The sequence below is a fragment of the Mycobacterium sp. genome, from assembly GCF_002863225.1.
Taxonomy (GTDB): domain Bacteria; phylum Actinomycetota; class Actinomycetes; order Mycobacteriales; family Mycobacteriaceae; genus Mycobacterium.
Window position 1 is genome coordinate 1 of the sequence record NZ_PKEK01000034.1, and the last position, 56,372, is coordinate 56,372.

The 56,372-nt window shown below is 66.8% G+C and carries 58 protein-coding genes and 1 pseudogene (1 of these 59 running past the window's edge); 30 read left to right on the top strand and 29 right to left on the bottom strand.

The window, feature by feature from the left end:
• Positions 1–161: 161 nt before the first annotated feature.
• Entirely contained in the window at positions 162–482 is a 321-nt protein-coding gene (locus tag CYU59_RS07785) for a hypothetical protein (RefSeq protein WP_292981295.1), read from the bottom strand.
• 105 nt (positions 483–587) lie between these two features.
• Complete coding sequence (locus CYU59_RS07790) at positions 588–1,424, bottom strand: class I SAM-dependent methyltransferase (RefSeq protein WP_292981507.1); 837 nt, start codon at positions 1,422–1,424, stop codon at positions 588–590.
• Between the two features lie 139 nt (positions 1,425–1,563).
• Here CYU59_RS07790 and CYU59_RS07795 point away from each other — a divergent pair, with 139 nt between their 5' ends.
• Positions 1,564–2,055: a nucleoside deaminase gene (locus tag CYU59_RS07795; protein ID WP_292981297.1), complete on the top strand. Its 492-nt coding sequence runs from the start codon at positions 1,564–1,566 to the stop codon at positions 2,053–2,055.
• Here CYU59_RS07795 and CYU59_RS07800 read toward each other — a convergent pair.
• A complete protein-coding gene (locus tag CYU59_RS07800; protein WP_292981299.1) occupies positions 2,037–3,023 on the bottom strand; it encodes an oxygenase MpaB family protein in 987 nt (328 codons plus the stop codon). The genes CYU59_RS07795 and CYU59_RS07800 overlap by 19 nt on opposite strands.
• A 71-nt stretch (positions 3,024–3,094) precedes the next feature.
• Between CYU59_RS07800 and CYU59_RS07805 the strand changes: the two genes are divergently transcribed.
• The 5 genes from CYU59_RS07805 (at position 3,095) to phoU (ending at position 9,101) form a co-directional block, all read left to right on the top strand.
• Entirely contained in the window at positions 3,095–3,676 is a 582-nt protein-coding gene (locus CYU59_RS07805; protein ID WP_292981301.1) for a TetR/AcrR family transcriptional regulator, read from the top strand.
• Between the two features lie 110 nt (positions 3,677–3,786).
• The gene (locus CYU59_RS07810; protein WP_292981303.1) at positions 3,787–4,806 is read left to right on the top strand and encodes an acyl-ACP desaturase; all 1,020 of its coding nucleotides are present in this window, start codon (positions 3,787–3,789) and stop codon (positions 4,804–4,806) included.
• Between the two features lie 6 nt (positions 4,807–4,812).
• Positions 4,813–5,946, top strand: coding sequence for a tRNA dihydrouridine synthase DusB (gene dusB / locus CYU59_RS07815; protein WP_292981306.1), 1,134 nt, complete (start codon positions 4,813–4,815; stop codon positions 5,944–5,946).
• Between the two features lie 247 nt (positions 5,947–6,193).
• On the top strand, positions 6,194–8,329 hold the full coding sequence (locus CYU59_RS07820; protein WP_292981309.1) for an LCP family protein: 2,136 nt from the start codon (positions 6,194–6,196) through the stop codon (positions 8,327–8,329).
• Between the two features lie 103 nt (positions 8,330–8,432).
• Positions 8,433–9,101, top strand: coding sequence for a phosphate signaling complex protein PhoU (gene phoU, locus CYU59_RS07825; protein WP_292981311.1), 669 nt, complete (start codon positions 8,433–8,435; stop codon positions 9,099–9,101).
• A 37-nt stretch (positions 9,102–9,138) separates the two neighbouring features.
• Here phoU and pstB read toward each other — a convergent pair whose 3' ends face one another.
• From pstB to CYU59_RS07855, 6 genes are all read right to left on the bottom strand, one after another.
• Positions 9,139–9,915 (bottom strand): phosphate ABC transporter ATP-binding protein PstB, encoded by a 777-nt coding sequence (gene pstB, locus CYU59_RS07830; RefSeq protein ID WP_292981314.1) that lies wholly within the window; start codon positions 9,913–9,915, stop codon positions 9,139–9,141.
• Positions 9,908–10,840 (bottom strand): phosphate ABC transporter permease PstA, encoded by a 933-nt coding sequence (pstA, locus tag CYU59_RS07835; protein WP_292981317.1) that lies wholly within the window; start codon positions 10,838–10,840, stop codon positions 9,908–9,910. The genes pstB and pstA overlap by 8 nt, the downstream gene beginning before the upstream one ends.
• Positions 10,837–11,859, bottom strand: coding sequence for a phosphate ABC transporter permease subunit PstC (gene pstC / locus CYU59_RS07840; protein WP_292981320.1), 1,023 nt, complete (start codon positions 11,857–11,859; stop codon positions 10,837–10,839). The genes pstA and pstC overlap by 4 nt, the downstream gene beginning before the upstream one ends.
• A gap of 49 nt (positions 11,860–11,908) precedes the next feature.
• Positions 11,909–12,955, bottom strand: coding sequence for a phosphate ABC transporter substrate-binding protein PstS (gene pstS, locus CYU59_RS07845; protein ID WP_292981509.1), 1,047 nt, complete (start codon positions 12,953–12,955; stop codon positions 11,909–11,911).
• A 177-nt stretch (positions 12,956–13,132) separates the two neighbouring features.
• Positions 13,133–14,035, bottom strand: a complete 903-nt coding sequence (gene mshD / locus CYU59_RS07850; RefSeq protein WP_292981323.1) for a mycothiol synthase — start codon at positions 14,033–14,035, stop codon at positions 13,133–13,135.
• Positions 14,032–14,793 (bottom strand): response regulator transcription factor, encoded by a 762-nt coding sequence (locus CYU59_RS07855; protein WP_292981326.1) that lies wholly within the window; start codon positions 14,791–14,793, stop codon positions 14,032–14,034. Before CYU59_RS07855 ends, mshD begins: the two co-directional genes overlap by 4 nt.
• A gap of 490 nt (positions 14,794–15,283) precedes the next feature.
• On the opposite strand from CYU59_RS07855, the gene lmeA reads away from it, so the two are divergent.
• From lmeA to CYU59_RS07885, 7 genes are all read left to right on the top strand, one after another.
• Positions 15,284–16,096 carry a mannan chain length control protein LmeA gene (gene lmeA / locus CYU59_RS07860; protein ID WP_292981329.1) on the top strand — a complete coding sequence of 271 codons (813 nt, stop codon included), beginning with the start codon at positions 15,284–15,286 and terminating at the stop codon, positions 16,094–16,096.
• Positions 16,093–16,512 carry a thioredoxin family protein gene (locus CYU59_RS07865; protein WP_292981333.1) on the top strand — a complete coding sequence of 140 codons (420 nt, stop codon included), beginning with the start codon at positions 16,093–16,095 and terminating at the stop codon, positions 16,510–16,512. The genes lmeA and CYU59_RS07865 overlap by 4 nt, the downstream gene beginning before the upstream one ends.
• On the top strand, positions 16,509–16,628 hold the full coding sequence (locus CYU59_RS28975) for an Ms5788A family Cys-rich leader peptide (protein WP_363114123.1): 120 nt from the start codon (positions 16,509–16,511) through the stop codon (positions 16,626–16,628). The genes CYU59_RS07865 and CYU59_RS28975 overlap by 4 nt, the downstream gene beginning before the upstream one ends.
• A 96-nt stretch (positions 16,629–16,724) precedes the next feature.
• Positions 16,725–17,186 carry a DUF4395 domain-containing protein gene (locus tag CYU59_RS07870; protein WP_292981336.1) on the top strand — a complete coding sequence of 154 codons (462 nt, stop codon included), beginning with the start codon at positions 16,725–16,727 and terminating at the stop codon, positions 17,184–17,186.
• A gap of 20 nt (positions 17,187–17,206) precedes the next feature.
• Positions 17,207–18,040 (top strand): sulfurtransferase, encoded by an 834-nt coding sequence (locus CYU59_RS07875; RefSeq protein ID WP_292981338.1) that lies wholly within the window; start codon positions 17,207–17,209, stop codon positions 18,038–18,040.
• A 2-nt stretch (positions 18,041–18,042) separates the two neighbouring features.
• Positions 18,043–18,345: a DUF1416 domain-containing protein gene (locus CYU59_RS07880; protein ID WP_292981341.1), complete on the top strand. Its 303-nt coding sequence runs from the start codon at positions 18,043–18,045 to the stop codon at positions 18,343–18,345.
• A gap of 122 nt (positions 18,346–18,467) precedes the next feature.
• Positions 18,468–19,151, top strand: a complete 684-nt coding sequence (locus tag CYU59_RS07885; protein WP_292981344.1) for an FABP family protein — start codon at positions 18,468–18,470, stop codon at positions 19,149–19,151.
• Between the two features lie 262 nt (positions 19,152–19,413).
• Here CYU59_RS07885 and CYU59_RS07890 read toward each other — a convergent pair whose 3' ends face one another.
• Complete coding sequence (locus CYU59_RS07890; protein WP_292981347.1) at positions 19,414–20,295, bottom strand: aminodeoxychorismate lyase; 882 nt, start codon at positions 20,293–20,295, stop codon at positions 19,414–19,416.
• Positions 20,296–20,334: 39 nt separating this feature from the next.
• On the opposite strand from CYU59_RS07890, the gene CYU59_RS07895 reads away from it, so the two are divergent.
• Both CYU59_RS07895 and CYU59_RS07900 read left to right on the top strand, forming a co-directional pair.
• Positions 20,335–21,417 carry a folate-binding protein YgfZ gene (locus tag CYU59_RS07895; RefSeq protein ID WP_292981350.1) on the top strand — a complete coding sequence of 361 codons (1,083 nt, stop codon included), beginning with the start codon at positions 20,335–20,337 and terminating at the stop codon, positions 21,415–21,417.
• 135 nt (positions 21,418–21,552) lie between these two features.
• The gene (locus CYU59_RS07900) at positions 21,553–21,720 is read left to right on the top strand and encodes a DUF3073 domain-containing protein (RefSeq protein ID WP_292981353.1); all 168 of its coding nucleotides are present in this window, start codon (positions 21,553–21,555) and stop codon (positions 21,718–21,720) included.
• A gap of 36 nt (positions 21,721–21,756) precedes the next feature.
• Here CYU59_RS07900 and purM read toward each other — a convergent pair whose 3' ends face one another.
• The 5 genes from purM to purL form a co-directional block, all read right to left on the bottom strand.
• Complete coding sequence (gene purM, locus CYU59_RS07905) at positions 21,757–22,839, bottom strand: phosphoribosylformylglycinamidine cyclo-ligase (RefSeq protein WP_292981356.1); 1,083 nt, start codon at positions 22,837–22,839, stop codon at positions 21,757–21,759.
• 66 nt (positions 22,840–22,905) lie between these two features.
• Complete coding sequence (purF, locus tag CYU59_RS07910; RefSeq protein WP_292981359.1) at positions 22,906–24,465, bottom strand: amidophosphoribosyltransferase; 1,560 nt, start codon at positions 24,463–24,465, stop codon at positions 22,906–22,908.
• A 164-nt stretch (positions 24,466–24,629) separates the two neighbouring features.
• Positions 24,630–25,034, bottom strand: a complete 405-nt coding sequence (locus tag CYU59_RS07915; protein WP_292981362.1) for a sterol carrier family protein — start codon at positions 25,032–25,034, stop codon at positions 24,630–24,632.
• A gap of 3 nt (positions 25,035–25,037) precedes the next feature.
• On the bottom strand, positions 25,038–26,735 hold the full coding sequence (locus CYU59_RS07920; RefSeq protein WP_292981365.1) for an alpha/beta hydrolase: 1,698 nt from the start codon (positions 26,733–26,735) through the stop codon (positions 25,038–25,040).
• Positions 26,732–29,026, bottom strand: coding sequence for a phosphoribosylformylglycinamidine synthase subunit PurL (gene purL / locus CYU59_RS07925; RefSeq protein WP_292981368.1), 2,295 nt, complete (start codon positions 29,024–29,026; stop codon positions 26,732–26,734). Before purL ends, CYU59_RS07920 begins: the two co-directional genes overlap by 4 nt.
• 239 nt (positions 29,027–29,265) lie before the next feature.
• Between purL and CYU59_RS07930 the strand changes: the two genes are divergently transcribed.
• Positions 29,266–29,661: a nuclear transport factor 2 family protein gene (locus CYU59_RS07930; RefSeq protein WP_292981371.1), complete on the top strand. Its 396-nt coding sequence runs from the start codon at positions 29,266–29,268 to the stop codon at positions 29,659–29,661.
• On the opposite strand, the gene CYU59_RS07935 is transcribed toward CYU59_RS07930, so the two are convergent.
• Entirely contained in the window at positions 29,658–30,914 is a 1,257-nt protein-coding gene (locus CYU59_RS07935) for a M18 family aminopeptidase (RefSeq protein ID WP_292981374.1), read from the bottom strand. The two genes, CYU59_RS07930 and CYU59_RS07935, sit on opposite strands and share 4 nt — an antisense overlap.
• A gap of 50 nt (positions 30,915–30,964) precedes the next feature.
• Here CYU59_RS07935 and CYU59_RS07940 point away from each other — a divergent pair, with 50 nt between their 5' ends.
• Genes CYU59_RS07940 through CYU59_RS07965 form a run of 6 tightly spaced genes read left to right on the top strand, consistent with a single transcriptional unit; the run spans position 30,965 to position 35,133 of the window.
• Complete coding sequence (locus CYU59_RS07940) at positions 30,965–31,984, top strand: Dyp-type peroxidase (protein ID WP_292981377.1); 1,020 nt, start codon at positions 30,965–30,967, stop codon at positions 31,982–31,984.
• Positions 31,981–32,778 carry a family 1 encapsulin nanocompartment shell protein gene (locus tag CYU59_RS07945; RefSeq protein ID WP_292981380.1) on the top strand — a complete coding sequence of 266 codons (798 nt, stop codon included), beginning with the start codon at positions 31,981–31,983 and terminating at the stop codon, positions 32,776–32,778. Before CYU59_RS07940 ends, CYU59_RS07945 begins: the two co-directional genes overlap by 4 nt.
• A gap of 10 nt (positions 32,779–32,788) precedes the next feature.
• Positions 32,789–33,493, top strand: coding sequence for a haloacid dehalogenase type II (locus CYU59_RS07950; protein ID WP_292981383.1), 705 nt, complete (start codon positions 32,789–32,791; stop codon positions 33,491–33,493).
• Positions 33,494–33,524: 31 nt separating this feature from the next.
• Entirely contained in the window at positions 33,525–34,052 is a 528-nt protein-coding gene (locus tag CYU59_RS07955) for a methylated-DNA--[protein]-cysteine S-methyltransferase (protein WP_292981385.1), read from the top strand.
• A 6-nt stretch (positions 34,053–34,058) separates the two neighbouring features.
• The gene (locus CYU59_RS07960; RefSeq protein ID WP_292981387.1) at positions 34,059–34,544 is read left to right on the top strand and encodes a sigma-70 family RNA polymerase sigma factor; all 486 of its coding nucleotides are present in this window, start codon (positions 34,059–34,061) and stop codon (positions 34,542–34,544) included.
• Complete coding sequence (locus CYU59_RS07965) at positions 34,531–35,133, top strand: methylated-DNA--[protein]-cysteine S-methyltransferase (RefSeq protein ID WP_292981390.1); 603 nt, start codon at positions 34,531–34,533, stop codon at positions 35,131–35,133. Before CYU59_RS07960 ends, CYU59_RS07965 begins: the two co-directional genes overlap by 14 nt.
• Positions 35,134–35,194: 61 nt before the next feature.
• Here the strand turns inward: CYU59_RS07965 and CYU59_RS07970 are convergent.
• Positions 35,195–36,248, bottom strand: a pseudogene (locus CYU59_RS07970) (NAD(P)-dependent oxidoreductase).
• A 101-nt stretch (positions 36,249–36,349) separates the two neighbouring features.
• Between CYU59_RS07970 and CYU59_RS07975 the strand changes: the two are divergent.
• Both CYU59_RS07975 and CYU59_RS07980 read left to right on the top strand, forming a co-directional pair.
• Positions 36,350–37,150, top strand: coding sequence for a lysophospholipid acyltransferase family protein (locus CYU59_RS07975; RefSeq protein ID WP_292981396.1), 801 nt, complete (start codon positions 36,350–36,352; stop codon positions 37,148–37,150).
• Positions 37,151–37,216: 66 nt separating this feature from the next.
• Positions 37,217–38,644: a wax ester/triacylglycerol synthase family O-acyltransferase gene (locus CYU59_RS07980; RefSeq protein WP_292981399.1), complete on the top strand. Its 1,428-nt coding sequence runs from the start codon at positions 37,217–37,219 to the stop codon at positions 38,642–38,644.
• Here the strand turns inward: CYU59_RS07980 and purQ are convergent.
• The 3 genes from purQ to CYU59_RS07995 all read right to left on the bottom strand — a co-directional run bounded on the left by purQ (position 38,641) and on the right by CYU59_RS07995 (position 40,347).
• Positions 38,641–39,315, bottom strand: coding sequence for a phosphoribosylformylglycinamidine synthase subunit PurQ (purQ, locus tag CYU59_RS07985; RefSeq protein ID WP_292981402.1), 675 nt, complete (start codon positions 39,313–39,315; stop codon positions 38,641–38,643). The two genes, CYU59_RS07980 and purQ, sit on opposite strands and share 4 nt — an antisense overlap.
• Positions 39,312–39,551 (bottom strand): phosphoribosylformylglycinamidine synthase subunit PurS, encoded by a 240-nt coding sequence (gene purS / locus CYU59_RS07990; protein ID WP_292981405.1) that lies wholly within the window; start codon positions 39,549–39,551, stop codon positions 39,312–39,314. The genes purQ and purS overlap by 4 nt, the downstream gene beginning before the upstream one ends.
• A gap of 67 nt (positions 39,552–39,618) precedes the next feature.
• Positions 39,619–40,347 (bottom strand): ATPase, encoded by a 729-nt coding sequence (locus CYU59_RS07995; protein WP_292981407.1) that lies wholly within the window; start codon positions 40,345–40,347, stop codon positions 39,619–39,621.
• Here CYU59_RS07995 and CYU59_RS08000 point away from each other — a divergent pair.
• Positions 40,324–40,962, top strand: a complete 639-nt coding sequence (locus CYU59_RS08000) for an MBL fold metallo-hydrolase (protein WP_292981409.1) — start codon at positions 40,324–40,326, stop codon at positions 40,960–40,962. The genes CYU59_RS07995 and CYU59_RS08000 overlap by 24 nt on opposite strands.
• Before the next feature lie 76 nt (positions 40,963–41,038).
• Here CYU59_RS08000 and CYU59_RS08005 read toward each other — a convergent pair whose 3' ends face one another.
• The 3 genes from CYU59_RS08005 to CYU59_RS08015 form a co-directional block, all read right to left on the bottom strand.
• Entirely contained in the window at positions 41,039–42,691 is a 1,653-nt protein-coding gene (locus tag CYU59_RS08005; protein WP_292981412.1) for an FAD-binding dehydrogenase, read from the bottom strand.
• A 27-nt stretch (positions 42,692–42,718) separates the two neighbouring features.
• Complete coding sequence (locus CYU59_RS08010) at positions 42,719–43,423, bottom strand: DUF2334 domain-containing protein (RefSeq protein ID WP_292981414.1); 705 nt, start codon at positions 43,421–43,423, stop codon at positions 42,719–42,721.
• Between the two features lie 79 nt (positions 43,424–43,502).
• Complete coding sequence (locus tag CYU59_RS08015) at positions 43,503–43,991, bottom strand: glutathione peroxidase (RefSeq protein WP_292981417.1); 489 nt, start codon at positions 43,989–43,991, stop codon at positions 43,503–43,505.
• A 75-nt stretch (positions 43,992–44,066) separates the two neighbouring features.
• Here CYU59_RS08015 and CYU59_RS08020 point away from each other — a divergent pair, with 75 nt between their 5' ends.
• Positions 44,067–45,641, top strand: coding sequence for a DHA2 family efflux MFS transporter permease subunit (locus CYU59_RS08020; protein WP_292981419.1), 1,575 nt, complete (start codon positions 44,067–44,069; stop codon positions 45,639–45,641).
• Between the two features lie 23 nt (positions 45,642–45,664).
• On the opposite strand, the gene CYU59_RS08025 is transcribed toward CYU59_RS08020, so the two are convergent.
• Both CYU59_RS08025 and CYU59_RS08030 read right to left on the bottom strand, forming a co-directional pair.
• Complete coding sequence (locus CYU59_RS08025; protein ID WP_292981421.1) at positions 45,665–47,806, bottom strand: S9 family peptidase; 2,142 nt, start codon at positions 47,804–47,806, stop codon at positions 45,665–45,667.
• Positions 47,803–48,699 carry a phosphoribosylaminoimidazolesuccinocarboxamide synthase gene (locus tag CYU59_RS08030; RefSeq protein WP_292981423.1) on the bottom strand — a complete coding sequence of 299 codons (897 nt, stop codon included), beginning with the start codon at positions 48,697–48,699 and terminating at the stop codon, positions 47,803–47,805. The genes CYU59_RS08025 and CYU59_RS08030 overlap by 4 nt, the downstream gene beginning before the upstream one ends.
• 64 nt (positions 48,700–48,763) lie before the next feature.
• Here CYU59_RS08030 and CYU59_RS08035 point away from each other — a divergent pair, with 64 nt between their 5' ends.
• On the top strand, positions 48,764–49,384 hold the full coding sequence (locus tag CYU59_RS08035) for a hypothetical protein (RefSeq protein WP_292981426.1): 621 nt from the start codon (positions 48,764–48,766) through the stop codon (positions 49,382–49,384).
• On the opposite strand, the gene CYU59_RS08040 is transcribed toward CYU59_RS08035, so the two are convergent.
• A complete protein-coding gene (locus CYU59_RS08040; RefSeq protein ID WP_292981428.1) occupies positions 49,381–50,607 on the bottom strand; it encodes a cytochrome P450 in 1,227 nt (408 codons plus the stop codon). The genes CYU59_RS08035 and CYU59_RS08040 overlap by 4 nt on opposite strands.
• Complete coding sequence (gene purB, locus CYU59_RS08045; protein WP_292981431.1) at positions 50,604–52,022, bottom strand: adenylosuccinate lyase; 1,419 nt, start codon at positions 52,020–52,022, stop codon at positions 50,604–50,606. Before purB ends, CYU59_RS08040 begins: the two co-directional genes overlap by 4 nt.
• Positions 52,023–52,065: 43 nt before the next feature.
• Here purB and CYU59_RS08050 point away from each other — a divergent pair, with 43 nt between their 5' ends.
• A complete protein-coding gene (locus tag CYU59_RS08050) occupies positions 52,066–52,929 on the top strand; it encodes a DUF429 domain-containing protein (protein ID WP_292981433.1) in 864 nt (287 codons plus the stop codon).
• A gap of 37 nt (positions 52,930–52,966) precedes the next feature.
• Here CYU59_RS08050 and CYU59_RS08055 read toward each other — a convergent pair whose 3' ends face one another.
• Positions 52,967–53,740, bottom strand: a complete 774-nt coding sequence (locus tag CYU59_RS08055) for a TetR family transcriptional regulator (RefSeq protein ID WP_292981436.1) — start codon at positions 53,738–53,740, stop codon at positions 52,967–52,969.
• Between the two features lie 86 nt (positions 53,741–53,826).
• Between CYU59_RS08055 and CYU59_RS08060 the strand changes: the two genes are divergently transcribed.
• On the top strand, positions 53,827–54,732 hold the full coding sequence (locus CYU59_RS08060) for an alpha/beta hydrolase-fold protein (RefSeq protein ID WP_292981439.1): 906 nt from the start codon (positions 53,827–53,829) through the stop codon (positions 54,730–54,732).
• A gap of 102 nt (positions 54,733–54,834) precedes the next feature.
• A complete protein-coding gene (locus tag CYU59_RS08065; protein ID WP_292981442.1) occupies positions 54,835–55,533 on the top strand; it encodes a TetR/AcrR family transcriptional regulator C-terminal domain-containing protein in 699 nt (232 codons plus the stop codon).
• Here CYU59_RS08065 and CYU59_RS08070 read toward each other — a convergent pair.
• Positions 55,530–56,372: the 3' portion of a thiolase family protein gene (locus tag CYU59_RS08070; protein ID WP_292981444.1), read on the bottom strand. The gene runs 333 nt beyond the window's last position; the window shows 843 of its 1,176 coding nt (coding positions 334–1,176); its start codon lies off the right edge, out of view; it ends in the stop codon at positions 55,530–55,532. The two genes, CYU59_RS08065 and CYU59_RS08070, sit on opposite strands and share 4 nt — an antisense overlap.

Here is a 56,372-nt window from a genome sequence, read left to right on the forward strand (position 1 = left end):
CGAACCAGCACCAACCCGATACGAAAGAAACACGCCTCCCGCACCAGCGACGAGACGTAACCCAACCCAGAGTGTCAAGGATCAACCGAGGCCCAAACGTCAACAATCAACCGACTCTGAACAGGGGCACAGAGCAGGAGCCACGCGTCGTAGGCAGGACGTCAGGGCTTCAATGTCACCGGCGGGCACGGCTTCGTTACACCGGGCGGATCGCACTCGAAGTAAGCGCACGCGCCGCCGGAGTTGTATTGCGTGCACGGGTCGACGTAGACCGGCGGGACACCGTCACCGAACTCCGGGCTGGCTTCTCGCTTCAGGCTGACGAGGACCGAGTCGATCGAATCGGGGTCGACGCCAGCATATTTGGCAAGAAGTGCGTTCGCTTCGACAAGCGCGTTGCGTGCGACGGCGCGCAATTCGCGGACCCGATCGAGGTCGTCGTCGGACACCTTCACCGACTCGCCTTCTCCATCTGCACACATACGCCGCTCCTTGCAATCTCTACGTTGAGTCCGACTTCACTCAATGGTCGAGGATCAGGAGGCCACCGTCAATCATTTGCCCAGGAACAGGGGCACCACGCTTCGTCAGTCCCGCACGGCGTTGAGATAGGTGATGTCGCCGAACGCCTGGGCGAGCTCGTCGTCGGCGTAGGTGAAGCCGTTGGCCGCATGCATCTCGGCGACCGCGCGGTGCGAAACCTGCCAGCCCCGGTTGGTGAGGTCTTCGATGATGTGGCTGCGCTCGTAGTGGTAGACCAGCTCGTCGAAGTCGACCTCGAAGCCCAGCTCGCGCATCCGGTCGTGGTGGCTGCGCCACCGCGGGTCCTTGAAAATCGTTGTGTCGGGCACGAATTCGGATGCCAGCTGGCTACCCGGAGCACTCAGCTCGGTGACGTTGCCGAACAACGCGTCCTGCGCCTCGGGCGGCAGATACACCACCAGACCTTCGGCGCTCCACGCCGACGGGGCCTGCGGGTCGAAGCCGGCGGCCCGCAGTGCCGCGGGCCAGTCGTCGCGCAGATCGACGGCGACAGTGCGACGCTCGACTGTCGGTTCGGCACCGAGATCCCGAAGTGTCGACGTCTTGAACTCGATGACCTCCGGCAGGTCGACCTCGTAGAGCACGGTGCCCTGCGGCCACGGCAAGCGATACGCCCGAGCGTCCAGGCCGGCGGCCAGGATCACTGCCTGCCGGACGCCGCTGCGCGTCGCGTCGACGAAGAACCTGTCGTAGAACCGGGTCCGGACCGCCATTCCCCTCGCCATCCGGGCGGGATCGAAATCGTGGCCATCGGTGACCGGGATCTCGCCGTTGACCAGACGGGTGTAGACGTCGATGCCGACCGCTCGCACCAACGGCGCGGCGAACGGGTCGTCGATCAGACCGGCGTCGGATGACAGCGCCCGCTGGGCGGCGACCATGGTTGCGGTCGCACCGACGCTCGTCGCAAGATCCCAGCTGTCGCTTTCTCTCCGTACAGACACCAGAACTCCCCTCTCGATGTACAAATAAATATAGACCAGCTATTTATTTGCTCGGCTCCCGGATGGAGGACCCGTGATGGACTTCGCGCAACGGACCATCGATCTGGCTCGGCAGAACGTCCTCGACGGCGGCCGGCCGTTCGCGACGGTGATCGTCAAGGACGGCAAGATTCTGGCCGAGAGCGCCAATCAGGTTGCGCAGAGCCATGATCCGACCGCGCATGCCGAGATCCTCGCCATCCGCGCGGCATGCGTGGCGCTCGGCACCGAGCACTTGACCGGTACCACGATCTACGTGCTGGCCCACCCCTGCCCGATGTGCCTGGGCTCGCTCTACTACTGCTCACCCGACCGGGTGGTTTTCCTGACCCAGCGCGAGCAGTACGAGCCGTACTACGTCGACGACCGCAAGTACTTCGAGCTGGCCACGTTCTACGACGAGTTCGGCAAAGACTGGCAACAGCGTCGACTGCCGATGCGCTACGACCCCCGTGACGACGCGGTGGAGGTGTACCGGTTGTGGAACGCGCGCAACGGCGGCAAGAAGCCTCAGACGTTGGGGCAGTAGTGCTTTGGATCGCCCCGCTCGTCCAGCGGGGGCAGGTTGCGGGCGGGCGTCTGGATCAGCGGGGTGTCCGCTGGGATCCGGCCACTGGCCCGGTCGAAACCGGCCCGGGCACGCGGGTGCTTGCGGTAACGGGACGGCACCGCGGCGAAAATCAGCCGGACCAGATCGCCGAATCGGCGGTGCAGCCACTCGTCGCGCCGAGACCAGCTGTAGCCCATCAGCTTTCGCACCGGAGGGTCGTAGAGGCCCACCGTCACCCAGACGAAGAACGGTGAGATCAGCTTGCGCTGCAGCGCCCACAGCGGGTTCGGAATCCATTGCGCGAAGGGCGGTTGCGGCAACTCCGTCAGGTTGAGCACCTCGCGCGCGGCGAAGTTGTTCTCCAGCACTTCGTTGCACATGTGATCCCAGTAGACCTGAAAGTCCTCCCAGCTCTTGGGGACCGGTCGCATGCTCATGCCGTAGAGCCGGTACCACTCGACGTGTTCGTCGAACAGCTGGCGCTTCTGGGCTTCGGTCAGCCCGCCGCAGAATCGCTCGGCCACGTGAAGGGTGCCGACGAAGAACGTCGAGTGCGCCCAGTAGAAGACGTCGGGATTCAGTGCGTGGTAGCGGCGCCCCTGGTCGTCGGTGCCCTTGATCTCGATGTGGTAGTCACGAACCTCGGCGCCGGTAGTGGGTGCACGGTCGCCGTCGAAGACCACCCCGCCGATCGGATACAGCGATCGGAGCAGCCGCGGCCAGCGCTCGCGGAAGAACGTCGAATGCTCTTCGACGGCGGCGCCGAGCTGCGGGTGCATGTTCTGCATCGAGCCGGCCCACGGGCCTTGCAACATCCCGCGCCAATCGCCGAAGTAGCGCCAGGTCAGCGAGTCGGGCCCGAGCGGCTGCGGCGGGGCCTCGTATCCCAATGGCGAAACTGGGCAACCCGACGCGACCGGGGACACCTCAGACGTATCTTGAGTCACTGGTTAAGTTTCCTGTATCAGTTTGCCAAAATGACTACATGCGTTGTCAATCAGCAGAGTCTAGGAGGCCCGTGCCGTCCGGTCAACGTACGCGCCGCTGGTCCGGTGTTCCGCTGGAAGATCGTCAGGCCCTTCGACGCGACGAACTCGTCGCCGCCGGTGTGCAACTGCTCGGCCGGGCGAGCGGCCCGGCAGTGACCGTGCGGGCGGTGTGCCGGCAGGCCGAGCTGACCGAGCGTTACTTCTATGAGAGCTTCGCCGAGCGCGACGAGTTCATCCGGGCCGTCTACGACGACGTCTGCACCCGGGCGATGTCGACGTTGATGTCGGCGACCACGCCGCGTGAAGCGGTCGAGCGGTTCGTCGCGCTGATGGTCGACGATCCGGTGCGCGGTCGGGTGTTACTGCTGGCCCCGGCCGTGGAGCCGGTGCTGGGGCGCTCGGGGGCGGAGTGGATGCCGAACTTCATCGACCTGCTGCAGGGCAAACTGACCCAGATCGGCGACCCAATCCGGCAGAAGATGATCGCCACCGGCCTGATCGGCGGCCTGACCGCGCTGTTCACCGCATACCTGGACGGCCGCCTGGCGGCCAGCCGAGAGCAGTTCATCGACTATTGCGTCGACATGCTGCTCAGCAGAGCGGCCGGCTGACCGGGCCAGGCCGGAGTCGCCGGGCCGACTCGCGCGACGGAACTTGAATGTCACCGACATAAACAGATATATTTACTGAAACCGACAGACACAGATAACTGGGAGGCGTCATGGCGGATCCTCAAGGCCTCGACCTGTTGCGTGAACTCGAGCCGGTCGTCGAGAAGAACATGAATCGGCACCTGAGCATGCACAAGCCGTGGAACCCGCATGACTACATCCCCTGGTCGGACGGCAAGAACTTCTACGCGCTCGGCGGCCAGGACTGGGAGCCCGGTCAATCGAAGCTGTCCGACATCGCCCAGGTCGCCATGGTGCAGAACCTGATGACCGAGGACAACCTGCCGTCGTATCACCGCGAGATCGCGATGAACTTCTCCATGGACGGCGCCTGGGGGCAATGGATCAACCGCTGGACCGCCGAGGAGAACCGCCACGGCATCGCGCTGCGCGACTACCTCGTGGTGACCCGCGCCGTCGACCCCGTCGAGCTGGAAAAGCTGCGCATGGAGGTGGTGAACCGCGGTTTCAGCCCCGGACAGAACCAGCAGATTCGCGAAGACCTGTTCGCCGCGAGCCTGTTCGACTCGATCATCTACGTGACCTTCCAGGAACTCGCGACCCGCATCTCGCACCGCAACACCGGTAAGGCCTGCAACGAGACCATCGCCGACCAACTGCTGGCCAAGATCTCGGCCGACGAGAACCTGCACATGATCTTCTACCGCGACGTTTCCGAAGCCGGGTTCGAGCTCGCGCCCAACCAGGCGATGAAGTCGTTGCACAAGGTGCTGCGCAACTTCCAGATGCCCGGCTACCAGGTGCCCGAATTTCGGCGCAAGGCCGTGATGATCGCCGTCGGCGGGGTTTACGACCCACGCATCCACCTCGACGACGTCGTGATGCCGGTGCTGAAGAAATGGCGGATCTTCGAGCGCGAGGACTTCACCGGTGAGGCCGCGATGATGCGGGACGACCTGGCGGGGTTGATCAAGGAACTCGAAGTGTCGTGCGACAAGTTCGAGGTCTCCAAGCAACGCCAGCTCGACCGCGAGGCCCGGACGGGCAAGCGGGTCACCGCCGCGGAGTTGCACCACACCGAGGGCACGCTGACCCTCAGCCGACGGTAGCCAGCCGTGCGTATCGGCCCCTTCACACTGGCCAGCCCGGTGGTGCTGGCACCGATGGCAGGCGTCACCAACGTCGCCTTCCGCACGTTGTGCCGGGAACTCGAGCAAGAACGTGTCGGCACCGTCAGCGGGCTGTACGTCTGCGAGATGGTGACCGCGCGCGCCCTCGTCGAACGCCATCCGGTCACCATGCACATGACCACGTTCTCCGCCGACGAGTCGCCCCGGTCGCTGCAGCTCTACACCGTCGACCCGGCCACCACCTACGCAGCGGTGAAGATGATCGCCGACGAAGGTCTCGCCGACCACGTCGACATGAACTTCGGCTGCCCGGTGCCCAAGGTCACCCGTCGCGGCGGCGGAGCTGCGCTGCCCTACAAGCGGCAGCTGTTCGGCCAGATCGTCAACGCCGCGGTGCGCGGCACCGAAGGCACCGACATCCCGGTGACCGTCAAGTACCGGATCGGCATCGACGACGAGCACCACACCCATCTCGAGGCGGGCAAGATCGCCGAGTCCGAGGGCGCGGCGGCCGTTGCCCTGCATGCCCGCACGGCGGCGCAGCGCTACTCGGGCACGGCCGACTGGGAGCAGATCGCCCGGCTCAAGCAACACGTCCAGTCGATTCCGGTGCTGGGCAATGGTGACATCTTCGAAGCCAACGATGCGCTGACCATGATGGCCGTGACCGGCTGCGACGGGGTCGTCATCGGTCGCGGCTGCCTCGGCCGGCCGTGGCTGTTCGCCGAGCTCTCGGCGGCCTTCACCGGGAGCGCGGCTCCGACACCGCCCAACCTGGGCCAGGTGGCTGACATCATCCGCCGGCACGGCGAGCTACTCACCGAGCACTTCGGCGAAGACAAAGGCATGCGTGACATGCGCAAACACATCGCCTGGTACCTGCACGGCTTTCCCGCCGGGTCGGACCTGCGCCGTGCGCTCGCACTGGTCAAAACCCGCGACGAACTGGATCGGCTGCTGGAACAGCTCGACGGCGACACGCCGTTCCCGACCGCGGCCGGCGGCCCGCGTGGCCGGCAGGGATCACCGGCGAAGGTGGCGCTGCCCGAGGGCTGGCTGGCAGATCGCGACGACTGTGCGGTTCCGGCCGGAGCCGACGTCATGCACTCCGGCGGCTGATCAGAGCTTCCAGCGACGATGCAGGTCGGCACGACCGGGTGCGGCAATCGGATCGTCGGGCACGCTCCCGAGATCGCGCTAACGGTGCGGTCTCTATACGATGTGGATCTTGTTGCATCTTGCGCCGATGGTCGAGTCGAGTGCCATCATCGCGGTACGGCTGTACAGGGACGACGCGACAATGAGGTCGCGGGATACGTTGCGTTGCGCACGTGAGCATCATTGTTGATTCGGAGGCCGGTAGGACATGAGTGACGGCGATTCAGCCACTCACGGCCCCGACGGCGACGACTCGAGACTTACCGGAAGTCCGCCTGGATCGCGAGCCGCCGCGCCGTGGGAGCGGTTCGGAACCGCCGCTCAGACCGCGACCATCGCGCATCGCTGGGTCGGGCCATCGGCCACGCCGACCTCCGCCGCACCGACCGAGCCGGGTAAACCCGCCCCCGACGACGACGATTCCGCCGGGAGCCACACCGAGGGTGGACTCACGGTCGCGGACCTGATCGCCAAGATCGGCGGCTCGGTCGCCGACCGTCCCCGTCACCACCACGCGGCGCCAGACGCCAACCACGTCGACCCCGAGTCCGCGCTACCCGCCGAAGCGGGTGAGGACTACGACGCCTACGAGTTGCTGAGCCCGGCGGACTACGCCGACGAGCTTCCCGACCTGGACGCCATCCGCCGCACCGCCGTGCTCGGCGACGCCGACGTCGAGCAGACCGCGGTGCTGCCGCGGACGCCGGTCGGCCTGCTGGAAGCGCCGGACACCGAGCCGGACACCGATGACGCCGTCGCTCCCGGGCGCAAGCGGCACCGGCACGGCGCGCTACTGGTCTTCGGCCGGCTGGTGGTGGCGACGGTCGCCGCGGCAGCCCTGGCCATGACCGGCGGGGCGTATCAGTGGAGCACCTCGAAGAACCACAAGCTCAACACGATCAGCGCGCTGGACATGGGCTCGCGTGACATCGTCGACCCGAACGCACAGTTCGGTGACGAAGACTTCCTGATCGTCGGCATGGACTCCCGCGCCGGGGCCAACAGCAACATGGACGTCGGCACCACCGACGATGCCGGCGGCGCGCGCTCGGACACCATCATGCTGGTCAACATCCCGGCAAACCGCAAACGCGTTGTGGCCGTGTCGTTTCCGCGTGATCTGGCCATCACCCCGATTCAGTGCGAAGCGTGGAACCCCGACACCGGTGAGTACGGCCCGCTGTATGACGCCGACACCAAGAAGTGGGGCCCCAAGAACGTCTACACCGAGACCAAGCTGAACTCGACGTTCTCCTTCGGCGGACCGAAGTGTCTGGTGAAGGAAATCCAGAAGCTGTCCGGTTTGAGCATCAACCGCTTCATCGCCGTCGACTTCGCCGGCTTCGCGAAAATGGTCGACGCCCTCGGCGGTGTCGAGGTGTGCAGCACCACGCCGCTGAAGGACTACGAGCTCGGCACCGTCCTGGCCCACTCCGGTCGTCAGCTGATCGACTCGAAAACCGCACTGAACTACGTTCGGGCCCGCAACATCACGACCGAGAACAACGGCGACTACGGCCGGATCAAACGGCAGCAGCTGTTCCTGTCGTCGTTGCTGCGGTCGCTGATCTCCAAGGAGACCTTCTTCTCGCTGAGCAAGCTCAACAGCGTCGTCAACATGTTCATCAGCAACAGCTACGTCGACAACATCCGGACCCGGGACCTTGTCCAGCTCGGCCAGTCGGTGCAGGGCATGAATGCCGGGCACGTCTCCTTCGTGACCGTGCCGACCGGCATCACCGACGAGAACGGTGACGAGCCGCCGCGCACCTCCGACATGCGGGCGCTGTTCGACTCGATCATCAACGACGACCCGCTGCCCGGCGAAAACGACATGAACGCGACGTCGAGCCCGCCGACCACGTCGACGAATACGCTGTCCTCCAAGGGGACTCAGACCGGTCAACCGGCCGGCCCGCACCCCGAGCACCTGCAGGCCATCGCCGCCGCACCGCAGAACGTCACCGTCCAGGTCTCGAACTCGACGTCTAAGTCGGGATTGGCCACCACCGCCAGCAACCAGCTGAAGCGCAAGGGATTTCGGGTCAAGTCGCCGGACGACTACTCGAACCCACTGAAGACCACCAAGGTGCTGTACTCGCCGGGAAACGAGCAAGCCGCCGCCACCGTCGCGGGCGCATTCGCGAACGCCAAAGTCGAGCGGATCACCGGAACCGGGCAGGTCATCCAGGTGGTGCTGGGCTCGGACTTCGCCACCGTCGGCACGCCTCCCCCGGCGGGTTCGCAGGTCAGTCTGCAGGTCGAACGCAACACCAGCAGCCAGTCCACCAAGCTTCCGGACGACCTGACAGTCACCAACGCCGCCGACACCCACTGCGAGTAGCGCCGCGGCCGCGATCGGCGGGCAAACCGGCATTCATCGCGAGTTCAGCTTTACTTCGCGCGGGTTCCTGCCTCTTCGTGGGTAGGGAAAGTACGCTTGTTTCATGCGCACCGCCTACCACGAGCAGCTCGCTGAGCTCTCGGAACAGCTCGGCGCGATGTGCGGACTGGCCGGCGCCGCGATGGAGCGGGCCACCCAGTCGCTGTTGCAGGCCGACCTGGTCCTCGCCGAGCAAGTCATCTCCGATCACGAAAAGATCGCCGAGCTCAGCGCCCAGGCCGAGGAGAGCGCCTTTGTGCTGCTGGCCTTGCAGGCGCCTGTCGCCGGAGATCTGCGCTCGATCGTGAGCGCCATCCAGATGGTCGCCGACATCGACCGGATGGGCGCGCTGGCTCTGCACGTCGCCAAGATCGCCCGGCGGCGTCACCCGCAGCACACGCTGCCCGAGGAAGTCAACGGCTACTTTGCTGAAATGGGCAGGCTGGCAGTCGAATTGGGCAACAGCGCGCAGGAAGTGCTGTCGTCGCGCGACCCGGAGAAGGCCGCCCGGATTCGCGAAGAGGACGACGCGATGGACGACCTGCACCGGCACTTGTTCACCGTGCTGATGGACCGGGAGTGGAAGCACGGGGTGGCCGCAGCGGTCGACGTGACGCTGCTCGGCCGCTTCTACGAGCGTTTCGCCGATCACGCCGTCGAAGTGGCGCGGCGGGTCATCTTCCAGGCGACCGGCCACTTCCCTGAGGAGACGGCCGTCGCGCAGTCCGGCTAGGTCCGAGCGGCCGAACTCCGTCTGAGCGGCCGAACTCCTACCCGAACCGGCCGGAGATGTAGTCCTCGGTGGCCTTCTGCGTCGGGTTGGAGAAGATCTTCTCGGTGTCGTCGATCTCGATCAACCGGCCCGGCTTCCCGACGGCCTCGAGGTTGAAGAATGCGGTGTGATCGCTGACCCGCGCGGCCTGCTGCATGTTGTGGGTGACGATGACGATGGTGTATTCCTGCTTCAACTCGGCGATCAGGTCCTCGATGGCCATGGTCGAGATGGGGTCCAGCGACGAACACGGCTCGTCCATCAGCAGCACATCGGGTTGCACGGCGATCGCCCGGGCGATACACAACCGTTGCTGCTGGCCGCCGGACAGCCCGCCGCCGGGGCGCTCGAGCCGATCCTTGACCTCGTCCCACAGGTTGGCGCCGCGTAGCGCGTACTCGGCGGTGTCGTCCAGCAGCTTGCGGTTGCGCACGCCCTGCAGCTTCAGCCCGGCCACCACATTGTCACGAATCGACATGGTGGGGAACGGGTTTGGGCGCTGGAAAACCATTCCGATTGCCCGCCGAACGCCCACCGGGTCGATACCGGAGCCGTAGATGTCGTCGTCGTCGAGCAGCACGGTGCCCTGCATGCGAGCGCCGGGGGTCACCTCGTGCATCCGGTTGAGCGTCCGCAGCACGGTGGTCTTGCCGCAACCAGACGGCCCGATGAACGCCGTGACACTCCTCGGCAGCACCGAGAGCGAGACGTCGGCGACGGCCTGGAACGCGCCGTAGAAGATGTTGACGTCCTTCAGGTCCAACCTCTTAGCCACTGGAGCTCCTGCCTGTCCTTTCGGATGCGAAAACGTGCGAGACGACCTTGGCCACCAGGTTAATGACGGCGATGACCAAGATCAGTGTCAGGCCCGCACCCCACAACCGATCCGTAGGAATAGGGCTGGTGCCCGCCCCGGCCGAGGTCTGGTCGTACATCATGCCGGGCAACGAGCCCATGAAGCCACCGAAAATATTGAAATTCATCGCCTGCGAGTAACCCACCAGGATCAGCAGCGGCGAGGTCTCCCCCATCACCCGGGCCAGGGCCAGCAGGATCCCGGTGACGATGCCGGACAGGCCGGCCGGCAACACGATCTTGGTGATCGTCCGCCAGTGTGGCACGCCCAGCGCGTAGCTGGCCTCGCGCAGTTCCACCGGGAAGATCTGCAACATCTCCTCGGTGGTGCGGACGATCACCGGAATCATCAGCAGCACCAGCGCCAACGACACCGCGAAGCCCGATCTCGGCAGTCCCAAAGTGGCGATGCACAGCGCGTAGATGAACAGCGCGGCGACGATCGATGGCACGCCGGTCAAGACGTCGACCATGAAAGTGGTCACCCTGCCCAGCTTGCTGCCGACGGCGTATTCGACCAGATAGATCGCGACGAAGACGCCGATCGGAATGGAGATGAGCGCACACACCAGACCTTGCAGGACCGTGCCGACGATGGCGTGGTACACGCCGCCGCCTGCCATGAAGGCGGTCATGCCGGCCTGCGAATGCGTCCACCACACCGTGGATTTCACCGCGCTGAAGCCTTTTGTCAGCACTGAATACAGCACCCAGGTCAACGGCACCAGCGCCACCCCGACCGACACCGTGGCCAACACGGTGGCGACTGCGTCGGAGAGCCGCCGACGCACACTCACACCGGTGAACGTCCGCGCCTTGAGTGGACGATCCAGGATCGACGTCATCGCGCGCTCCTGCTCGAAACAGCTTCGCGCGCCACGGCATTCACCACAAGAGTGAGCAGGAACAGCACCAGACCGGCGGCGATGTATGCGCCCGCGCGGTATTGGTTGTTGAATTCGTATGCGGTAGCGGCGATCTTGGTCGCGAAGGTGTAGCCGCCGTCGAACAAGGACCAACCGAAGGCCGCCTGGGTGCCACGCAGGATGACCAGCAGTGCCACGGTCTCACCCAGCGCCCGGCCCAGACCCAGCATCGCGCCGCTGACGTAGCCGGAGCGCCCGAACGGCAGCACCGCGGTCTTGACCACTTCCCAGCGGGTGGCGCCGAGCGCGAGTGCGGCCTCGATGTGGCCCTGCGGCGTCTTCATGAAGACCTCGCGGGTGACCGCGGTGATGATCGGCAGGATCATCACCGCCAGCACGATCCCCCCGGTGAAGATCGTTCCGCCACCGGATACCGACGCATTGCCGGTCGCGAACAGGAACACCCCACCCAGGTGAGCGTTGAGCCACATCGCCACCGGCTGCAGCCGCGGCGCCAGCACGAAAAGTCCCCAGACCCCGTAGATGATCGACGGCACCGCCGCCAGCAAGTCGACCAGGTAGGCCAGCGGCCCAGTCACCCGCCGAGGCGAGTACTGGGCGAGGAAGATCGCGATCCCCAGTGCCACCGGCATCGCCAGGGCCAAGGCGAACAGCGCCACCATCACCGTGACCTGGACCAGGTCGAAGACGCCGAACCGCATCGCTGCGGTGTTGGTGGTGTCCCAGTTGCCGCCGTAGGTGAAGAAGTTGACTCGGTCGCGCGCCAGGGCCGGCACCGCGCGCATCACCAGAAACAGCCCGATCGCCGCAACCAATGCCACGATCAAGGCGCCCGAACCCGTGGCCAGGTTGCGAAACAACGAATCGCCCCGGCTGTGTGTGACGTCGCGCCAGGTGGACGGCATCGCGGCCGACCCGCGCGGTGGCGCTGCGACGACCTCACCCGAACCAGTATCGGCGGGATTGGGCGTCGTCACTGTGTCCACTTCTCCTCGGGTGATCTGCGCCCAAGGGTAATTCGTCAGGTCAGCGGATCGCGTTGATCGCGGTGATCAGGCGTTTTTTGAACTTTTCCGGGAGCGGGATGTAGCCCGCGGTCGACAGGCCGTCTTGCGCGTCTTCGACGGCGACGGTCAGTAGGGATCTCAGCGCCGCGCTGGTTGCGGGGTCGTAGCCCTTGGAGCAGACGATCTCGTAGGTGGCCAGCACCAATGGATACGCACCCGCTTCCCGGGAGCGGTAGATCGACTTCAGGTTGAGCTCCAGGTTGTTGCCCTGCCCGGCGAAGGTGGCCCCGTCGATGGCTTTGCGGGCTGCGTCGTCGGTGAGCGCAACGGCGCCGCTGCCGTCGTTGATTTGCGCGTAGGGCACGCCGCTCTGGTCGGCGAAACCTTTCTCGACGTAGCCGATCGCGCCGACCGCGGAGTGCACGGCCTGGATGACGCCGGCTGACTTCTGCGCGCCCTCACCCACGCCGCCCTGAAACTCACTGCCGGCGTTGCGGTTCCAGCTGTTCGGTGCAGCTGCGGCCAGATACTTCTGGAAGTTGTCGGTGGTGCCCGAGGAGTCCGAGCGGTAGATGGGCGAGATCCTGATACTCGGCAATGTCGTGCCCGGATTGAGTTTCGCGATGGCGGGGTCGTCCCAGTTGGTGATCCAGCCGGTGAAGATCTTGGCCAACACGTCGGCGTTGACGACCAGCTGCTTGACGCCGTCAAGGTGGAAGACGATGGCGATGGGACCGAACACCATGGGCAGGTGCCAGGCCGGATTGCCGTTACAACGTTTGGCAGCCTCCTCGACCTGATCGCTGCTCAACGGTGAATCCGAGCCGGCGAAGTCGACGTGCCTGGCGATGAACTGTTCGCGGCCGGCACCCGATCCGGTCGGGTTGTACGCCAGCTGCTTGCCGGGGCACAGCTGCGACCAATCCATGTTGAACAGGGCAATGGCGTTTTGCTGCGCTGTGGAGCCCTCGGCGGTCAGGTCCTGCCTACCGTCGCAGTTCACCGGCCCTGACGGGGGCTTGAGACCGTGTAGGTTGCTGTCGCTGCCGCAACCGGTGGACATCATGCCCGCGACCGCGGCGGCCACTAGAGCTGCCCGCACCGCGTGGACCTTCACCCGTCTCGCTTCCTCGAAAAATTCTGTCCGCCGTCGACTTTGCCCGCGACGGCGCCGGGCCACCGGCGAAACTATGCGCCGGGCGTGGACGGCGTCCGCCGCAACGGTGAACGGACGGTGAACAGGTCAGCGTCGGGCGTACGCGGTGTCCACGCTGTACTGGGTGAACCCCAGACGTCGATAGGTCTTGAGCGCCGCGGTGTTGTCCGACTCGACGTAGAGCATCACGGTCGGTTGCGCCGCGCCGCTGAGCCGACGCGCCAGGTAGGCGATGCCGACGGCCGTCAACACACCGCCCAGTCCGCTGCCCTGTGCGGCCGGGTCCACCCCGACGACGTACACCTCGCCCAGTCCGGACTGTTCGGAGTGCACTTTCGTCCAGTGGAATCCCAGTAGCGCGTCGGTCTGCGCGCCGAAGGCGAGGAACAGTCCGTCGGGGTCAAACCAGGGCTCGGCCCGCCGTTCATCGAGGTCGGCATCGGTCCAGCCGCCCTGTTCGGGATGCGTCACGAATGCAGAGTTGTTGACGCGCAACAATTCTGCGTCGTCCGCGGCGCCGGCATAGGTGCGGATACGCACACCGTCGGGCACCGTGGGCTCGGCGATGTCGCGGAGTTCGCGACGCATCTGCACGAGTTCGCGCACCGGCGACAGATCCAACGCAGCTGCCGTCGCACGTGCGGAGTCGAGTGTGCCGTGTGCCCAGAAGCGGTTCTTGTCATCGGTTTTCGACAGCGCCGCCCGTATCAGCGCCGAGCCGATGCCGCGTCTGCGCGCATCCGGATGCACCACCAACTCCGCCATCGCGCAACCGTCGTCGGGCTGGTCGGACAGATTCAGATACCCGAGGATGCGTTCGCCGCTTTCGTCGGTGGTAAGCAGGTGGCCGCTTCGATCGTGCGGCAACTCACGCAGAACCTGCTCGCCCACCGGTGCGACAGCATCTGATTGAGTTGCGGCAGAAACGATTTCACGAATGCGACGCTGTTCGTCGGCGGTCAGCGTGGCGCGCCACTGCGGCGCTGTCACTGGCTGCGCAGCGGATCGGCCAACGACTCGTCGTCAGCGTCCGCCTCGTCACCATCGTCGGCGACGGCGTCGCCGCTTGGTGGCCGGCCACGGCTGGGACGGACCGCCTTGTAGCCCACGTTGCGGACGGTGCCGATCAGCGCTTCGTATTCGGGTCCCAGTTTGGCCCGCAACCGGCGGACGTGGACGTCGACCGTGCGAGTGCCCCCGAAGAAGTCGTAACCCCACACCTCGTGCAGCAGTTGCGCCCGGGTGAACACCCGGCCGGCATGCTGCGCCAGGTACTTCAACAGCTCGAACTCCTTGTAGGTGAGATCGAGCGGCTTGCCCCGCAGGCGAGCGGTGTAGGTGCCTTCGTCAATGACGAGCTCGCCGAGGCTGATCTTGCCGACGCCCTCCTGGTCCTCCAGGTTGCCGCGCCGGCCGATCAGCAATCGCAACCGGGCGTCGACCTCGGCCGGTCCGGTGCCGGGCAGCATGATTTCGTCCAGCCCCCAGTCGGCGTTGACGGCCACCAACCCGCCCTCGTTGACCACGACCACCACCGGGATGGATCGGCCGGTGGAACCCAACAGTCGGCACAATCCCCGTGCTGCGGGCAGGTCGTGGCGCGCGTCGACGATCAGGATGTCGGCGCTGCCGGCCTCCAACAGCGACGAGACGTCGGGCGGCGCGGTACGCAGGGTGTGGGCGAGCAGCGACAAGGACGGCAGGACCACATCCGGATTGGGTTCAGGAGTCAGCAGTAGCAGGTCCAAGCAAGCCCAGCTTTCGTGGGAAAGGCGTCTCACAAAGTTCACGGCGAGATACGAAGTTTAACGGCCAGGACACTAAACGATAGCTTGCAACCTGGTCTTTCGCGCGGTGACGATGCCGACCGGGACGGTCGGAGGAGGAACCGCGCCACCCGAACCAGCGCGGTGACGATGCGGACCGGGACGGTCGGAGGAGGAACCGCGCCACCCGAACCAGCGCGGTGACGATGCGGACCGGGACGGTCCGAGGAGGAACCGCGCCACACAACCGAGCGCGGTGACGATGCGGACCGGGACGGTCCGAGGAGGAACCGCGCCACACAACCGAGCGCGGTGACGATGCGGACCGGGACGGTCCGAGGTGGGGGTCCCCCCAGCCGCGCAGCGGCGAGGGGGCGAACCGCGCCACACAACCAAGCGCGGTGACGATGCGGACCGGGACGCGGACCGGGACACCGACGATGCGCACCCGAACTCGGTGGTAGGCCACAATATGCGGATGCGGAAGGCACTGGTCGGCGTGGCGGCGGTGCTGTCGGCTGTGCTGGCTGTGCTGCTGACGGCCGTCGGCGCCGACTTCGGGACCAGCATCTACGCCGAGTACCGGCTGGCGCGCGCGGTCCGGGAAACCGCCCACCTCGGCTTCGACCCGTTCGTGGCGATCATCGCGTTTCCCCTCATCCCTCAGGCATTGCGGCATCGCTACGAAGACGTCGAGATCAAGGCAACCGCGGTCGATCGGCCGGTGATCGGCAAGGCCACTCTCGAGGCCACCATGCACTCCGTCGACCTGACCGATTCGTCATGGCTGTTCAGGCCGTACGCCAAGCTGCCGGTCGGCAAGCTGGAGAGCCGCATCATCATCGGCTCCCGATACCTCGGCCAATTCCTCGGCATGCGCGACCTCATCGTCGAGGCCCCCTCCAAAGACACCAACAACGCCACCGGCGGCACCACCGAATCCGGCATCTCCGGCAGCCATGACCTGGTCTTCACCGGCACGCCGCGAGCGGCCCATTTCGACAAGCGGGTCAGTGTCGCCGTCGATCTCGCAATGGCCGGCGACGACCAGACGACGCTGGTATTCGCTCCCACCCGCGTGCTCACCGGGCCCAACACCGCCGACCAACCCGTCCCCGACGACAAGCGGGACGCCGTACTGGCCGCATTCGCCGGGCGGTTGTCCGACCAGCGACTGCCGTTCGGGGTGAAGCCGACCACCCAGGGCGCCCGCGGATCTGACGTGATCGTCGAGGGCATCACGACGGGATTAACGATCACTCTCGACGGGTTCAACAGGGCATGACATCGGCTGTGGTGGCAGTTTCGGCGGCGCTGCTGGCAGCGGCGCTCATCGGCTGGCTGATGACTCGCCGAGCCGGCCGCGTCCAGGCAACCGATCCGACGGCTTCGGACGATCTCGACACCTCCGACCTGGGTTTGTCCGCCGACGGGCCGACCGTCGTGCATTTCAGCGCATCGTGGTGTGGACCGTGTGGTCACGTTCGCCGTGTGGTCGATCAGGTGTGCGCGGACCTCGACCGGGTGGCCCACGTCGAGATCGATATGGACGCCAATCCCGGCGCGGCACGCCGTCTTTCGGTGCTGTCGCTACCGACCACCTTCATCTTCGACGCCGACGGCAAGCAGCGTTACCGGACGTCGGGGGTGCCCAAAGCCGATGACCTGCGCTCGGCGCTGACACCGCTATTGGCCCCATGACGTCGCCATTGGGTAAGCTGCTGGACGTGTCCGCCCGCCTCGAGCTCATGCTCACCAGTCGCCGCGCAGTTGATTTGTGCCGCGTCGCGGGCTGCTGCTGTTGTTGTAGCTGCTGAGTAGCCGCGCCTTTCGCGCCGCGCTCGGAGCAGCCAGAATCCCCGTGGCGCGCGCCGCCACAAAGTCGTGCATAGAGCAGTTCAGGAGCTTCCGTCATGTCGAACACCAAGACCCCCGATCAGGTGGACGTCCGAGGGCCGCGCTTCGCGGCGTGGATCACCACCGCGGTGCTGGTCATCACCCTGCTGGTGTCCGGGATCAACCCCCTGGCCGCCGCCATCATCCTGGGTCTGCAGAGCGTCGTCTTCGCGATCGGCGCGATCGGCGGGCCGCGCCGGCACCCCTACGGCCTGGTCTTCGCAAAGCTGGTCGCTCCTCGGCTGAGCCCGGTTCGCGAGCGCGAGCCTGTCGCCCCGCTGAAGTTCGCTCAGCTGGTCGGGCTGATCTTCTCCGCCCCGGCCTCGATCGGATTTGCCACCGGCGCTTCACTGTTCGGCGTCGTGCTCACCGGGGCGGCCCTGGTCGCCGCCTTCCTCAATGCGGCCTTCGCCATCTGCCTGGGCTGCCAGCTCTACCCGCTCGTGGCGCGCCTCAGGCCGGCCCACAGCACTTCCTAGCGATCGAAAGGATCCCCCATATGGCACGCTCCGACGTCCTGGTCTCCACCGACTGGGCCCAGAGCAATCTCGATGCCGATCACGTCGTCTTCGTCGAGGTCGACGAGGACACCAGCGCCTACGACGACGGTCACATCGCCGGTGCGGTCAAGCTGGACTGGCGCACCGACCTGCAGGACCCCGTCCGGCGCGACTTCGTCGACGCCGAGCAGTTCTCCAAGCTGCTCAGCGATCGCGGTATCGCCAACGGCGACACCGTCGTTCTCTACGGCGGCAACAACAACTGGTTCGCCGCCTACGCGTACTGGTACTTCAAGCTGTACGGCCACGAGGACGTCAAGCTGCTCGACGGCGGCCGCAAGAAGTGGACGCTCGACGGCCGCGAGTTTTCCACCGACACGGTGAACCGGCCCGCCACCAGCTACACCGCCAAAGCCGCGGACAACTCGATCCGCGCGTTCCGCGACGAGGTGCTGGCCGCGATCAGCGAGAAGAACCTGGTCGACGTGCGTTCACCCGACGAGTTCTCCGGCAAGATCCTGGCCCCGGCTCACCTGCCCCAGGAGCAGAGCCAACGGCCCGGCCACATCCCGACCGCGATCAACGTGCCGTGGAGCAAAGCCGCGAACGACGACGGCACCTTCAAGTCCGACGACGAGCTGGCCAAGATCTACGCCGACGCCGGACTCGATGGGTCGAAGGAGACGATTGCCTACTGTCGGATCGGGGAACGTTCGTCGCACACCTGGTTTGTCTTGCAGGAATTACTGGGCCACAAGAACGTCAAGAACTACGACGGCAGTTGGACCGAATACGGCTCCCTGGTTGGGGCCCCGATCGAATTGGGAAGCTGATTATGTGCTCTGCGCCGAAGCAAGGACAGACTCTGCCGGCCAGCGTCGACCTGGAGAAGGAAACAGTCATCACCGGCCGTGTGGTGGACGGCTCCGGCCAGGCCGTAGGCGGTTCGTTCGTGCGACTGCTGGATTCCTCCGGTGAGTTCACCGCCGAGGTCGTCGCATCGGCGACCGGTGACTTCCGGTTCTTCGCGGCGCCGGGGTCGTGGACGTTGCGCGCGCTGTCGGCCGCGGGTAACGGCGACGCGATCATCGAGCCGAAGGGCGCCGGCATCCACGAGGTCGACGTCAAGATCGCCTGACCGCATCGCCGAACTAGAATCGTCACTGTGGTTCTGTTCTTCGAGATCTTGCTCGTCGCGGCCGTCGTGTTCATCTCGTGGTTCGCGCTGTACACGCTGTACCGGCTGATCACCGACGAGTCGTGAGCAGCCCCGAGACCGACGACGGCGGCCCCGACGGCGGTTCCGCCCCCATTCCCGGTTCTGCGGACCGCGCGGTAGCGGCGGCGGCCGAACGCGCGAAGGCGACAGCCACCCGCAACATCTCGGGCTTCGACGATCTGCCGGTTCCGGCGGACACCGCGAATCTGCGCGAGGGCGCCAACCTGAACGACGCGCTGCTGGCGCTGCTCCCGCTCGTCGGGGTGTGGCGGGGCGAGGGTGAAGGTCGGGGCGCCGACGGCGACTACCGGTTCGGGCAGCAGATCGTGGTTTCCCACGACGGCGGTGAATATCTGAACTGGGAATCGCGATCGTGGCGGATCGGCGAGACCGGCGAATACGAGGCGCCGGATCTGCGTGAAACCGGGTATTGGCGCTTCGTCAACGAGCCCGACGACCCGTCGGAGTCACAGGCCATCGAATTGCTACTGGCACACTCCGCCGGCTACGTCGAGCTGTTCTACGGCCGTCCGCTCAACCAGTCGTCGTGGGAGCTGGCCACCGACGCGTTGGCCCGGAGCCGGTCGGGAGTGCTGGTCGGTGGGGCCAAACGGCTCTACGGCATCGTCGAAGGCGGCGACCTGGCTTATGTCGAGGAGCGGGTGGACGCCGACGGCGGATTGATTCCGCATCTGTCCGCGCGGCTGTCGCGGTTTATCGGCTGATCTGATACCGGTTGATGCCCAACAGGTTTGCGGGCTGACCCTCGAAATGGGCAGCCCCCGAGCCGTAGTTCCAGTTGGACAGACCGGAGGCTCGGGGGCTGGGTGACTGCGGGGAATTCGCCAGCGCGCGCAGGTGAATCCACGCCTGGTGCTGCTAGCGGGCAGCCACCTCACAAGTCCAATAAGCTATCAAATTCTCGGACCACCTCCTCTCCTGTGTACTGGCGAAGGTACCCGCTGCGGGCCAGTCCGACAACTGATTTCAGCGATCGCTGACGATCGCGGCGTCCACCAACTCGGTGAATTCAGCTGTCAGCGGAGCGCGCGGGAGCGGCTGTCCGTCGAGCGTGTGCACGCGGGCGGCCAGAGTCATGCTCGATACCAGCCAAATTCCTTGCGCGGCATGCAGATCAGCGACACGAAGTGCCCGGTAGTCGCAGTCGTAACCGTTGGCCCGGGCGACACCGAACAACGCCTGTTGGGTGGTGCCGCGCAGGATGGGATACCAGGGCGGCGGCGTCAGCAGGCACACGTTGCCGTCGTCACCGGGGGTGGCGATCACGACGGTCGAGCGTGGGCCTTCCAGGATGTAGCCGTCCGAGCTGACGAAGATGACGTCGCCGGCGCCGTGGCGGTCGGCATGTCGCAGGGCGGCCATGTTGATCGCATAGGACAGCGTTTTGGCGCCGGCCACCAGCCATGGCATGTGCTCGACGCCGGCCGACGGCAGTTCGCGCGGCAAGGTGATCGCGGCGATGCCGTCGCGGCGGGTCGCAGCGATGCGGGCGGCGACCGGATTGACGGTGACGTATGCGGTCGGCGACGAGCCGCGCTCACGCCCGCGGCTGTAGACCAGCCGCATCGCCGCCTCATCGGCGGTGTCGTCGACCCAGCGCCGCGTTGCCACATCGATCGCGTGCCGCCACGCCGCCAGGTCAGGCTCGGGCAACTCGAGCAGCTTGGCCGAGTGGACCAACCGGCCAAGGTGCGCCTCGACCAGGCAGGCACGGCCGTCGCGGATCAGCAGTGTCTCGAAGACGCCGTCGCCGCGGACTGCCGCGAGGTCGTCGGCGAACAGCAGCGGCGCCCCCGGCGGGTGCAGCTCGCCGTCGAGGGTGACGACGACACCGGGGTGGCCAGTCATGGACGAAAAGAGTAGTCCGTGGACCCGTAGAGTTGACATGTGTCCGCAGTTCCCGCACCCGAATCCGGTCCCGACGCCGGCGCGATCTGGCACTACGGCGACCCGCTCGGCGAGCAACGGTCGGCCGAGACCGGCGCCGTCGTGGTCGATCGGTCACACCGCGGCGTCCTCACGCTGAGCGGCGCCGACCGCAAGAGCTGGCTGCACAGCATTTCCACGCAGCACGTCAGCGAGCTGCCCGACGGCGCCACCACCCAGAACCTCAGCCTGGACGGGCAGGGCCGGATCGAAGACCACTGGATCCAGACCGAGCTCGACGGTGTCACCTACCTCGACACCGAGCCGTGGCGTGCCGACCCGCTGCTCGCGTACCTGAGCAAGATGGTGTTCTGGGCCCAGGTGACGCCGGCCACCGCCGACCTGGCGGTGCTGTCGCTGCTGGGCCCACAACTCGACGACCCGGCAGTGCTCGACGCGCTCGGCGTGGACGCGCTGCCCACCGAATCGACCGCGATGCCGTTGCGCGGCGGCGGTTTTGCGCGTCGCATGCGGGCAGCCGGCCAGGGCCAGATCGAGCTCGACGTCCTCGTGGACCGCGCGCAGTCCCAGGACGTGCGCCGCCGGCTGACCGATGCCGGGGTGCGCCCGGCCGGGGTGTGGGCCTACGAAGCCCTTCGGGTCGCGGCGGTGCGCCCGCGGCTCGGCGTCGACACCGACGAGCGCACCATCCCGCACGAGGTGGGCTGGATCGGCGGTGCGGTGCACCTGGACAAAGGCTGCTATCGCGGCCAGGAGACCGTTGCCCGGGTGCACAACCTGGGCAAACCGCCGCGGATGCTGGTGCTGCTGCACCTGGACGGGTCGGTCGACCGACCGGCTACCGGCGATCCGGTGCTGGCCGGCGGCCGATCGGTGGGTCGACTCGGGACGGTTGCCGACCACGTCGATTACGGGCCGGTGGCGCTGGCTTTGGTGAAACGTGGGATACCGGCCGACACCGCGCTGAGCACCGGCGGCGACGCGGCCGTCGCTGCGATGATCGACGCCGGTTCGCTTCCGACCGTTGACGGGCCGGGCGCCGGTCGGGTGGCCGTCGAGCGGTTGCGCGGAACGGTCCGATGACGTTGTTTGCCGGGTGCGGGGCGCAACAGCACGCAGCCAGCGGGCACGGTAGACTCTCGACAGGACAATAAAGACAAGTGATCGGAGCCGCCTTCTTGTTGGGCCGCTCCGTTATTGCGTAAGGGGGCTCCCCCAATGGGCCGTGGCCGGGCTAAGGCGAAGCAGACCAAGGTCGCTCGAGACCTTAAATACAGCTCACCGCAGACCGATTTCGATCGGCTTCGGCAGGAGCTGTCTGGGTCGGGCGATCAGGACGCTGACCAGTCGGAGGGCGACGACCCCTGGGTTGACGAGCGCCACTGAGGCATCCCGCGGCCGGCCCCGACCGCGAGCCGTCGTCTAGAACCTTGGGTGCTGCCCGACCAATTTGGCCCGGGGACCGCCTTTTCCACCTTTGTTGATCGTGCCCAGGACCCAGCTGTTCAGGTGCCGGGCCGTCAAAATGGCCAGCGCGCGATCGGTGTCCTCCGGTGCGACGACCGCGATCATGCCGACACCCATGTTGAAGGTCTTCTCCATCTCGCTACGCGAGACGCGGCCGCGCTGGGCGATCATCGCGAACACCGGCGCCGGCGTCCAGGTGCCGCGATCCACCTCGGCGAGCAGGCCGTTGGGGATCACGCGCTCCAGATTGCCGGCCAGCCCGCCACCGGTGACGTGGCAGAACGTGCGGACCTGCGTCTCGGCGGACAGCGCGAGGCAGTCCTTGGCGTAGATGATGGTCGGCTCCAGCAGCTCCTCGCCCAGCGTGCGGCCGAACTCCTCGACGTAACCTTCCAGGTTGCCCCGGTCGATCTCCAGCAAGACCTTGCGGGCCAGCGAGTAACCGTTGGAGTGCAGGCCGGACGATCCCATCGCGATCAGCACGTCGCCGGGCTTGACCCGTTCGGGCCCCAGCACGTCCTCTGCTTCGACCACGCCGACGCCGGTGGCCGAGATGTCGTAGTGGTCCGGCTCGATCAGACCGGGGTGCTCGGCGGTTTCGCCTCCCAGGAGGGCGCAGCCCGCTCGCACGCATCCCTCGGCGATGCCGCCGACGATCGCGTTGAGCCGCTCGGGCACGATGCGGCCGAGCGCGATGTAGTCGAGCAGGAACAACGGCTCGGCGCCGCAGACCACCAGGTCGTCGACCACCATCGCCACCAGGTCCAGGCCGACGGTGTCGTGTTTGTCCATCGCCTGGGCCACGGCCAACTTGGTGCCGACCCCGTCGGTGGACGCGGCCAGCAGTGGCTCGCGGTAGTCGCCGCGTAACGCGAACAGCCCGGCGAAGCCGCCGAGCTTGCCGATCACCTCGGGACGGGTGGCTTTGGACGCCAACGGCTTGAACAACTCGACGGCGCGGTCACCGGCTTCGATGTCGACTCCGGCCGATGCATAAGTAGCGCCCGGCGTGGCCGGGTCTTTTCCGCGGGCGGTCATCGCGCTAAAGGCTACCGGTCGACGACCGTCGCGGGTATCTCCCACCCGCTGGATCGCCCGGCGAGATCAGGGATGCTGCAGGACGGAGGCCTGCTCGGCCTCCGGGGACAGGCCGACCGAGATGTCCGAATGCCCGGCGCCGCGGGCGGCGTTGGCGAGCATCTGCTCGATGACGTTCTTGCCAAGCGCTGTCTCGCTTGGCAATTCGATCGGGTACCGGCCGTCGAAGCAGGCCGAGCACAGCCGCGACGTGGGTTGCTCGGTGGCGGCAACGAGCCCTCGCAACGAGATGTATCCGAGCGTGTCGGCGTTGATGGCGTGCCGGACCGCCTCGAGCATTTCGTCTTCGTCCTCGACGGCGTTGGCGATCAGTTCGGCCGGCGACGGGAAGTCGATGCCGTAGAAGCACGGCCACTTCACCGGCGGTGACGCGATCCGCACGTGGACTTCGACCGCTCCGGCCTCGCGCAGCATCCTGACCAGCGCGCGCTGGGTGTTGCCGCGGACGATGGAGTCGTCGACGACGATCAGCCGCTTGCCGCGGATGACTTCCTTGAGCGGATTTAACTTCAGCCGGATTCCGAGTTGACGGATGGTTTGCGACGGCTGGATGAAAGTGCGCCCGACGTAGGCGTTCTTCATCAGACCCTGGCCGTAAGGGATGCCGGACTCCTGCGCATAGCCGACCGCGGCGGGGATGCCGGATTCCGGCACACCGATCACCAGGTCGGCGTCGATCTGGTGTTCGCGGGCCAGTCGTCGGCCGATCTCGAGTCGAGCGCCGTGCACCGACCGGCCGGAGATCGTGCTGTCGGGTCGAGCCAGGTAGACGTATTCGAAGATGCAGCCCTTGGGCTCGGGGTTGGCGAACCGGGCTGACCGAACGCCGTCGGCGTCGATCGCCAGCAGCTCGCCGGGTTCGATTTCGCGGACAAACGATGCGCCGACGATGTCGAGGGCGGCGGTCTCCGACGCCACGACCCAGCCGCGGTCCAGCCGGCCCAGGCACAGCGGCCGTACGCCGAACGGGTCGCGCGCGGCGTACAGGGTGTTCTCGTCCATGAAGGTCAGGCAGAAGGCGCCACGCACGGTCGGCAGCAGTTCGAGGGCGGCCTGCTCCAGGCTGGAATCGGCGGCGCCGTGGGCCAACAACGCGCCCAGCATGTCGGAGTCGGTGGTGGCCGCGCCGGGGACGCGGGAGTTCAGCAGCCCGGCCTCGCGGCAACGGGCGACGAGCTCAGCACTGTTCACCAGGTTGCCGTTGTGGCCCAACGCAACTCCGGTGCCGGCCGCGGTGGTGCGGAAGACCGGCTGAGCGTTCTCCCACGTCGGCTGGCCGCTGGTGGAGTACCGGCAGTGCCCGACGGCGACGTGACCTTCCATCGCGGCCAGGGTCTGCTCGTCGAAGACCTGACTGACCAGGCCGAGATCCTTGAACACCAGCACTTGCGACCCATCGGCAACGGCGATGCCAGCCGCCTCCTGGCCGCGATGTTGCAGCGCGTAGAGGCCGTAGTAGGTCATCTTGGCGACTTCTTCGCCGGGCGCCCAGACTCCGAACACACCGCATTCTTCGCGGGGCGGGTTCTCTACGCACTCAGAGGTGTCAGCTGTCTGGACGGTCACGGTGCGGCGGCTCCCCAGGGAACGGATGGTGACTGGATGGAGTCTACGGACGTGCGGGGCGCAGACGCGAATTGCACGCGCGTGTTGCCGCATGTCGCAGCGAAAGTCCCCAGCTCAGCAGCCCCAAGAATTCGCAAATGTCGCATCCGCCACAGGGGCCACCGTCAGGTGTGACCGGGATCGCTCAACCGCACGACCGGCAGCCACGCCCCGATCTCTGCGGCGCGCGAACCGGATAGTTTCAGCGCCCCGGCGCCCGTCGCGTCGGACATCTCCAGAAGGCCCGTTGCCAGCAGCAGCCAGGTTCGCGGGTCGGCCTCGACGACGTTGGGCGGGGTGCCACGGGTGTGTCGTGGCCCGTCGATGCACTGCACCGCCACCAACGGCGGAATGCGCACCTCGACGCTGGCTCCGGGCGCCTCGGCGGCCAGCGTGCGAGCGGTGAGCCGGACCGCCGCGGCCAGGTCCGCGCGGCTCGGCGCGGGGCTGGTCTCGTCGCGCAGCCAGCCTTCGAGCATTTCGACGGCGGCGCGGGTCTGAGCCGGGTCGGCGTTGCGACGCGGTGGCACGGCTCAGCCCTTGAGCGCGGCCCGCACGCGCTCGGTGTCGGCCGCGGTCCAGCCGTCCGGCGGGGCCACCGCGGCCCAGCCGTCCAGGATGTCGTTGCTGTAGTTGTGCCCGTGCCCGCCGGGGACCCCTTCGGCATTGGTCAGGTCAGCGCTGACCTGCCAGAACGTCACCACAGGACTCCATTGCATCGCCTCGCTGCGATCGTGACCCGGGGGCTCGGAGAGCCAGGCCGGCCGGCTGAAGAGCAGGTCCGGCGACCACCAGACCACGGGGTCGGACGGGTGCTGCAGGAACAGCACCCGGGTGCCGGTCCACGGCGGCCCGATGACCTGGGTGACGTCTGGCGGGTCGTTGGCTTGGGAGAACCGGACGGTCCGCCCGTTGTCGTAACGCGGTTGGACTTCGGTGGTGCCGGGATCGCGGCGGTCGATCAGGGCACGCCACAGCGTGCTCTCCTGCGGCGGCCCGACCCACAGCACCGCGTCGAACCCCATTCGCCGGATGTCGGGCAGCCAGCCGAACGCGGCCTGGCCGGCCATCGAGCCCAGGCTCTCGCCGTAGAGCATCAGCTTCGGCCGCCGCTCGGGCGGCAGTTGGGTCCAGCGGTCGTGAACGGCGTTGATCAGCATCCGGCCGGAATCCATCGACTTCTGCTTGTCGGCGAGGAACGAGATCCAGCTCGGCAGGTAGGAGTACTGCAGGCCGACGATGGCGGTGTCGCCGTTGTACATCGTCTCGACCGATCTGGCCGCGACCGGATTGATCCAGCCGGTGCCGGTGGTCGGCGCGATGATCAGGACCTTGCGGGTGAATGCGCCGGTTCGTTCGAGCTCGTCGACGAGGACGTCGAGCCGGCCGTGGTCGTCGGGAGCGGTGTGCAGTCCGGCGTACACCCGGATCGGTTCCTTGGCGGGTTTGCCGTTGATCTTCGCGAGGTCGGCGGCGTGCGGGCCGGTTCCGACGAAGTCCCGGCCCTGGTATCCCAGCGTGTCCCAGGCCGCCAATGACGTTGGACTGCCAGACTTTTCCGGCACCTGCGGTTGCGACACACCCGTGGGGGTCGCGCTGTCCTGCGGCTGGAAGATCGCGTTGGCACCGGCGAAGAAGCCGCGGACCAGTACGCCGTCGAAGAGCGTGACCAGCAGTACCACCACGACCGCGGTGCCGATGAACAGCGCCACCTCGTCATGCAGATGCCAGCGCCGAATCAGCTTGCGCGCCAACAACTTGACGACGTCGATCAGCACCCGGAACGCCGACACCAGTAGCGCACTGACGGCCGCCGCGACGGCAAGCGTGCGCAGGTAGCCCGGACTCGTCGGGCCCTCGATACCCATCAGGGCGGACAGCTGCCGCTGCCAGGCCGCGGCCGGGATGAGCATCAGGACGCATGCGGTCGGGGCGATCACCACGACCGCGGCCTTCATCCACCACAGCACCCGGGGCGACGGTGGCCACCAGCGGGCTCCGCGCAGCAGCAGGCGGTAGACGATTCGGCCGATCAGCACACCGAGGCCGTAGCCGAAGGCGGCGTTCACCCCGCCAATCAGCCCCTGGAACAACCATTCTCGCGGAACCAGTGACGGCGTCAACGACAGGCAGAAGAACAGCGCGCCGAACGCCACCCCGACGAACTTCAGTCGGAGCAGGCTCCATCCCCACAGCAGGAGCGGATGGGGTCCGCTGGGCTGAGCACTCATCGCAGCAGGGCGGCCAGCACCCCTTCGGACGTGCTGCGCAACTCGGCCAGTGACACCGTGAACAAGTCCTGGAATTCGACCGCGTCCGAACCTTGGTCGACGACCCCGATCCGGGTGGCGGGCAGTCCCCGCGCTTCGCACATCGACGTGAAGCGGCTTTCTTCGGTGCGCGGCACCGCGACCAGCACCCGGCCCGACGATTCGGAGAACAGCGCGACAAAGGGGTCGGCACCTTCGGGAAGCACTATGCGACAACCCGTTTCACCGGCCAACGCGGATTCGACGATCGCCTGAGCCAGTCCGCCCTCGGACAGGTCGTGCGCCGCGGATACCAGCCCGTCCCGCGATGCGGCGCTCAACACCTCGCCCAGTAGTCGCTCGCGCGCCAGATCCACAGCGGGCGGGCGGCCGCCCAGATGATCGGCGGTGACCTGCGCCCAGATCGAGCCGTCGAGTTCGTCACGGGTGTCGCCGAGCAGGATCAGCGTCTCCCCCGGCTCGGTACCCATCGCCGTCGGGATACGCCGGGTCACGTCGTCGATCACGCCGAGAACCCCGACGACGGGGGTGGGCATGATCGCCGTAGACCCGGTCTGGTTGTAGAAGCTGACGTTGCCGCCGGTGACCGGAATGCCCAGTGCCACACAACCATCCGCTAGGCCGCGGACCGCCTGGGAGAACTGCCACATCACCCCGGGATCTTCGGGCGAGCCGAAATTCAGGCAGTTGGTCACCGCGACCGGCGTGGCACCGGTGACCGCGACGTTGCGGTAGGCCTCGGCCAGCGCAAGCTGCGCTCCGACGTAGGGATCGAGCAGCGTGTAGCGGCCGGACGCGTCGGTCGACACCGCGACACCGCGACCGGTCGACTCGTCGATGCGCAACACCCCGCCGTCGGCATGCTCGGCCAGCACCGTGTTGCCGCGCACGTAGCGGTCGTACTGCTCGGTGATGAACGCGCGGCTGCACAGATGCGGACTGCCCAGCAGCGCAAGCAAAGTCGCGCGCAACTCGTCACCGGAAGCCGGCCGCTCGAGCCCCGCCGAGGTGTCGGCGATCAGCGCGTCCTGCGACTCGGGCCGCGCGACCGGACGCTGGTACACCGGCCCTTCGTGGGCGACGGTGCGCGGTGGCACGTCGACCACCGTCTCGCCGTGCCAGGTGATCTGCAGCCGGTCGCCGTCGGTGACCTCACCGATCGTGGTGGCCAGCACTTCCCACTTGCGGCACACCGCCATGAAGGCGTCGACGTTCTCCGGCGCGACGACAGCGCACATCCGCTCCTGCGACTCGCTGGAGAGGATCTCAGCGGGCGTCATGTCCTTGGCCCGCAACGGCACGGTGTCGAGCTCGATCGCCATGCCGCCGTCTCCGGCTGACGCGAGTTCAGATGTGGCACAGGACAACCCGGCCCCGCCGAGGTCTTGGATGCCGATCACCAGCCCCGCGGCATACAGCTCGAGGCAACACTCGATGAGCACCTTCTCGGTGAACGGGTCGCCGACCTGCACCGAGGGGAGCTTCTTTCGACCCGAACCGGATTCGTCGCCGCCGAACGTTTCCGAGGCCAGCACCGACACACCGCCGATGCCGTCGAGGCCGGTCCGTGCGCCGAACAGGATGATCTTGTTGCCGGCGCCCGAGGCGAAGGCCAGATGCAGGTCTTCCTTGCGCAGCACACCGACGCACAGCGCGTTCACCAGCGGGTTGCCGGCATAGCAGGCGTCGAAGACGGTCTCACCGCCGATGTTGGGCAGGCCGAGTGAGTTGCCGTAACCACCGATGCCGCGCACCACGCCGTCGAGGACGCGTCGGGTGTCGGGGGCGTCGGCGGCACCAAAGCGCAGCTGATCCATCACCGCGACCGGCCGGGCCCCCATCGCCATGATGTCGCGGACGATGCCGCCGACGCCGGTGGCGGCACCCTGGTAGGGCTCCACATAGGAGGGGTGGTTGTGCGACTCGACTTTGAAGGTGACCGCCCACCCGTCACCGATGTCGACGACGCCGGCGTTCTCACCGATGCCGGCCAGCATGCCGGCCCGCATCTCGTCGGTGGTGGTCTCGCCGAAGTACCGCAGGTGCACTTTGGACGACTTGTACGAGCAGTGCTCGCTCCACATCACCGAGTACATCGCCAGCTCGGCATCGGTCGGGCGGCGGCCGAGGATGTCGCGAATCCGCTGGTACTCGTCGTCCTTGAGGCCGAGTTCGCGGAACGGTTGCGGCTGGTCAGGGGTGGCCGCGGCCCGCTCGACGGTATCGGTCGCGTGGGTGAGCCCTGACGTCACGCACACAGTCTAGGTGGCGTTCATCTGTCGATGCCCCGCAAGCGCCGCATCGGATGTCGGCGGACGCCGAAATCGACGTTCCGCAGGTCTCCTCTCGAACGTCTCCGGCGCAACGTCGATCTCGACGACGGTCGTCCACGCTCCCCCCGGACCGCCGGCGATGACCTCGGAGGTAATTGTGCGGCGTCTAAGCGCCGGACAGACTTCGATCCTGACCACTGACAAATCCAGGAGGAATGATGACCGATACCAAAACCGCTTCTCCCGCAGCGCGATTCAGCCCGGAGTTCTTCGCCGCATTCTGGGCAGCGCCCAGCATGTCGGCCGATATGGACATCCTGGCCGACGACATCGTCGGCTACTGGCCCGGCGACGACGCGCCGGTGCGGGGTTTCAAGGCCTACACCCAGAAGATTGCCGACCTGCTCGCGGTGGCGCCCGACCTGAGACTCGAGCTTGTCGACAGCGCGACGGCGCCCGGGGCGACGCCGGGTGAAGAACTGTTCTTCCTGCATTACGTCGGAAAGGCCACCGGCCCGAACGGGCCGATCACGATTCGCGGGCTGGACCGGGTGCGCACCCGTGACGGCATCGTGGTGGAGAACGTGATCCGCTACGACCCGGTGTTCGTCTAAGCGGGCGACAAGAACGCCCGCAGTGCCGCGGCGTAAGCAGGAACATCGTTGGCGCCCATCAACTCTCGTGCCGAGTGCATCGCGAGTTGAGGGGCGCCGACGTCGACCGTAGCGATCCCGGTCCGGGCCGCAGTCATCGGGCCGATCGTCGAACCGCACGGCAGATCGGCGCGGTGCTCGTAGCGTTGCAGCGGCACCCCGGCCTGCCGGCAGGCCAGCGCGAACGCCGCCGCGGTGCGACCGTCGGTGGCGTACCGCAGATTCGGATGCACTTTGAGCACCGGGCCACCGTTGACCGCGATCAGATGCCCCGGCTCGTGCCGTTCGGGGTAGTTGGGGTGTGTGGCGTGGGCCATGTCCGCCGACGCCACCATCGAGCCGGAGATCCGTCGCAGGAAGTCCTCGCGCCCACCACCGCCGGCCAGCACGATGCGCTCCAGCGTGCTCAGCAGCAGCTCCGAGTCGGCGCCGTGATCCGAGGTGGACCCCACCTCTTCGTGGTCGAACAGGGCCAGCACCGGCAGGTAGGCGTCGGATTCGGCGTCCAGCAGGGCCTCCAGGCCGGCGTAGCACGACGCCTGGTTGTCCAGCCGCGGGGCGCTGACGAAGTCGTCCTCGACTCCGATCAGCCGCGACGGCGTCAGGTCGTGGGTCATCAGGTCGGCTCCGAGCACGTCATCGGGATCGACACCGGCGTATTCGGCGACGTAACCGAGGAACGAGCGGGTCCCGGCGCCGGCCGACCACACCGCGTTGACGTGCCGCTGCGGATCGAGGGTCAGTGACTTTCGATCCTCCGCCAGGTGGATGGCCAGCTGCGGCACCCGCAAGACCGGATCGTCGACGCGGACCAGCCGATGCGTGATCCCGGTGCCCTCGCGCACCGACAACCGGCCGCTGACACCGAGGTCGCGATCCAGCCACGAGTTCAGCCAGGCACCGCCGTACGGCTCCAGCGCGACGACGTGCCAGCCCGCCACCCCGCGGTCGGGATGTTGCTTGAGCCGCAGATTGGGGCTGTCGGTGTGACCGCCGATCACCCGGAACGGGCGGGCGCCCGAGCCGGTGCTGTCCCAGGCCACCAGCGACCCGGCTCGCACCGTGTAGAACTTGCCCGCCCGCGGCCACTCGTCGACCTCGGCGAGTTCGGCGAAACCGGCCGTGCGCAACCGGGCCGCCACGGTGGCGCAGACGTGGAACGGCGACGGGGACGCGTCGATGAATTCGCAGAGCCCTGTCGCGGTGGCCGCCATGGGACCCATCTTTTCATCACGGCTCCCCCCGAAACGTTAGGGTCAATGGCGTGCCCACCCCGCAACCGCAGCAGGTGCTCGCGCCGCTGACGCCGGCCGCGATATTCCTGGTGGTCACCATCGACCCGGGCGGCGAGGAGGTCGTGCACGAAGCACTGTCCGGGATCTCGGGTTTGGTGCGGTCAACTGGTTTTCGCGACCCAGCGAAGAAGCTTTCGGTGATCACCTCGATCGGTTCGCATGCCTGGGACCGGTTGTTCGACGGCCCCCGGCCGGCCGAACTGCACCCGTTCGTCGCGCTGGAGGGTCCGAGCCACACCGCCCCGGCTACTGCCGGCGACCTGTTGTTCCACGTGCGGGCCGAGACGCTGGATGTGTGCTTCGAGTTGGCCAACAACATCCTGCGTTCGATGGTCGGCGCGGTGACCGTGGTCGACGAGGTGCACGGCTTCCGGTTCTTCGACAACCGTGACCTGCTCGGCTTCGTCGACGGCACCGAGAATCCTGATGGCGCACTGGCGGTTTCGTCGACCAGCGTCGGCAACGAGGACCCGCAGTTCGCCGGCGGCAGCTACGTGCACGTCCAGAAGTACCTGCACGACATCGGTTCGTGGGATTCGCTGTCGGTCAGCGAGCAGGAACATGTCATCGGCCGGACCAAACTTGAGGACCTCGAACTCGACGACGACGAGAAGCCGGCCAACGCGCACATCGCGCTCAATGTGATCACCGACGACGACGGAACCGAGCTCAAGATCGTGCGCCACAACATGCCCTTCGGTGAGCTCGGCAAGGGCGAATTCGGCACCTACTTCATCGGCTATTCGCGCACGCCGCGGGTGACCGAGCAGATGCTGCACAACATGTTTCTCGGCGATCCGCCCGGCAACACCGATCGGATCCTCGACTTCTCCACCGCGGTCACCGGTGGATTGTTCTTCTCCCCCACCGTCGACTTCCTCGACGACCCCCCGGAGCTGCCGATCTCGGCGGTGGCGGCCCCGGCGATACTCAAGACATCCGCGGATGGCTCGTTGGCGATCGGCAGTTTGAAAGGAACCCCGCAATGAACAACCTGTACCGCGACCTCGCTCCGATCACCGAAGAGGCCTGGGACGAAATCGAAGTCGAGGCGAGGCGAACGTTCAAACGGCACATCGCCGGGCGGCGGGTGGTCGACGTCAGCGACCCGGCCGGGCCGACGGCCGCCGCGGTCAGCACCGGACGGCTGCTCGACGTCGATGCGCCCTCCGATGGCGTGACAACTCATCTTCGTGCCAGCAAACCGCTTGTGCGGCTTCGGGTTCCGTTTACACTGTCGCGTTCGGAGATCGACGACGTGGAGCGCGGGTCGCAGGATTCCGACTGGGATCCGGTGAAGGAGGCCGCCAAGAAGCTGGCATTCGCCGAAGACCGGGCCATCTTCGAGGGCTATGCCGCCGCATCCATCGAGGGCATTCGCAAAGCCAGCAGCAACCCGCCGTTGAAGTTGCCCGAAGACCCCCGTGCAATCCCGGACATCATCACCCAGGCGTTGTCCGAACTGCGGCTTGCCGGTGTCGACGGCCCCTACTCGGTGTTGCTGTCCGCCGACGTCTACACCAAGGTGAGCGAGACGACCGAGCACGGCTATCCGATCCTCGAGCACATCAACAGGCTGGTCAACGGCGACATCATCTGGGCGCCCGCGATCGACGGTGCATTCGTATTGACCACCCGGGGTGGGGATTTTGATCTTCAGCTGGGCACCGATGTATCGATCGGCTACCTCACACACAACGCCGACACGGTAGATCTCTACCTGCAGGAGACCCTCACTTTCCTGAACTACACCGCCGAAGCTTCGGTCGCGTTGAGCGTCTAGTGCTCTGACGATGACCGATGCTCCACCGGTTCTCGTGTTCGACGTCAACGAGACGCTCATCGACATCGACTCGCTGACCCCGGTTTTCGCGCGCATCTTCGGGGATGCGGGAACCATGCGAGAGTGGTTCGCCCAGTTGGTCCTGTACTCGATGACGGTGACGTCGTCTGGGCATTACATCGACTTCTTCACCCTGGGTCAGGGTGTCCTGCGGATGGTCGCGGCCACCCGCGGCGTCGACATCTCGGACGACGACGTCGACGAGCTGAAGCACGCGATGCTCACCATGCCCGCACATGTCGACACCGCAGAGGGGTTGACTGCTCTGCGCGACAAGGGCTTTCGGCTTGTCACGTTGACCAACTCCCCGCCTGATCCGGCGCGCCCCAGCCCCTTGGAGCATGCCGGATTGAGTGGGCTGTTCGAGCGGCAGTTCAGCGTGGATGCTTGTCGCGCGTTCAAGCCTGCGCCGTCGACCTACCGGTATGTCTGCGAGCAGCTCGGCGTGGCCCCGTCGGAGTGCATGATGGTCGCAGCGCATGTCTGGGACACGATCGGTGCGCAGTCCGTGGGGTACAGCGGTGCGCTGATCACCCGGCCCGGCAATGCCGCACTGCCGGTACACGGCTTGCCGCGGCCGACGATCGTCGCGACCGACCTGCTCGATCTGACGGCCCACCTCACAAACGGCGCGCGCCCAACGTCTACCGGGTAGAAAGCGATTCGACCGACCACCGGAGGCTCAGATGTCCACCATCACTGCGACGACCCGTCACGTCGTCATCGACTCACCGATCGGGCCTCTGACGGTGGTGCGCGACGACGACGGATTGACCGGGCTCTACTACCCCGGGCACTGGACCAATCCGGATCAGACCGGCTTCGGGCCACAGGTCGAGCCGGCGGTCGACGGCGAATTCGATGGCGCCATCACCCAGCTGAACGAATACTTCGCCGGCACGCGGCGTAATTTCGACATCGCTCTCAAACCCGTGGGCAGCGAACGGGCCCAGCAGCTCTGGCGGCTGCTGACCGAGATTCCATACGGTCGCACCACCACCTACGGGGCGCTCGCCCGTGAGCTCGGAAACGGCATCAGCCCGCGCGCGGTCGGCGGATTCGTCGGCCACAACCCGTTGTCGATCTTCGTCCCCTGCCACCGCGTCGTCGGATCCACCGGCAAGCTCACCGGATACGCCGGCGGCCTCGAACGTAAGCGCTACCTACTGGAGCTGGAGAAAGCGATACCCGTTGCGCCTCAGGCACTCTGGTAGCCGATCGTGAAGCCGCCATTCGAGAGCATCGTCGCCCGACACGGCGCCAGCGTGCTGCGAGTGGCACGCGCCGTGCTCGGTCACGCCGACGCTGACGACGCGTGGTCGGAGACATTCCTGGCGGCGATGAAGGCCTATCCGGACCTGCCGGGCGACGCGAATGTCGAGGCGTGGCTGGTCACGATCGCTCACCGTAAGGCGATCGACATCGTGCGCGCCACCGCGCGCCGGGCGACGCCGGTACCGGACGCTCCGGACCGGCCGGATCATGTCGACAACCGGCATGCCGATCTGACCGAGGCGGTTGCCGAGCTTCCGCCCAGGCAGCGCCAGGCGGTGGCCTACCACTATCTGGCCGGGCTGCCTTACGCCGAGATCGCCCCGATCGTCGGCAGCACCGCGGCCGCCACCCGCCGCGCGGCCGCCGACGGCATCGCGACGCTGCGGCGCATTTACTCGCCCATCACGGAGGCTGAGCATGAACAGCGTTGACCTGATCGGGAACTGCCCGGTCGACGAGAACGACCTCGCCCGCCTGCACGCCCGGCTGGCGGCAGCAGCCGAACGCGACGACGCGCTCGACGTCGCGTACCGAATCGTGGACTCCCCGGTCGGCGCACTGCTGATCGCCGCGACACCGGCCGGGCTGGTGCGCGTGGCGTTCGGCAACGAAGGCCACGACGGGGTGCTGCAGAACCTGTCCGACCGGATCAGTTCCCGACTGTTGCACGCGCCCGCCCGCCTCGATTCCGTTGCGCGACAACTCGACGAGTACTTCGGGGGACGTCGGCGCGCCTTCGAGGTGCCACTGGATTGGCAGCTCTCCACTGGGTTCCGCCGCATCGTCCTCGAGCACCTGGCTCACGACATCGGCTACGGCAGCACCGCCAGTTACGGCACCCTAGCCCGACTTTCCGGTTCTCCCAAGGCAGTTCGTGCTGTCGGGACGACCTGTGCGACGAACCCCATCCCCGTCGTGGTGCCGTGTCATCGGGTGATCCGCTCCGACGGCACGATGGGCAACTACCGCGGCGGGCCGGCTGCCAAACGCGCGTTGCTCGATCTGGAGGGAGTCGGATGACTCCCATGGCCAGCGAAGTATGGCTCAGACTTCTTGAGAAATACCGGGATTCGACGGCGAGCTAGTCAGGCCTGGGTTCACCAAGGCGGGAGCGAATCGCGCTCCACGGATCGGCGTATTCGCCCGGTGCGTCCCGGTAGGCAGATCGTCGCTCGAGTACGAGCCGCGCAATCGGCGAGATCAGTGCCATCGGGTAGCGCCGCCACCCGACCGCGGCATGTGCCTCGGCAAGCATCTCGGGCCACGAGTGACGCTGGAACGACAACGCCTGCTGGGCGCGGGTGGTGTCCAACCAGTCTGTGACGAACCAGGTTTCGTCGTTGTCTGGGTCACCGGGCCGGCCGGCGGGCAGCACGTCCGACAGCCCGCGCGCCGCGGCCAGCGCTGGACCGACGTCTTTCTGCCGAAGCAGATGGGAGTCGTCACCGGCGATCAGCAGCGTCTCGCCGACGACGTCGGCGGTGGTCGCCGCGGCGAACGCGGAGGCCACGTCCCGGACGTCGACGGTGTGAATCCGCCCATCGGCCGGCAGTGCGCTCTCGAAGAACAGCGCGTCGGTGCTGAACGGCATCGCGCCTGGCTCGATACTGATCACTCCGCCGAGACGCAGGATCACCCACTCCAAACCCGAAGCACGGAGCTGGTTTTCGGCCTCGACCTTGTGGGCGCCGTAGAGGTCGGCCGGTCGCAGGGGCGAGTCGACGGTCAACCGTTCCGGATGGCGATGCGGATTGCGCGACCCGTACACGGCGTTGCTGGAGGCCAGCACCAGTCGGGGCGGCCGCGGCTGCGCCTGCGCCGCGCGAATCAACGCGACCGTGGCGTCGACGTTGACTATGCGGCCGAGTTCGCGGCTGCGGTACACCGCAGGCGGGATCACGGCGGCCAGATGAACGATCGCCGTCGGTTCCACGTCGGCGATCAGTTGGTCGACCTGGCGCGGGTCGGTGAGATCGGCCCAGCGGGCCTCGGCGCCCGCCGGCAGCGCCGCCTCGCGCTGCGCCGGGGTTCCGAGGTCGGTCGCGATCACGCGATGACCGTTACCGGCCAGCTGCCGGACGGTCTGGGATCCGACGAGACCGAAAACCCCCCGTGACAAGCACCTTCTCGGTCATCGTCCCTCAGATCGGCATCGACCGCAGCAAACGGATATGACATTCTCTAAAAACGAGAGTAACATGCTCGTAACGTCGATCCGACATCCAGGGGTTCTCACATGGCAAAGGCGCCGAAAAACCGCGAGACGGCCAAGTGGGATCCGGAGTTCACCAAGCAGGTGGCCAACACCGTCGGCCCGCTGATCAAGCAGTACCACCGCGCCGAAGTGCGCAACATCGACAACGTGCCGGCGACCGGCGGGGCCTTGGTGGTGTCCAACCACTCCGGCGGAATGCTCACCCCCGACGTCTTCGTGTTCTCCCCGGCTTTTTACAACGAGTTCGGCTACGACCGGCCCGTCTACACGCTCGGCCACTACGGCATCTTCATCGGCCCACTGGACGGGGTGCTCCGCCGGCTCGGGGTCATCGAAGCCAGCCGCGACAATGCTTCCGTCGCACTACATTCGGGCGCGGTGGTGCTGGTGTTCCCGGGCGGAGATTACGACTCCTACCGCCCCACCTTCGAGAACACCATCGACTTCAACGGTCGGACCGGTTACGTCCGCACCGCGATCGAGGCCGGTGTGCCGATCGTGCCGATGGTGTCGATCGGCGCCCAGGAGACTCAGCTGTTTCTGACCCGCGGCAATTGGCTGGCGAAGAAGCTGGGGATCACCAAGGCGCGAGTGGACATCATGCCGTTCAGCTTCGGCTTCCCGTTCGGGCTGAGCATGATCTTCCCGCCCAACCTTCCGCTGCCGTCGAAAATCGTCACCGAGGTCCTCGAGCCGATCGACATCACCGCGCAGTTCGGCACCGACCCCGACATTGACGAGGTGGACGCACACGTCCGTTCGGTGATGCAGAGCGCCTTGGACCGGTTGGCCAAGCAGCGCCGATTCCCCGTCCTGGGCTGAATCGCCCATTCCGATCACCGGCACCGGTTCAGGTGTTTGCATGAACACGTCGACACGGAGGTGGGCGTGAGAAGACTCAACGGCATGGACGCGATGCTGCTCTACAGCGAGACGCCCAACCTGCACACGCACACGCTGAAGGTGGCGATCATCGACCCCGCAAGCGGCGACACAGACTTCAGCTTCGACGCCTTCCGGCGTCATCTACTGCGGCGCCTGCATCTGCTGGAACCGTTGCGCTACAAGCTGATTGACATTCCCTGGCGACTGCACCACCCGATGTGGCTGGAGAACTGCGACGTCGATCTCGACTACCACCTGCATCGGGTGCAGGTGCCCGCACCCGGTGGGCGCCGCGAGCTCGACGAGGTCATCGGCGAGGTGGCCTCCACCCCGCTGGACCGCAGCCGGCCGCTGTGGGAGTTCCACGTCGCTGAAGGACTGGCCGGCGGGCGGTTCGCTCTGATCGGCAAGATCCATCACGCCCTGGCCGACGGTGTCGCATCGGTCAACCTGCTGGCCCGCGCGATGGACCTCAAGGGCGCACCGACTGACGAGCGCGACAACGACGAGGCCGGCGTCAGCCCGACCACCACCGGTCTACTGCTGGCGGCCGGCCGCGACCACGTTCGGCAGATCGTCGGCCTGCCCGGGCTGATCGGGGACGCTGCGAAAGGTTTCAGTCGCGTGCGCCGACGCAGCCGTGAACGCGGCGATCACCCCGACCTCGCCGACGCGTTCGACGCACCGCCGACGTTCCTCAACCACGTGGTCTCCCCGCAACGCCGGTTCGCGACCACAGCGTTGCGGCTGGCCGACGTGAAGGCGACCGCGAAGAGTCTGGACATCACGCTCAACGACGTCGTTCTTGCAACGGCTGCGGGTGGTTTGCGGCAGCTGCTGCTGCGTTACGACGGCAAGGCCGACCAGCCGATCATCGCGTCGGTGCCCACGGCAACCGACAAGTCCGGTCGCGTCACCGGCAACGAGATCAGCGGCCTGTCCATCTCGCTACCGGTACACGTCGCCGACCCGGCCGAGCGGGCCCAGCTGGTAGCGCTGGCCACCAGGATCGCCAAGGAAGACCACGAGATCCTCGGCCCACGGCTCTACGGGCAGCTGATGGGCTACCTGCCGACCGCGATCGCACCTGCGGCCTTCCGGTGGCTCGGCCGCCGCGACGCGCCGAACAAGATGATGAACGTCGCGGTCTCCAGCGTGCCGGGGCCGCGGGAGCGGGGACACTTCGCCGGTGCGCCGGTCAGCGAGATCTACTCGACCGGCGTGCTGTCTCCGGGCGCCCCGGTGAACATCACCGTGTGGAGCTACGTCGACCAGCTCGGTATCGCGGTGCTGACCGACGACGCGACGTTCGGCGACCCGCACGAGGCAACCGAGGCATTGTCCGAGTCATTCACCGAATTGCACCGCGCCGCAGGTCTTTCCACTCACGGCGAGGCCGCCGGCCGGTTGGCCGAACACGCTCTTCGCTAAGCGGTGAGAACGGCGTCCAGCGCCGAGTAGAACAAGCCCAGACCGTCGTCGGAGGGTCCGGTCAACGCCTCGGTGGCATGCTCGGGGTGCGGCATCAACCCGACCACGCGGCCGTCTGCCGAACTGATTCCGGCGATGTCGCGTAGCGAACCGTTGGCGTTGTCGTGATAGCGGAACACCACGCGCCCTTCGCCTTCCAGTTCGTCGAGCACGGCATCGGAGGCCACGTATCGACCCTCGCCGGACTTCAGCGGAATCAACAGGTCTGCGCCGGGCTCGTACCGCGAGGTCCATGCCGTCGACGTGGATTCGACGCGTAGCCAGACGTCGCGGCAGATGAAGTGCAGACCGGCGTTGCGGGTCAGCGCTCCGGGCAGCAGACCCGCCTCGCAGAGCACCTGAAAACCGTTGCAAATACCCAGAACCGGCAATCCGCGACCGGCGGCGGCGATGACCTCGCCCATCACCGGGGCGAACTTCGCGATCGCGCCGCAGCGCAGGTAGTCGCCGTAGGAGAAGCCACCGGGCACCACCACCGCGTCGACACCCTTGAGGTCGGCGTCGGCGTGCCACAGGTTGACCGATTCGGCGCCCACCGCGCGCGCCGCGCGGGCCGCGTCCACGTCGTCGAGCGTCCCGGGGAAGGTGATGACGCCGACCCGCGGGGTCACTGCGGCTCCCGACTGACTGTCCAGTCCTCGATCACGGTGTTGGCCAACAGCGACTCGGCAATCTCGGCCAGCGCGGAGTCGTCGACGCTGTCGTCGACCTCGAGCTCGAATCGCTTGCCCTGCCGGACGTTTGAGATACCGCCGTGGCCAAGCCGGCCCAGCGCACCGACGATTGCCTGGCCCTGCGGGTCGAGAATCTCGCCCTTGGGCATTACGTGCACAACCACCCGGGCCACCGGCACTCCTCACTACTGTCTTGGCTGCTCGGCGCCAACTGTACCGGTCGGGACCGCGACCGTCGTGCTAGCACGAGCCGATATATGCCGCGCACACCGGCGACGTCATGGCGTCCAGCACCTGGGCGTCGGAGATGATCGGCCAGGGCGGCTGGACAGGATCAGCCCCCCACAGCGTCAGCTCGCTGATCGTGCTGCTTTCCGGGTGGGCCACGAAGTAGGTGTGCGCGATCACCGGACCGCTGATCACCGCTGCCAGCCGGGTCGGCTCGTCGACGGTCAACGACGGCGACTCGGTGGCCGCGCCTAACTGGCAGGCCCGTAATGCCGGCGCGACGAGACCGAACACCGACATCGCCACCGGACCGCCGCGGGCGGTGTCCCCGCGCCAGTGCAGAATTTCGGCTCGTAATTGCCATTGACCTGCTGGTTTCTCGACTACCACCCGGCTGGCGACCGCGGAGTTGCGGGTGTCTTGCGGGAAGGGCGGCGTCGCGCACACCTCCTCGAACCGGAACCGGGGCGTCGCCGCGCCCGTCAGGACGGTCGCGGCCGCGCCCGGCCCGCCCGGCGTCGGCCAGTGGTAGGTCGAGTACAGCGGTATCGCCTCCCGCGAGATCCACGCGGTGGCGGGAATCTGGTCGCAGGTCGGTGGGCAGGTCTCCGGGTCCGCCCGCGCCGGGGCCCACGTGACCAGCAGGCTGCCTGCGATCAGCGCCGCCGCGAAGACTAGGCGCAGGCTCGTGCACCCCATGAGCGCACAATCGTAGACATGCAACTCACGCATTTCGGTCATTCCTGCGTTCTTGCCGACTTCGGTCACACGACGGTGCTGTTCGACCCGGGAAGCTTCTCGCACGGCTTCGAGGGCATCACCGGGCTGTCCGCGATCGTGATCACCCATCAGCACCCCGATCACGTCGACGAGCAGCGGCTGCCTGCTCTGCTCGAGGCCAATCCAGGTGTCGCGCTGTACGCCGACCCACAGACCACTGCGCAGTTGTCCGTCCCGTGCCAGGCCGTGCACGTCGGCGACGAGCTGTCGGTCGGTCAGCTGACCATCCGCGCGCTGGGCGGCAAGCATGCCGTCATCCACCCGGAAATCCCTGTGATCGACAATATTTCGTACGTCATCGACGACGGCGGGCAGCCGGGACGCTTCATGCACCCGGGTGATGCGCTGTTCGTCCCGGACGAACCCATCGACGTGCTGGCGACCCCGGCCGCGGCGCCCTGGATGAAGATCTCCGAAGCCGTCGATTATCTGCGGGCGGTCGCGCCGGCCCGCGCGATACCCATCCACCAGGCCGTCGTCGCGCCCGAGGCACGCGGTATCTACTACGGCCGGCTCAGCGAGATGACCGACACCGACTTCCAGGTGTTGCCGGAAGAAACCGGCGTCGTTTTCTAGCCCGCCCGCATGCCGAGCGCCCCGCCAGACGAGCGCTCGAACCCGAGTGTGCGGCTAGCCGGGCGCTCGAGGCAGATTAGGCGATGTCGCCGACGGCCCCGCGGCCGGCCGCGCGCCCGGAGAAGATGCAGCCGCCCAGGAACGTGCCCTCCAGCGCGCGATAGCCGTGCACCCCGCCGCCGCCGAAGCCGGCCACCTCGCCCGCCGCGTACAACCCGTTCAACGGGGTGCCGTCGGCGCCGAGCACGCGCGAATCCAGGTCAGTCTCCAGCCCGCCCAATGTCTTTCGCGTCAGGATGTGCAGCTTCACCGCGATCAGCGGGCCGGCCTTGGGATCCAGCAGCGGGTGCGGCGCGACCACCCGACCCAGCTTGTCGCCGAGGAATTCGCGGGCCCCGCGGATCGCCGTGATCTGGCCGTCCTTGGTGAACTTGTTCACCACCTCGCGATCGCGGGCGGTGACCTCGTCGGCGACCGTCGCGTACTCCAGCGGCGCCACATCGGGCAGCGCGTTCATCGCTGAGACCAACTCGCGCAACGAATTTCCAGTCACGAAGTCGACACCGCGATCCATGAACGCCTGCACCGGCCCCGGCGCACCCGACCCGGCCCGCGATTTCACCAGTTGACGCACGCTGCGGCTGGTCAGGTCGGGATTCTGTTCCTGGCCGGACAGACCGAACTCCTTGCCGATGATCTTGGCGTTCAACACAAACCAGGTGTAGTCATGCCCGGACTTCGCGATGTACTCCAGCGTTCCGAGGGTGTCGAAACCGGGATAGAGCGGAACCGGTAACCGCTTGCCGGTGGCATCCAGCCACAGCGACGACGGGCCCGGGATGATCCGGATGCCGTGCATCGGCCAGATCGGGTCGTAGTTGGTGATGCCCTCGGTGTAGTGCCACATCCGGTCCGGGTTGATCGCCCGGGCGCCGGCCTTCTCGGTGATCGCGATCATCCGGCCGTCGACGTGGGCGGGTACTCCGGCCAGCATCCGCTCGGGAACCCGACCCATCCGGGTGGGCCAGTTGGCCCGCACCATGTCGTGGTTACCGCCGATGCCGCCGCTGGTCACGATCACCGCTTGCGCGCTGAACTCGAAGTCCGCGATCACTTTTCGCGACGAGGTGACACCGCGTGGCTCCGACGACGGCTCGAGCACGCTGCCGCGCACACCGGTGACGCCGGCAGTGTCGACGATCAGCTCGTCGACCTGATGCCGGTAGGCGAATCTCACGTTCGGGTGGTCGACCAGTCGGCGCGCGAAGATGTCGACGATCGCCGGCCCGGTTCCCCAGGTGATGTGGAAGCGCGGCACCGAATTGCCATGTCCCTGAGCGCCGTAACCCCCGCGCTCCGCCCAGCCCACCAACGGGAAGATCTTCAGGCCGCGGTCGCGCAACCAGCTCCGTTTCTCGCCGGCCGCGAAATCGACGTAGGCATGCGCCCATTGCCTGGGCCAGTAGTCCTCTTGCCGATCGAACGCTGCCGTGCCGAGCCAGTCCTGCAGCGCGAGCTCATGGCTGTCGCGGACACCGAGCCGACGCTGTTCGGGACTGTCGACGAAGAACAGCCCGCCGAACGACCAGAATGCCTGACCGCCGAGGTTGGCGCGGTTTTCCTGGTCGACGATCAATACCCGCTTGCCGCGCTCGGCCACCTCGCACGCCGCCACCAGGCCGGCCAGGCCCGCCCCGACGATGATGACATCAGCTTGGGTATCGCTCATGGCGCTACACAGTAGCGACCGCGACGGTCAGGCGGCGTCGAGAATCGCCTGATCGGGCAGCCAACGGTAGACAGCGGGTTCGCAGCCCTGCAGCCGCGCGATGTCGACCGCGTCCAGCATCGCCTGCAGCGGACCCGGTTTGCGGAGATGACCGGCACCCACCGCGACCCGGACGACGCCGTCGCGGCGCGCCACCCGCTCGGCGGACAACACCAACATCCGGCACCACCACGGCTCGGACAAGAAGCCTTCGCCGATGCCCAGCACCCGTGCCCGCACAGACGTCTGTCGAACCAGGTCGGTGATCTCATGCAGGTCGGCCAGTAGTCGGAATCCGTTGCGCGGCAATGCGGTAACCGTTCCAGGCGAAGCGATCCACCGTGGTGCGGCGAACAGCCGGGTTCGCAGTCCGAGGTGTTCGAGCACCCGGTCGGCGGCCATCAGTCGCAGATTGGCCTCGTGCGCAGGCAGCGTTGCGAATTCACCGCGGCGCTTCTTGGTGGCGGCGTCGTCGTAGCCGTTCAGCAGAATGGCATCACCGGCGGCTCGTCGGGCGGAGAGCCACTCGACTGTCACCGGGTCCTGATCGAGCCGGTAGCCGCCCTTCAGGCGCGGCGCGACGAGCAGCGACACCGGCACCCCGCGCGCATCCATCTTGTCGCAGAACTCGGCGACGTCGTCCAAAGTGCGATCGCGGATCCCGGAAACCGAGACGATCAACTTCCCAGACACACCTCGAGTTTGACGATCTCAGGTGTCCAAACAGTGACGTACACGCGGACAGCAAGCGTCAGTTCGACGCCGCCACCAGCTAGTTCGGCAGGACCGCCTCGACGGCCGCGATCACCTCGGGCGCGTCGGGAACGGTCTGCGGACGAAACCGGTTGACCACCGCTCCGCCGGGAGCGATGAGGAATTTCTCGAAATTCCACTGCACGTCACCGGCTTGACCGGCAGCGTCGGGCGTCTTGGTCAGTTCGGCGTAGAGCGGATGCCGGCCCGGCCCGTTGACCTCGGATTTCTCCAGCAGCGGGAACGTCACGCCGTAAGTGGTGGAGCAGAAGGTCTGGATCTCCTCGGCGGTGCCCGGCTCCTGGCCCATGAACTGGTTGCAGGGAACGCCGAGAACGGTGAGCCCGCGCTCGGCATAGTCGCGGGCCAGTTGCTCCAGCGCGGCGTACTGCGGCGTCAGGCCACATTTCGACGCCACGTTGACGACCAACACAGCACGGTCGCGGTAGTCGGCCAACGACAGGGTTTCGCCGTCGAGCCCGGTCAGGGCGATCTCGGTCACAGTCATAACCGGAGGCTACCTGCATCGCACCGGCCACAGTTTATTTGATCAGCTAGCTATTTCGTGGCTACGCTGGCGGCCATGGTTTCAAGCGCGGCACCGCCGACGGACCCCGCAGCCGACGTCGACTACCCCAACGCCCTCGACGCGAGACTGTTGCGGATAGCCGGGGTCTGCATTCTCGCCTCGGTGATGGCGATCTTGGACGGAACCGTCGTCAGCGTCGCCCAGCGGACCCTCATCGCGGAGTTCGGATCCACCCAGGCCGTCGTCGCATGGACGATCACCGGCTACACGCTCGGACAGGCCACTGTGATCCCGTTGGCCGGCTGGGCGGCCGACCGGTTCGGCACCAAGCGGCTGTTCATGGGTGCGGCGCTGTGGTTCACCCTGGCATCGCTGCTGTGCTCGATGGCATCGAATGTCAGTCAACTCATCGCATTTCGTGTCATCCAAGGATTCGGCGGCGGGATGCTGGTGCCGTTGACATTGATCATCCTGACTCGCGAAGCCGGCCCGAGGCGCCTCGGCAGACTGATGGCCGTGCTGGGGATTCCGATGCTGCTGGCTCCGATGGGTGGGCCGGTGCTGGGCGGTTGGTTGATCAGCGCCTACGGCTGGGAGTGGATCTTCCGGATCAATGTGCCGGTCGGCGCCCTGCTGCTGGCGCTGGCGGCATCGATATTCCCCAAGGACCGGCCGCAGCCGTCCGAGGCATTCGACTTCGTCGGAATACTGTTGCTGTCACCGGGATTAGCGGCCCTGTTGTTCGGGATCTCGTCGGTGCCGCGCCACGACAGCTTCACCGAAAACCGGGTCTGGATACCGGGATTGATCGGCATCGTCTTGATCGCCGCGTTCGTGCTGCACGCGCTGCGCCGCACCGACCATCCGCTGATCGACCTGGCGCTGTTCAAGAATCGCGCGGTGACGTTGTCCAATGCCGCGATGATGGCGTTCTCGGTCGGATTCTTCGGAGCCTTCCTGGTCATTCCCAGTTATCTTCAACAACTGTTGCATGAGACCCCGCTGCAGTCCGGCTTGCAACTGATACCGCAAGGACTCGGTGCGATGCTGACCATGCCGCTGGCCGGCACCTTGATGGACAAACGCGGACCCCGCAATGTGCTGCTGGTCGGGATCGCGGCGATCACGCTCGGATTGAGCGTATTCACTTATGGCGCATGGCAACAAGCCGACTATCTGCCGATTCTGATGGTGGGCCTGGTGACAACCGGCATCGGGCTCGGCTGCACGTTGACGCCGCTGTCCGGCGCGGCGGTGCAGACGCTGGCACCCAACGAGGTGGCGCGCGGCTCGACGCTGCTCAGCGTCAACCAGCATGTCGCGGTGGCGATGGGTACCGCGCTGATCTCGGTGATCTTGACGAGCCAGTTCAACCGCAGCGAAACGATCGGCGCCGCAGAAAAACTCGGCATCTTGCGGGGCAAGTTCACCAAGCACGGCGCCCCGGTTCCGTCACACCATGAGGTCTCCGCCGAGTTCACCGCCCGGCTGATGCACGACCTGACCCATTCCTACACCCTCGTGCTGCTGGTCTCGATCGTGATCGTCGCGCTGACGCTGGTGCCGGTGGCCTTTCTGCCGAACAAACCGCCACCGGCCGGCCGCGCCCAAGCGGGCGTGCCGGTGTAATCAGCCGCCCGGTAGCTACACCCCTAGGCACCGCTGAGGAGATCGTCGACCTCGCCGCGGCCGTAATGGTCGCGATCGGCGGCGGCCAGCAGCCAGGCGTATTGGTAGGCGGTCTCTTTCCAGCGCTCGTAGCGTCCGCTGATACCACCGTGGCCCGCAGTCATCTGCGTCTTCAGCAACACCGGATTACCATTGGTGTTCGCATGCCGCAGTGCGGCAACCCATTTGGCGGGCTCGACGTAGTAGACCCTGGTGTCGTGCAATGACGTCATCGCCAGAATTGCCGGATAATTCTGTTCGGCGACGTTCTCATACGGTGAGTACGACTTCATGTACTGGTAGACATCCCGGTCGCTCAGCGGGTTTCCCCACTCGTCCCACTCGGTGACGGTCAGTGGCAGCGACGGGTCGAGGATCGTCGTCAGCGGATCGACGAACGGCACCTGTGCGAGGATGCCGGCGAACAGGTCGGGCGCCATGTTGGCTACCGCACCCATCAGCAAGCCGCCGGCACTTCCGCCCAACGCCACCAGTTGTTCTGGTCGAGTCTGTCCGGTGTCGACGAGATGCTGACCGACGGCGATGAAGTCGGTGAAGGTGTTGATCTTCTCGAAGAGCTTGCCGTGCTCGTACCAGAGTCGGCCCATCTCGCCACCGCCGCGCACGTGCGCGACGGCGAACACCATGCCGCGGTCCAGTAATGACAGCCGCGCAATGGAGAAGCGGGGGTCCTCGCAGATCTCGTAAGCCCCATACCCGTATACCAATGCCGGAGCCGGGAATTCGATGCCGGCGCGGTGCACCACCGAGATCGGGATCTTGGTTCCGTCGGCGGCGTGCGCCCACTCGCGGCGCTCGACGTAATCCTCGGGGCGGTAATCACCCAGCACCGGCTGCTCACGCAGCAGAGTGCGCTCTCCGGTACCGAGGTCGAGGTCGTAGATCCGAACCGGGATGACGAACGACCCGGCACCTATTCGCAGCTTGGGTGAGTCCCAGTTGGGGTTGGCCCCCAACCCGGCCGACATCAGTTCGGAGTCGAACGCGATCTCGACGGGTTGGCCGTAATCACCATCACCGATGGGCCACAACTGGATTCGCGGCAGTGCCTCACCCCGGTAGCTGACCACCAGGTGACCGGCGAACGCGTCGACGCCATCCAGCCGGACATCGTCACGATGTTCGATCAGGGTGCGCTGGTCGGTCGGGTCGTCGACCGGGGCGTCGACCAGCGTGAAGTTCACCGCGTTGTCGTTGTGCAGGATGAGGAATCGGTCCTGCCCACCGACGACCGCATGCTCCACCGAATACTCGATGCCTTCGCGTCGGGGCAACACGCTGACGAACTCGGCGCTCGGGTCGGCGGCGTCGCCGTAGCGGACCTCCGAGGTGATCGCCGATCCCGATGCGATCAGGACGTACTTGTCGCTGCGGGTCCGCCCCACACCGAGCCAGTATTTCTCGTCGGCTTCGTGGTAGACCTTTTCGGCCGGAAGTCCCGACGCGAGCCGGTGGCGCCACACGGTGTCCGGGCGCCACGCTTCGTCGACAGTGGTGTAGTAGACGGTCCTGTTGTCGGTGCCCCAGGTGGCTCCCGCACTGATGCCGACGATCTCATCGGGATACTGCTCACCGGTGCGAAGGTCCCTGAACCGCAACGTGTATCGCTCGTCACCGACCACGTCGACCGAGTAGGCCAGCACGTTTCCGTCAGGACTGATGCTGGCCGCGCCGAGCGAGAAGAAGTCGTGCCCTTCGGACTCGACGTTCTCGTCCAGCAGGATCTGCTCACCGGGAATCTCGGTGTGCTCGTCGAGCACCGGAGGGTTCCAGTCGGTTGGATCTGCTACCGCACAACGGCATTGGACACCGTATTGTTTGCCTTCGAAGCTGCGGGCGTAATACCACCAACTGCCGCGCCGGACCGGCACGGACAAGTCGGTTTCTTTGGTGCGGGCTTTGATCTCGTCGAAGATCTTCTGCCGCAACGGCTCGAGTGCAGCGGTCGACTGTTCGGCGTACTCGTTCTCGGCCTCCAAGTATCCGAGGACTTCGGGGCTGGACTTGTCCCGCAACCACTCGTAGGGATCGATGAACACGTCACCGTGGAATTCCCGTCGCGAGTCGACTCGTTTGGCGACCGGCGGCTCGTTGCGAGAGCTCATGCGGCCGGACCGATCCAGTCGTCGAAGCTCAGACCGGAAATGCGTTCGTACGCCTCGACGTAACGGGCGCGGGTGGCCTCGATGATGTCGTCCGGCAGCGGTGGCGGCGGTTTGGATCCGTGGCGATCCCAACCCGATTCGGGGCCGATCAGCCAGTTACGGACGAACTGCTTGTCGAAGCTGTTCTGCACTTCGCCGACTCGGTATTCGGCAGCGGGCCAATACCGCGACGAGTCCGGGGTGAAGACTTCGTCGGCCAGCACGAGATTGCCGTTCGCGTCGGCGCCGAACTCGAATTTGGTGTCGGCGATGATGATTCCCTTGGTCAGCGCGTGATCGGCAGCCTGTACGTAGGTCTGCAACGTCCGATCGCGTAGTTGATTGGCACGGACTCCGCCGACCAGCTCGATCACCTGCGGAAACGCGATGTTCTCATCGTGTTCTCCCAGTTCGGCTTTGGTCGCCGGAGTGAACAACGGTGTGGCGAACCTGCTGGCCTCGACGAGACCTGGCGGCAGCGTGATGCCGCATACTTTGCCGCTCGCCTGGTAGTCGAGCAGTCCCGAGCCGGTCAGGTATCCCCGGGCCACACATTCGACCGGAACCATCTCGAGCTGTTGGACCACCAGCGCCCGGCCCAGCACGTCGTCGGGGATGCGCGGGTCGTCGGGTGGACCGGCCAGGTGGTTGGGTGCATCGACGAGCCCGAAGAAGAAGACGCTCATCGCGGTGAGGATGCGGCCCTTGTCGGGGATCAGGCTGTCGAGCACGTAGTCGAATGCCGAAATTCGATCGGTCGCGACGAACAACAGATGGTCGTCGTCGATGCGGTAGAGCTCGCGGACTTTGCCACTGGCCAGGTGTTGGTAGTCGGACAGCGCGGGACGACCCATCGGGACAGCCTAACTGTCGGTTGAAAGGCGACCTGCAGACCGACCCTGTGCTGGGATCGGGACTATGAAATCGCGGTTTGTCCCCTACGCCAACACCCCGGGCCGGCTTACGGCGCAGCTTTTCGTCGACGCCGTCGTCGTGGTCTGGAGTTTCGTCTGGGTGCTCGTCGGTCTGGCCGTGTACAGCGCGGTGTCGACGATCGCCGAGGTCGGCCGGCAGGTCCAAGGAGGCGCCGACGGTGTCGCCGACAGCCTGAAGTCGGCCGGCCACAGCGCCGACAACATCCCGCTGATCGGCGGGGCGTTCAGCGGACCACTCAAAGGGGCCAGCAGAGCGGCACTCGACATCGCCGGCGCCGGCCACAACCTGGACACCACCGCGTCCTGGTTGGCCTTCGTGCTGGCGCTGGCAGTCGGGGCGCCGCCGACGCTGGGGGTGGTGGTGCCGTGGTTGGTGCTCCGGATCCGGTTCGTGCGGCGCAAGTTGACCGTCGGCGCGCTGGCCGCCACACCGGCCGGTGCCCAGCTGTTGGCGTTGCGGGCGCTGGCCAACCGGCCGCTCGCCCGACTCACCGCCGTCAGCCCCGACCCGGTCGGGGCGTGGCGCGCCGGAGACCCGCATGCCATCCACGGGCTGGCCGCCATCGAATTACGTTCGGCGGGAATGGCCGTCAGGACGCGCTAGCGCAATTCGACGACCAGGTGCCGGATGCCGGTGTGCCGGTTGCTGCGCGTCCATTCGACGTCGCGTACCACCTGCACGTCAACGAAGCGCGTCAACAGTTCCTCGAACAGCACCCGCAGTTCCAGCCGAGCGAGGTTGGCGCCCAGACAGTAATGCACACCCTGCCCGAAACCCAGGTGCGGGTTGGGTTTTCGGGTGATGTCGAAGGTGTCGGCGTCGTCGAACACGCTCGCGTCGCGGTTGGCTGAACCCTCCCAGATCTGCACCTTCTGGCCCGCGGCGATACGCGCCTCGCCGAGCATGACGTCACGCGTCGCCGTTCGGCGCTTCGAAGGCGACGGTGACGTCCAGCGAACCATTTCCTCGACCGCGATCGGTAGGGCCGCCAAATCCTCACGCAGCGAATGCCATTGCTCCGGATGCTGGGCCAAGGCCAGCAACCCGCCGGCAACCGCGTTCCGGGTCGTCTCGGCACCGGCACTGAACAGCAGGCTGAAGAACAGGTAGAGCTCGAGGTCGGACATGGCCGGTCCGTCCGCATCGTCGATGGTGGCGTTGGCGACCACCGACAACATGTCGTCGGTCGGCTGCGCGCGCTTCGCGGCGATCAACTCCTGGCCGTAGTTGTACATCCGCGAGCCGGCCTCCTCGGCCGACAACTGCGACAGAGCCGCCGTGCGTGACCCACCGAAGTCAAACTGCGGTTCGATCGCCTCGAACAGCCAATGCCGTTCGGATTCCGGGACTCCCAGCAGTATGCAGATCATCTGCATCGGTAGCTCGGCGGCGATGTCGACCAGAAAATCGAACGGCTCGCCGGCCACCACCGCGTCCAGTAGCCGACGGGTCCGCAGCCGCAGGTCGTCCTCGACCGCGGCGATCATGCGCGGTGTCAGGCCTGAACTGACCAGCCGCCGGATCTGCGAGTGCCGCGGATCGTCCATCATGTTGAGCACCTGGCCCGCGATCGACAGGTCTTGCAGCAGTGTCCCGCCGAAGGGCCGTCCACCACCGGTGACCGATGAGAATGTCACCGGATCCTTCAACACGGCAAGCGTTTCCGCGTACGACGCGATAGACCAGAACCCTTCCCCGTCCGGTGTGTGTTCGGTCGGGTGATGCCAGTACACCGGCGCGTCGCGACGGTGGATCGCAAAGAGGTCGTGCGGGAAGCCGCTGGCGAAATTGTCCAGATCGGTGAAGTCGACCTCCGCGAGCGTCACAGAATGGCGTCCGGAGTGTATTTCGCCGCGTCGGGATAGCGGGCCACCAGCGCGTCGACCTCCGCGATCACCGCGTCGACCTGATCTGCGGCCGCGCCGATGAACGCCTTGCGATCGGCCAGCGCGGCGTCGATCGCGTTGCGGTCCAAGGGTAGTCGCGAGTCCTCGGCCAACCGGTCCAGCAGGTTCGGGTCCACCCCCTGCTCACGCATGGCCAGCGCCGCGGCCACCGCGTGTTCCTTGATCACCTCGTGCGCCGTTTCCCGGCCCACACCGGCGCGTACCGCGGCCATCAGCACCTTGGTGGTGGCCAGGAACGGCAGGTAACGATCGAGTTCGCGCTGGATCACCGCGGGGTAGGCGCCGAACTCGTCGAGCACGGTCAGCATGGTCTCGATCTGCCCGTCGATGGCAAAGAAGCTGTCCGGCAACGTCACTCGGCGTACCACCGAGCAGAACACGTCGCCCTCGTTCCACTGCGCACCGGCGAGTTCGGCGGCCATCGACCCGTAACCGCGCAGGATCACCTGCAACCCGTTGACCCGCTCGCAACTGCGGGTGTTCATCTTGTGCGGCATGGCCGACGAGCCGACCTGCCCCTGCGCGAAGCCCTCGGTGACCAGGTCATGGCCGGCCATCAGGCGGATGGTGTGCGCCAGCGACGACGGCCCGGCGCCCAACTGCACCAGCGCCGACACCACGTCATGGTCGAGCGACCGCGGGTACACCTGCCCGACGCTGGTCAAAACGGTTGTAAAGCCCAAGAAATCAGCGACGAGGCGTTCCAATTCAGCCAGCTTCGCCGCGTCACCGCCGAGCAGGTCGAGCATGTCCTGCGCGGTTCCCATCGGGCCCTTGATGCCGCGCAACGGGTAGCGGTCGATCAGCTCGCGCAGCCTGGTCAACGCGACCAGCGTCTCTTGCGCCGCCGAGGCGAACCGCTTGCCCAGCGTGGTGGCCTGCGCTGCGACGTTGTGGCTGCGGCCGGCCATCACCAGATCGCGGTAGGTCGCCGCGCGTTCGGCCAGCCGGGCGACGACGGCCACGCCGTGGGCGAACACCAACTCCAGCGAGCGGCGCACCTGCAGCTGTTCCACGTTCTCGGTCAGGTCTCGGCTGGTCATGCCCTTGTGCACGTGCTCGTGACCGGCCAGCGCGTTGAACTCCTCGATGCGGGCCTTGACGTCGTGGCGCGTCACCCGCTCCCGGGCGGCGATGGAAGCCAGATCGACGTCGTCGAGCACCCGCTCGTAGTCGGCGACCGCGGCGTCGGGAACCGGGACCCCCAGCTCGGACTGTGCCCGCAGCACCGCGAGCCACAGCCGCCGCTCGGCCACGATCTTGGCCTCCGGCGACCAGATCGCCACCATCTCGGCGCTGGCGTAGCGGTTGGCCAGCACGTTCGGGATTGTCACAAACACACAGCTTAGTGGCGCGACGATCAGGCACAGTGACCTCATGCACTTTGTCGGGCTCGATCTCGCATGGGGCGAGAAGAACAACACCGGGGTCGCGGTCGTGGGCGCCGACGGCCGGCTGCTGCACGTCGGCGCCGCGCACGACGATGCCGGCATCGAGGCGGCGATCGAGCCCTACGTCAGCGGTGACTGCCTGGTGTCCATCGACGCGCCATTGGTGGTGAACAACGCGACCGGTTCGCGACCGTGTGAGGCGGCGCTCAACCGCGACTTCCACGCCTTCGAGGCGGGCGCTCATCCGGCCAACACCACCAACCCGGCCCTTGCCCGTCCGCGCGCCGCCCGCATCGCGACGGCGCTGACCCTCGACATGAACCCGGCTTCGACTTCGCCACGGCGGGCGATCGAGGTGTACCCGCACCCGGCGACCATCGCGTTGTTCGGACTGGACAAGACGCTGAAGTACAAGAAGGGATCGTTCGAGACGCGTCAGCACGAGCTGCTGCGGTTGATGACGTTGATCGAGGGACTCGATTCTGCGACGCCGCGGTTGCGGGTGAACCACAACATGTCCTGGGTGGAACTGCGTAAACGGGTCGAGGCCGCGACCCGGCCGGTGCAACTCGACCGCGACGAGGATCCCGTCGACGCCGTGCTGTGCGCCTATGTAGGGCTGTACTGGTATCACCGTCCCGAAGACGTGACCATCTACGGCGACTACGCCAGCGGCTACATCGTCACCCCGACGCTGCCGCCCGACGCCACCCCCGCGCGTCGCCGTCGGCCCGCACCTCGGACCGACGCAGACGACCTACGCGCCCGTGTCGCCCAGGTGGCCACGCTGCTCGATCAAGCACAGCGCGGTCTCGACGAGATCCGCCAACAGCTCGACGGTGAGCGCTGAAAGCTGCTGTCCGGCGGCCTTTTTCGATTGCGACAGGTCAGATGTGGACGGGCCGGCGGTCGAACGGCGCCACCGAGTCGATGACGTCGATCAGGGTGGCTCGCGCGACAGCGCGCGGGTCCTGAAGCTCGTCGACCAAAGCCGACACCACCGCGCCGTCGACCGTGCAGATCAGCGCGGAGACGAGCTCCGGGCGCGCGGAGCGTCCGCAACGGTCGATGACGTCGGCGACCGCGTCGACCCGTTGGCGCATGTTCCGGCGCTGGATCTCGCGCAATCCGGGCAGCCGGGCACAGGCGATGTGTCGCTCGTAGCGCGATATCAGTTGCTCGGTGAGCTGCGGCTCGGATTCGCTGCCGACGAGTAGTTCGACCAACAGGTCAGCGGTCGTCTCGGCGCTGCGCCGGCGCCGCGACAGCGGGGCCACCTGAGCCCGCAGCTGTGCGACCTCGAGCATCCCGATGTGTGCGACGGCGCTGGCGATCAGATCGTCGAGGCTGGAGAAGTAGTAGGTGGTCGACGCCAGGGGCAACCCGGCGCGGCGGGCGACGGCGCGGTGCCGGACCGCCTCGAACCCGCCTTCGCACAGCAACTCGGCCGCGGCACTCACCAGCGCGTGCCGCCGGCGTTCGCCTTTGGGGGTCACCGCCCCTTTGGGAGCGACGACAGCCCTCGGCGCGACCGTCGCCGACGTGGCGACAACCGGCGTGGCGGCGGCGACGGGCGGGGCAGCGGCAACCGGCGGGGCAGCGACCGATACCCCGGGAGCGAAGGCCCCCTCGGGAGCCACTGCTGCTGTCACCTTGGTCATGGTGCCAGCCGAAATGGTGCCGCATCGGGCTTTCGGCCAAACCACCCCGAGTCGCGCTGCAGGCCGGCGGCACCGAGCGTCGCTTTATGATGGCCCGCATGCCGGAGATGAGTCGTCGCGCTGTGCTGCGCCTGGGCACCGCCGCGGCCTCCGGGGCGGTCGGGGCGTACGCCGTGGACCGGTTGCTGCCGGTCCGCGCTGCCGTCGCGGCGCCGGTCGTGATGACCGGGACGGGAGTTCCGCTGGCCCCGCGGCCCCCGCTCGAGCCGGCCGCGGTCCCGGCGCCGACGATGACGACCGGCTCGTTCGTGTCGGCCGCGCGCGGTGGCGTGGCCACCAACTGGGCCATTGCCCGCCCGCCGGGCCAGACCAAGCCGCTGCGCCCGGTGATCGCGCTGCACGGCAAGGGAAGCAGCGCGGCCACCGTGATGGAGGGCGGTGTCGAGCACGGACTGGCTCAGGCGGTCGCTGCCGGGCTGCCGCCGTTCGCTGTCGTCGCGGTCGACGGCGGCGGAAGTTATTGGCACAAGCGAGCTTCCGGTGAAGACTGCGGCGCGATGGTGATCAACGAGCTGATCCCGCTGCTGGCCGGCCAGGGACTGGACACGTCCCGGCTCGGCTTTCTCGGTTGGTCCATGGGCGGCTACGGAGCACTGCTGCTCGGCGGTCGACTCGGCCCGGGCCGGACGGCGGCGATCTGTGCGGTGAGCCCGGCGCTGTGGATGTCATCGGGAGCGGCCGCCCCGGGCGCGTTCGACGGTCCCGAAGACTTCGCGGCCAACTCGGTATTCGGGATGCCGGCCCTGGGGTCCATCCCGGTGCGAATCGATTGCGGCAACAGCGACCCGTTCTGCGGCGCGACCAAGCAGTTCATCGCCCAATTGCCTAATCCACCGGCGGGCGGTTTCTCGGCCGGGGGCCACGACCCGTCGTTCTGGAGTGCGCAATTGCCTGCAGAATTGACCTGGATGGCACCCCTGCTGACCGCGTAGCCCCGCCACCGTGCGCGACTGCGGGCCCTACCAAAAGCCTTACGATATTTGTTACGATAACCGGCCGTATTGCATGGTCACAGCGCATGGAGGTAACCCGAATTGGCGAGGCAGGCCGTCGCGGACAAGCGCCAGCGGCGTGAACGCGGATCGATCAGCGTCGACGAGATCATCAGAGGCGCGTTCAAGGTGGCCGGTGAAGTCTCGGTCGACGGCTTGAGCATGCCGTTGCTGGCCAAGCACCTCGACGTCGGCGTCACCAGCATCTACTGGTACTTCCGGAAAAAGGACGACCTGCTGGACGCGATGACGGACCGCGCGCTGGGCCAGTACGATTTCGCCACACCGTTCGTGGAGAGCCGGAATTGGCGGGATTCGTTACGCGACCACGCGCGCAAGGTTCGTCAGACCTTCCGCGACAACCCGATCCTGTGTGACTTGATCCTGATCCGCGGCACGTTCGGCCGCGAGGCCACGCTGGCGGCCTACGAAAAGCTGGAAAAGGTCATCGCCACGATGGTCGAGGCGGGCCTGTCGCCGGAGGACGCCTTCGACACCTATGCCAGCATCGCCGTCCACACCCAAGGTGCGGCGGTCTTGGAACGGCTGCGGGAAAAGTCCGGTGGAGCCGAAAGCGACCAGCGCAGAAGAGATCTGGCGATCAATCCGGAGAGCATGCCGCTCATCTCGCAGCTGGCCCAGACCGGTCACCACATGGGGGCCACCAACGACATCAACTTCGAGTACGGCCTGAATTGCATCCTCGATCACGCCAGTCGGCTGATCGACGGGGCCGGCTAGACCTCGATGACGACGGCGCCACCCTGGCCGCCGCCCGCGCACATCGCCGCCACACCGATACCGCCACCGCGCCGGCCCAGTTCGTGGACCAGCGTGGTCAGCATCCGCGCCCCGCTGGCCGCGATCGGGTGACCGAGGCTGCAGCCGCTGCCGAAGAAGTTGACGCGTTCTTCGTCGAGACCGTACTCACGGCAGGCGGCAATAGGCACCGACGCGAACGCCTCGTTGATCTCCCACAAGGTCACGTCGCCGGGCGCCAGGCCGGCCCGCTCCAGCACCTTGCCGATCACCTTCACCGCACCCAAGCCGGTGTCCCGCGGCTCGACGGCGGCCGACGCCCAGGCCTTGACCGAGCCCAGCACCTTCAGCCCGTGCGAGCTGGCGTAGCCATCGTCGGCCAGCGTCAGCGCGGCGGCGGCGTCGTTGGTGCCGCTGCTGTTGCCGGCGGTGATCGAGAACCCCTCGATCTCGGGGTGCAGCACCTTCAGCGAAGCGAGCTTTTCCAAGCTTGTTCCGCGGCGCGGATGCTCGTCGACACTGAACTCGACCAAGGCGTCATCGAGTCCCTTGATCTTCAGCGGGACGATCTCGTCGACGAACGCGCCGCTGTCGATCGCACCGATCGCGCGCTGGTGGGAGCGGTAGGCCCAGGCGTCCATCTCTTCGCGGGTGATCCCGACCGCCTGCGCGGTGTTCCAGCCGACGGTGATCGACATGTCGCGGCCCGGCGCATCCGGCGTCTCCACGTGGGTCGGCGGAATCCACCGCTCCTCGAATTCCAGCGTCGGGCCCGGGATGCGCCAGTTCATCAGCGGCGTCATCGACAACGACTGCACACC

Coding starts and splice junctions, on each gene's coding strand:
- CYU59_RS07870 (WP_292981336.1), top strand. CDS start 16,725: ATGTCGAACACCAAGACCCCCGATCAGGTGGACGTCCGAGGGCCGCGC.
- CYU59_RS07920 (WP_292981365.1), bottom strand. CDS start 26,735: ATGAGTGCTCAGCCCAGCGGACCCCATCCGCTCCTGCTGTGGGGATGG.
- CYU59_RS07865 (WP_292981333.1), top strand. CDS start 16,093: ATGACATCGGCTGTGGTGGCAGTTTCGGCGGCGCTGCTGGCAGCGGCG.
- CYU59_RS08050 (WP_292981433.1), top strand. CDS start 52,066: ATGCACTTTGTCGGGCTCGATCTCGCATGGGGCGAGAAGAACAACACC.
- CYU59_RS07900 (WP_292981353.1), top strand. CDS start 21,553: ATGGGCCGTGGCCGGGCTAAGGCGAAGCAGACCAAGGTCGCTCGAGAC.
- CYU59_RS07785 (WP_292981295.1), bottom strand. CDS start 482: ATGTGTGCAGATGGAGAAGGCGAGTCGGTGAAGGTGTCCGACGACGAC.
- CYU59_RS07955 (WP_292981385.1), top strand. CDS start 33,525: ATGTCCACCATCACTGCGACGACCCGTCACGTCGTCATCGACTCACCG.
- lmeA (WP_292981329.1), top strand. CDS start 15,284: ATGCGGATGCGGAAGGCACTGGTCGGCGTGGCGGCGGTGCTGTCGGCT.
- CYU59_RS08005 (WP_292981412.1), bottom strand. CDS start 42,691: ATGAGCGATACCCAAGCTGATGTCATCATCGTCGGGGCGGGCCTGGCC.
- CYU59_RS07945 (WP_292981380.1), top strand. CDS start 31,981: ATGAACAACCTGTACCGCGACCTCGCTCCGATCACCGAAGAGGCCTGG.
- CYU59_RS07950 (WP_292981383.1), top strand. CDS start 32,789: ATGACCGATGCTCCACCGGTTCTCGTGTTCGACGTCAACGAGACGCTC.
- CYU59_RS08020 (WP_292981419.1), top strand. CDS start 44,067: ATGGTTTCAAGCGCGGCACCGCCGACGGACCCCGCAGCCGACGTCGAC.
- CYU59_RS08025 (WP_292981421.1), bottom strand. CDS start 47,806: ATGAGCTCTCGCAACGAGCCGCCGGTCGCCAAACGAGTCGACTCGCGA.
- CYU59_RS28975 (WP_363114123.1), top strand. CDS start 16,509: ATGACGTCGCCATTGGGTAAGCTGCTGGACGTGTCCGCCCGCCTCGAG.
- CYU59_RS07795 (WP_292981297.1), top strand. CDS start 1,564: ATGGACTTCGCGCAACGGACCATCGATCTGGCTCGGCAGAACGTCCTC.
- CYU59_RS08000 (WP_292981409.1), top strand. CDS start 40,324: ATGCAACTCACGCATTTCGGTCATTCCTGCGTTCTTGCCGACTTCGGT.
- phoU (WP_292981311.1), top strand. CDS start 8,433: ATGCGCACCGCCTACCACGAGCAGCTCGCTGAGCTCTCGGAACAGCTC.
- purM (WP_292981356.1), bottom strand. CDS start 22,839: ATGACCGCCCGCGGAAAAGACCCGGCCACGCCGGGCGCTACTTATGCA.
- CYU59_RS07930 (WP_292981371.1), top strand. CDS start 29,266: ATGACCGATACCAAAACCGCTTCTCCCGCAGCGCGATTCAGCCCGGAG.
- CYU59_RS07875 (WP_292981338.1), top strand. CDS start 17,207: ATGGCACGCTCCGACGTCCTGGTCTCCACCGACTGGGCCCAGAGCAAT.
- CYU59_RS08055 (WP_292981436.1), bottom strand. CDS start 53,740: ATGACCAAGGTGACAGCAGCAGTGGCTCCCGAGGGGGCCTTCGCTCCC.
- CYU59_RS07965 (WP_292981390.1), top strand. CDS start 34,531: ATGAACAGCGTTGACCTGATCGGGAACTGCCCGGTCGACGAGAACGAC.
- CYU59_RS08060 (WP_292981439.1), top strand. CDS start 53,827: ATGATGGCCCGCATGCCGGAGATGAGTCGTCGCGCTGTGCTGCGCCTG.
- CYU59_RS07890 (WP_292981347.1), bottom strand. CDS start 20,295: ATGACTGGCCACCCCGGTGTCGTCGTCACCCTCGACGGCGAGCTGCAC.
- CYU59_RS07810 (WP_292981303.1), top strand. CDS start 3,787: ATGGCGGATCCTCAAGGCCTCGACCTGTTGCGTGAACTCGAGCCGGTC.
- CYU59_RS07880 (WP_292981341.1), top strand. CDS start 18,043: ATGTGCTCTGCGCCGAAGCAAGGACAGACTCTGCCGGCCAGCGTCGAC.
- CYU59_RS07995 (WP_292981407.1), bottom strand. CDS start 40,347: ATGACCGAAATGCGTGAGTTGCATGTCTACGATTGTGCGCTCATGGGG.
- pstS (WP_292981509.1), bottom strand. CDS start 12,955: ATGATGTCCACCGGTTGCGGCAGCGACAGCAACCTACACGGTCTCAAG.
- CYU59_RS08015 (WP_292981417.1), bottom strand. CDS start 43,991: ATGACTGTGACCGAGATCGCCCTGACCGGGCTCGACGGCGAAACCCTG.
- pstA (WP_292981317.1), bottom strand. CDS start 10,840: ATGACGTCGATCCTGGATCGTCCACTCAAGGCGCGGACGTTCACCGGT.
- CYU59_RS07935 (WP_292981374.1), bottom strand. CDS start 30,914: ATGGCGGCCACCGCGACAGGGCTCTGCGAATTCATCGACGCGTCCCCG.
- CYU59_RS07790 (WP_292981507.1), bottom strand. CDS start 1,424: ATGGTCGCCGCCCAGCGGGCGCTGTCATCCGACGCCGGTCTGATCGAC.
- CYU59_RS08030 (WP_292981423.1), bottom strand. CDS start 48,699: ATGGGTCGTCCCGCGCTGTCCGACTACCAACACCTGGCCAGTGGCAAA.
- CYU59_RS07975 (WP_292981396.1), top strand. CDS start 36,350: ATGGCAAAGGCGCCGAAAAACCGCGAGACGGCCAAGTGGGATCCGGAG.
- CYU59_RS07820 (WP_292981309.1), top strand. CDS start 6,194: ATGAGTGACGGCGATTCAGCCACTCACGGCCCCGACGGCGACGACTCG.
- CYU59_RS08035 (WP_292981426.1), top strand. CDS start 48,764: ATGAAATCGCGGTTTGTCCCCTACGCCAACACCCCGGGCCGGCTTACG.